The organism is Duganella sp., from assembly GCF_039595735.1.
In the GTDB taxonomy this organism is placed as follows: Bacteria; Pseudomonadota; Gammaproteobacteria; order Burkholderiales; family Burkholderiaceae_D; genus Rugamonas.
Genome location: NZ_JBCNLB010000026.1, coordinates 1 through 44,660, shown reverse-complemented (window position 1 = coordinate 44,660; position 44,660 = coordinate 1). Strand labels below are relative to the sequence as shown.

The 44,660-nt window shown below is 61.4% G+C and carries 37 protein-coding genes and 2 tRNA genes; 29 read left to right on the top strand and 10 right to left on the bottom strand.

The window, feature by feature from the left end:
• The 3 genes from ABDW57_RS26415 to ABDW57_RS26405 all read left to right on the top strand — a co-directional run.
• Positions 1-2,042, top strand: a 2,042-nt coding sequence (locus tag ABDW57_RS26415) for a DUF2345 domain-containing protein (RefSeq protein WP_343733118.1), incomplete at its 5' end; no start/stop codon positions are given.
• Positions 2,042-4,528 carry a phospholipase D-like domain-containing protein gene (locus tag ABDW57_RS26410; protein WP_343733117.1) on the top strand — a complete coding sequence of 829 codons (2,487 nt, stop codon included), beginning with the start codon at positions 2,042-2,044 and terminating at the stop codon, positions 4,526-4,528. The genes ABDW57_RS26415 and ABDW57_RS26410, both read left to right, overlap by 1 nt.
• Positions 4,503-5,561, top strand: coding sequence for a T6SS immunity protein Tli4 family protein (locus tag ABDW57_RS26405; protein WP_343733116.1), 1,059 nt, complete (start codon positions 4,503-4,505; stop codon positions 5,559-5,561). Before ABDW57_RS26410 ends, ABDW57_RS26405 begins: the two co-directional genes overlap by 26 nt.
• 151 nt (positions 5,562-5,712) lie before the next feature.
• Here ABDW57_RS26405 and ABDW57_RS26400 read toward each other — a convergent pair whose 3' ends face one another.
• Genes ABDW57_RS26400 through ABDW57_RS26380 form a run of 5 tightly spaced genes read right to left on the bottom strand, consistent with a single transcriptional unit; the run spans position 5,713 to position 12,350 of the window.
• Entirely contained in the window at positions 5,713-5,892 is a 180-nt protein-coding gene (locus tag ABDW57_RS26400) for a hypothetical protein (RefSeq protein WP_343733115.1), read from the bottom strand.
• On the bottom strand, positions 5,892-6,392 hold the full coding sequence (locus ABDW57_RS26395) for a hypothetical protein (RefSeq protein WP_343733114.1): 501 nt from the start codon (positions 6,390-6,392) through the stop codon (positions 5,892-5,894). The genes ABDW57_RS26400 and ABDW57_RS26395 overlap by 1 nt, the downstream gene beginning before the upstream one ends.
• Complete coding sequence (locus tag ABDW57_RS26390; protein WP_343733113.1) at positions 6,389-8,890, bottom strand: TIGR02594 family protein; 2,502 nt, start codon at positions 8,888-8,890, stop codon at positions 6,389-6,391. The genes ABDW57_RS26395 and ABDW57_RS26390 overlap by 4 nt, the downstream gene beginning before the upstream one ends.
• Complete coding sequence (locus ABDW57_RS26385) at positions 8,887-9,405, bottom strand: hypothetical protein (RefSeq protein ID WP_343733112.1); 519 nt, start codon at positions 9,403-9,405, stop codon at positions 8,887-8,889. The genes ABDW57_RS26390 and ABDW57_RS26385 overlap by 4 nt, the downstream gene beginning before the upstream one ends.
• 14 nt (positions 9,406-9,419) lie before the next feature.
• Complete coding sequence (locus tag ABDW57_RS26380) at positions 9,420-12,350, bottom strand: type VI secretion system Vgr family protein (protein WP_343733111.1); 2,931 nt, start codon at positions 12,348-12,350, stop codon at positions 9,420-9,422.
• Positions 12,351-12,698: 348 nt separating this feature from the next.
• On the opposite strand from ABDW57_RS26380, the gene ABDW57_RS26375 reads away from it, so the two are divergent.
• Positions 12,699-13,334 (top strand): hypothetical protein, encoded by a 636-nt coding sequence (locus ABDW57_RS26375; RefSeq protein WP_343733110.1) that lies wholly within the window; start codon positions 12,699-12,701, stop codon positions 13,332-13,334.
• Complete coding sequence (locus ABDW57_RS26370) at positions 13,331-14,068, top strand: hypothetical protein (RefSeq protein ID WP_343733109.1); 738 nt, start codon at positions 13,331-13,333, stop codon at positions 14,066-14,068. The genes ABDW57_RS26375 and ABDW57_RS26370 overlap by 4 nt, the downstream gene beginning before the upstream one ends.
• 55 nt (positions 14,069-14,123) lie before the next feature.
• On the opposite strand, the gene ABDW57_RS26365 is transcribed toward ABDW57_RS26370, so the two are convergent.
• Together ABDW57_RS26365 and ABDW57_RS26360 are read right to left on the bottom strand one after the other, a co-directional pair.
• Positions 14,124-15,425 carry a dicarboxylate/amino acid:cation symporter gene (locus ABDW57_RS26365; protein WP_343733108.1) on the bottom strand — a complete coding sequence of 434 codons (1,302 nt, stop codon included), beginning with the start codon at positions 15,423-15,425 and terminating at the stop codon, positions 14,124-14,126.
• 216 nt (positions 15,426-15,641) lie between these two features.
• Positions 15,642-16,436, bottom strand: a complete 795-nt coding sequence (locus tag ABDW57_RS26360; protein ID WP_343733107.1) for a 3-hydroxybutyrate dehydrogenase — start codon at positions 16,434-16,436, stop codon at positions 15,642-15,644.
• Positions 16,437-16,556: 120 nt separating this feature from the next.
• Here ABDW57_RS26360 and ABDW57_RS26355 point away from each other — a divergent pair, with 120 nt between their 5' ends.
• The 3 genes from ABDW57_RS26355 to ABDW57_RS26345 are packed head-to-tail and all read left to right on the top strand — an operon-like array spanning position 16,557 to position 20,050.
• Positions 16,557-17,435: an alpha/beta hydrolase gene (locus ABDW57_RS26355; RefSeq protein WP_343733106.1), complete on the top strand. Its 879-nt coding sequence runs from the start codon at positions 16,557-16,559 to the stop codon at positions 17,433-17,435.
• A gap of 7 nt (positions 17,436-17,442) precedes the next feature.
• Positions 17,443-17,793, top strand: coding sequence for a RidA family protein (locus ABDW57_RS26350; RefSeq protein ID WP_343733105.1), 351 nt, complete (start codon positions 17,443-17,445; stop codon positions 17,791-17,793).
• Positions 17,794-17,800: 7 nt separating this feature from the next.
• Complete coding sequence (locus ABDW57_RS26345; protein WP_343733104.1) at positions 17,801-20,050, top strand: bifunctional (p)ppGpp synthetase/guanosine-3',5'-bis(diphosphate) 3'-pyrophosphohydrolase; 2,250 nt, start codon at positions 17,801-17,803, stop codon at positions 20,048-20,050.
• Positions 20,051-20,116: 66 nt separating this feature from the next.
• Here the strand turns inward: ABDW57_RS26345 and ABDW57_RS26340 are convergent, their stop codons facing one another.
• The gene (locus tag ABDW57_RS26340; RefSeq protein WP_343733103.1) at positions 20,117-20,785 is read right to left on the bottom strand and encodes a CatA-like O-acetyltransferase; all 669 of its coding nucleotides are present in this window, start codon (positions 20,783-20,785) and stop codon (positions 20,117-20,119) included.
• A complete protein-coding gene (locus ABDW57_RS26335; RefSeq protein WP_343733102.1) occupies positions 20,772-21,701 on the bottom strand; it encodes a cation diffusion facilitator family transporter in 930 nt (309 codons plus the stop codon). The genes ABDW57_RS26340 and ABDW57_RS26335 overlap by 14 nt, the downstream gene beginning before the upstream one ends.
• 141 nt (positions 21,702-21,842) lie before the next feature.
• On the opposite strand from ABDW57_RS26335, the gene ABDW57_RS26330 reads away from it, so the two are divergent.
• From ABDW57_RS26330 to ABDW57_RS26275, 12 genes are all read left to right on the top strand, one after another.
• Positions 21,843-21,919, top strand: a tRNA-Val gene (locus ABDW57_RS26330).
• A gap of 37 nt (positions 21,920-21,956) precedes the next feature.
• Positions 21,957-22,033, top strand: a tRNA-Val gene (locus ABDW57_RS26325).
• Positions 22,034-22,212: 179 nt separating this feature from the next.
• Positions 22,213-24,120 carry a threonine--tRNA ligase gene (thrS, locus tag ABDW57_RS26320; RefSeq protein ID WP_343733101.1) on the top strand — a complete coding sequence of 636 codons (1,908 nt, stop codon included), beginning with the start codon at positions 22,213-22,215 and terminating at the stop codon, positions 24,118-24,120.
• Positions 24,121-24,140: 20 nt separating this feature from the next.
• Complete coding sequence (gene infC / locus ABDW57_RS26315) at positions 24,141-24,680, top strand: translation initiation factor IF-3 (protein WP_343733119.1); 540 nt, start codon at positions 24,141-24,143, stop codon at positions 24,678-24,680.
• A gap of 196 nt (positions 24,681-24,876) precedes the next feature.
• Complete coding sequence (rpmI, locus tag ABDW57_RS26310) at positions 24,877-25,074, top strand: 50S ribosomal protein L35 (protein WP_056156036.1); 198 nt, start codon at positions 24,877-24,879, stop codon at positions 25,072-25,074.
• Between the two features lie 25 nt (positions 25,075-25,099).
• Positions 25,100-25,459, top strand: coding sequence for a 50S ribosomal protein L20 (rplT, locus tag ABDW57_RS26305; RefSeq protein ID WP_092271776.1), 360 nt, complete (start codon positions 25,100-25,102; stop codon positions 25,457-25,459).
• Positions 25,460-25,541: 82 nt separating this feature from the next.
• Positions 25,542-26,561, top strand: coding sequence for a phenylalanine--tRNA ligase subunit alpha (gene pheS / locus ABDW57_RS26300; protein ID WP_343733100.1), 1,020 nt, complete (start codon positions 25,542-25,544; stop codon positions 26,559-26,561).
• Between the two features lie 123 nt (positions 26,562-26,684).
• Positions 26,685-29,111 carry a phenylalanine--tRNA ligase subunit beta gene (gene pheT / locus ABDW57_RS26295; RefSeq protein WP_343733099.1) on the top strand — a complete coding sequence of 809 codons (2,427 nt, stop codon included), beginning with the start codon at positions 26,685-26,687 and terminating at the stop codon, positions 29,109-29,111.
• Between the two features lie 142 nt (positions 29,112-29,253).
• On the top strand, positions 29,254-29,601 hold the full coding sequence (locus tag ABDW57_RS26290) for an integration host factor subunit alpha (RefSeq protein ID WP_019919772.1): 348 nt from the start codon (positions 29,254-29,256) through the stop codon (positions 29,599-29,601).
• A 16-nt stretch (positions 29,602-29,617) separates the two neighbouring features.
• Entirely contained in the window at positions 29,618-30,025 is a 408-nt protein-coding gene (locus ABDW57_RS26285; protein WP_343733098.1) for a MerR family transcriptional regulator, read from the top strand.
• Between the two features lie 138 nt (positions 30,026-30,163).
• On the top strand, positions 30,164-30,796 hold the full coding sequence (locus tag ABDW57_RS26280) for a response regulator transcription factor (protein WP_176649866.1): 633 nt from the start codon (positions 30,164-30,166) through the stop codon (positions 30,794-30,796).
• An 83-nt stretch (positions 30,797-30,879) separates the two neighbouring features.
• On the top strand, positions 30,880-32,421 hold the full coding sequence (locus tag ABDW57_RS26275; RefSeq protein WP_343733097.1) for a CHASE3 domain-containing protein: 1,542 nt from the start codon (positions 30,880-30,882) through the stop codon (positions 32,419-32,421).
• Here ABDW57_RS26275 and ABDW57_RS26270 read toward each other — a convergent pair.
• Positions 32,318-33,058 (bottom strand): Crp/Fnr family transcriptional regulator, encoded by a 741-nt coding sequence (locus ABDW57_RS26270; protein WP_343733096.1) that lies wholly within the window; start codon positions 33,056-33,058, stop codon positions 32,318-32,320. The genes ABDW57_RS26275 and ABDW57_RS26270 overlap by 104 nt on opposite strands.
• A gap of 194 nt (positions 33,059-33,252) precedes the next feature.
• Here ABDW57_RS26270 and ABDW57_RS26265 point away from each other — a divergent pair, with 194 nt between their 5' ends.
• From ABDW57_RS26265 to ABDW57_RS26225, 9 genes are all read left to right on the top strand, one after another.
• The gene (locus tag ABDW57_RS26265) at positions 33,253-33,921 is read left to right on the top strand and encodes a response regulator transcription factor (RefSeq protein WP_343733095.1); all 669 of its coding nucleotides are present in this window, start codon (positions 33,253-33,255) and stop codon (positions 33,919-33,921) included.
• Entirely contained in the window at positions 33,918-34,904 is a 987-nt protein-coding gene (locus tag ABDW57_RS26260) for a HAMP domain-containing sensor histidine kinase (RefSeq protein WP_343733094.1), read from the top strand. The genes ABDW57_RS26265 and ABDW57_RS26260 overlap by 4 nt, the downstream gene beginning before the upstream one ends.
• A 101-nt stretch (positions 34,905-35,005) precedes the next feature.
• Complete coding sequence (locus tag ABDW57_RS26255) at positions 35,006-35,431, top strand: type IV pilin protein (RefSeq protein ID WP_343733093.1); 426 nt, start codon at positions 35,006-35,008, stop codon at positions 35,429-35,431.
• Entirely contained in the window at positions 35,419-36,045 is a 627-nt protein-coding gene (locus ABDW57_RS26250; RefSeq protein ID WP_343733092.1) for a prepilin-type N-terminal cleavage/methylation domain-containing protein, read from the top strand. The genes ABDW57_RS26255 and ABDW57_RS26250 overlap by 13 nt, the downstream gene beginning before the upstream one ends.
• Positions 36,042-36,470, top strand: coding sequence for a prepilin-type N-terminal cleavage/methylation domain-containing protein (locus ABDW57_RS26245; protein WP_343733091.1), 429 nt, complete (start codon positions 36,042-36,044; stop codon positions 36,468-36,470). Before ABDW57_RS26250 ends, ABDW57_RS26245 begins: the two co-directional genes overlap by 4 nt.
• Position 36,471: 1 nt before the next feature.
• A complete protein-coding gene (locus ABDW57_RS26240) occupies positions 36,472-37,686 on the top strand; it encodes a PilW family protein (RefSeq protein ID WP_343733090.1) in 1,215 nt (404 codons plus the stop codon).
• Entirely contained in the window at positions 37,683-38,261 is a 579-nt protein-coding gene (locus tag ABDW57_RS26235) for a hypothetical protein (protein ID WP_343733089.1), read from the top strand. The genes ABDW57_RS26240 and ABDW57_RS26235 overlap by 4 nt, the downstream gene beginning before the upstream one ends.
• Positions 38,262-38,270: 9 nt before the next feature.
• Positions 38,271-42,818: a PilC/PilY family type IV pilus protein gene (locus ABDW57_RS26230; RefSeq protein ID WP_343733088.1), complete on the top strand. Its 4,548-nt coding sequence runs from the start codon at positions 38,271-38,273 to the stop codon at positions 42,816-42,818.
• A gap of 46 nt (positions 42,819-42,864) precedes the next feature.
• Complete coding sequence (locus ABDW57_RS26225) at positions 42,865-44,535, top strand: peptide chain release factor 3 (RefSeq protein WP_343733087.1); 1,671 nt, start codon at positions 42,865-42,867, stop codon at positions 44,533-44,535.
• The last annotated feature ends 125 nt before the right edge of the window (positions 44,536-44,660 follow it).

The following is a 44,660-nucleotide window of genomic DNA, read 5'->3' as shown; positions in this document are numbered from 1 at the left end:
CCAACAGCTTTGAAGCTATCGCGGCCGACGTCATCTGGCGCCCGCAACTGCCTGGCAGCGACGGCCGCAGCCATCCCAAGCCGACCGCGCGGGGCGCGCAAAGCGCCATCGTCATCGGCGCGGATGGGCTCTCACAGCCGTCCGGCGCAGACGAACTGTATTGCGACAAGCTGGGCCGCGTGCGCATCCGCTACCACTGGCAGGACAACGGCGACGCCACCTGCTGGGTGCGCGTGGCGCAACGCTCGGCCGGTGGCGGCATGGGCAGCCAGTTCCTGCCGCGCATCGGCCAGGAAGTGCTGGTGCAGTTCATCGAAAACGATATCGACCGTCCCATCATCGTCGGCGCTCTGTACAACGGCCAGGGCGAGGGCGGCATCGCGCCGACGCCCGGCGCGCAAAGCAGCGGTGGCGAAGAAACACGTTTCCAGCCGGCCGCCGACCACGCGCCGTCGGCGCAAGGCAATCTGGCCGGCGGCAATAGCCCACTGTGGCACGGCGCCTCGGCGGATAGCGCGGGCCACCGCAACGCCGCCGCGCAGTGGGGCGTACGCAGCAAGGAGTTTGGCGGTGCGGGCTATAACCAGCTGCTGTTCGACGACACCGATGCGCAAGGCCGCGTGCAACTGCGCTCCACGCACGCCGCCAGCGAACTCACGCTCGGGCACCTGATCCACAGCGCGGACAATTACCGCGGCAGCTTGCGCGGGCAGGGCGCGGAACTGCGCACCGATGCCTATGGCGCCGTGCGCGCCGGTGCCGGCCTGCTGATCAGCAGCTACAAGATCAACCACAGCGCCGATGTGCGCGAGCCTGCCGGCGACAATGCAGCCGGCATTGCCTTGCTGAAGCAGGCGGTCAAGCTGGGCGAGACCTTCAGTGAGGCCGCGAAGACGCACGAAACCGTGGCCTTGGCAGGCCATATTGGCGCGGCCAAGGCCAACGCCAGCACGCTCGATCCGAAGGCGGCGCCGCTGCAGGCGATGCTGACGGCAGTGTCCGGCATGGTCGGCAACGCCAGCCTTGACGCGGCCAAGGCCGATGCCGCTGAAAAGAAAACCGCGCCGGGCGACGATCAACTGCCGCACGCCGGCGCGCCGATCATCGCCATCAGCGGCAAGCGCGGCATCGGCGTCACCTCGGGCGCGGCGGTGCAGCTGGCCAATGGCGAAGCCATTTCACTCATGAGCGGCAACGACAGCCAGTTCATGGTCGGCGGCCAGATGCGCGCGCACAGCGGCCAGGCCATCGGCGTGCTGGGCGGCGCGGTCAAGGCCGGCGAAGGTGGGCTGGGCCTGCAACTGATCGCCGCCAAGGACGCCATCGACATCCAGGCCCAGGCCGACGAACTGAAAGTGCAGGCGCGCGATGACATCAACATCATCAGCGCCAACGCCAGCGTGGACTGGGCGGCGGCCAAGCGCATCAGCCTGTCCACCGCCGGCGGCGCCAACATCACCATTGACGGCGGCAACATCACGGTGCAGTGTCCGGGCAAGTTGACCGTCCATGCTGGTAAAAAGAATTTTTCATCGCAAACACAAATGAACTACCCACCGCCAGCGTTGCCTCGCTCAACGATAGAGACGATACCGCTCTCGTTTGCCATGCGGCTGCAAGATGCTCCAGGATTGTTGTCTGAGCCCTATCCAAATTCAGAGTGGCGAGTAGTGCGTGCGCGCGACATAGAAACCGCACTAGGCAGTGAGGAACTGATCCTTGCCGGCACCAGTGACGATGACGGAAGGGTTGTGTTGTCAAAGGCAGATGAAGAAAAACTACATCATGAATATAATCAAACCCCCAGCTTCTTATGGGTTATCGCGAATAGTCATGCAAGGCAATTGGAGATTAATGTAGCGAGGGATGACTGGTCCGATAGAGACAAGTTCTATCATGGGCTGAACGCCTTGGGATACGCGGACGATCATTTGGTGACGAATGGGGCCGACGTAGAGGATTTCCATGCAATTGTTGCCCGTAACGATTTAAAAAGTGCGAGTGGGGCCAGTTTATTTGACAAGATGAAAAAAGGTACGTGATGAGCGCATCCCATGATTCAACCGTAACGGGCAGCATCTATCAAATCGTGGATAAGCAGGGCAAACCAGCGGTAGCAGCGCATGCTATCCCGCTGTGGGTCGACAGGACGTCGAGCGACGTATTTTCCATGCCGACCCAAGGCAATAAAATTGAGTCTTATTGCTCGGGCAAGGACTATTTTTCGGATCTGATCAACGAATGTGATCGTGCTACGAATGAAATCTATATTGCGGGCTGGCAGGTGAACTGGGACGCATTGCTGGTGCCGGGCGTCCGTTTGTACGATTTACTGCTGCGCTGTGCCAAGCGCGGGGTGCATATTTATGTGATGCCATGGAATGATAGCGAGCCGATTCAGACCTACGACGACCAGACTAAGATTGTCCTTGAAAGTATCAACGATATTCTCGAAGATGGCCCCTCCAAGGGCAGCGTAACGGTCACTTTGTGCTCATCGTTTGCTAGCGTAAACAACGCGTACTACAGTCATCACCAAAAGCAAGTCGTGATTGACCGAAAAATTGCCTACGTTGGCGGTATGGACCTGTGCTATGGGCGCATGGACGATGCGCGATTTGATCTACGTCCGGATTTGGACGGGCGTCGGATGCTAAACCGATACAATCCCAGCATTCCACCTTTGCACAAGGTTGATCCGGAATCCGCTTCGTTGGTGGATCCAGATTTGATGTCCGGTGCTGCTGATACCTTTGGAGTCCGCGTCTTCGGACATACGGTGGTAAAGAGCACCGCACAAGCCGAATTGAAGAAAATCGCGGGTGGTGGCTGGCAGGTACCATATGACAAGCCAGGCAGCATAGACATTGTCGCGAACAAGGGGAGTTTTTCTTCCAATAAAGCTTTGCCGGTGGAGCTGGATGCTACCCGGCAACCTCGTATGCCCTGGCAAGATGTGCACTGTAAAATTCAAGGGCCGGCAGTCTCGGCCTTGCTGAAGAATTTCATTCTTCGGTGGAACGTAGCGACCAAAGCAAAGACTAAAAAATTACCGCGAGAGTTGCCTGCGAAATTGTTTCCCATGGAAGGAAAAGCTCAAATCCAGGTGTTGCGTAGTGCTCCGGCCCACCATTGCGCTGAAGAGCACGCGGCTAATCCTGGAAGCAAGTTGCAAAAAGGGCAGCATGATATTCATATCGCTATGAAGCACCTGATTGCCAAGGCGACGCGGTTCATCTATATCGAGAACCAGTTCTTTGTATCGGATTTTGGGTCGCTCGGTCACGCAGACTTGGCGAATCTTTCACCTGTCGGGGCGTTTATTAAAAATGGTGCTAATGGCATTAGCGACACTACCCTGAAGCTCGTAAGGAAAATGTCTGATGGACCACCTGACGAAGCAATTCTTGACAAGCTCCCTAGCAACGGGGTGCTGAAGGCCTTACTGGACCGGCTTAAGAAATGCATTCTTGACGATGTATCCAAGCCTAAATTCCATGTGTACATTACTCTACCGGTTCACCCGGAAGGAGCGCTGATCGACGCCAGTATCGCTGTGCAGGTGTACTACACAATGCAGACATTGGTCTACGGCAGTCATAGCCTGATAAATGGAATACGCCGGCTTATCAAGGCCCGTGAGCTAAAAGATGCGAAGGTTGCCGATTATCTCGCGGTGCTTAATGACGAAGCGAATACGCAATATGAAAGCGTGCCTGTTGCTGCCTGCTACGAATACGTCACACTACTGAATCTGAGAAACTGGCACGAATTTACGGGGAACTTTGTAACCGAGCAGATTTATGTGCATAGCAAAGTAATGATAGTGGACGACAGATTTGCGTTGCTGGGCAGCGCCAATATCAATGATCGCAGCCTCCTCGGAGAGAGAGACTCTGAGCTTGCTGTGCTTGTCATGGATGACGATACTAAGCGCGCTGACATTAATGGAAAGGGGAGCAATCAACCTGTCAGGGTTTTTGCGCATGAGTTACGCATAAAAATATGGAATAAGATTTTTGGCATCACATGTGGCGTGCGCGCCGCAGATGAACTAAAAACTGCGATAGAGTCTCCGGGACAGGCAGATAGCTGGAAGCTGATACAGCGGCGAGCGCAAAGGAACACCGACATCTATGACAGTGCATTTGCCTACATTCCTCGCAATACAGACCCTTCACCGGAGCGTTTAGGTCAGCCCGCGAAAATTCTTCCCACCTGGGACGACAAATTAAAATTAGGGAACGGCAAAGTGGGCGGACTTGCCCAGCCCATGCCTTTTCAGACCGAGTTCTGGGACAAGCCGCAAGCGGCTGCAGGCGCCGCCGCGTTGAAAAATATCCGCGGTTTTATTACTCTCATTCCGCTTGACTGGACGGCAAACGAGAATATCCGCATCAAGTATCCAACCGGTATTATTGTTCACAATGAACACAAGGTGCCGTTGGAGGATGAGGAAAACGCCCGCTCTGCATTAGTGGCAGCGTCAAATGGAAGCAACTATGAACAGAATCAACCGTATGGCTAACCGTCGCAGTTTATTTCCACTCTTGGCGCTCGCATGCTGTTTTTCAGCTGAAGCGACGGAAGCTGTGCCTGGTTGGCGCAGGGAGTGCGTGGGCACTCTCACAGTGGATTTGCCTGCGGAGGTCGAGGTTGCTGCGGTGCCCCTGAAAAACTTGGTGAGCGAATTGAATGGACGTCCGCGAGGCACGACTTTTCGGTTCAGCGATGGCGAGGACGCTGGCTGGAGTTCGCTCCGTTACTTCGGTGAGATATTGGTGACTGGCCGCCTGAGCTCGGCCGAAGCCAATGAAGTCAAAGCCCTGTTTGCCAGGAATCGGCGGGATTACCCTGCGTTACTGAGTAAGGCACCACTACAGGCCGGGCAAAAGGTTGAAGTCGCAGACGTGTTCCCGCCAACTAAAGAAGCAATGGCTTGGCGGATCAATGACACAGCGCGGCTGCTGATTGAAAAAGACAGCCATGTACTCATCATGACTACGCCTCGAAACATGGCGGCATCGTATGCCGCAAATACCAAGTTGCGTAATGTCTTCAGTCTCCCCGACAGTGGTTCCTTATGCCTGCCCCATGTGGCCTTACCGATGGGCGAGGAAAAGGAACGTGACATCTTTGTGACCTATCGATTGCTCAAGCATCCCGATGTGACTGTGATGGTGGGGGATTCAAACGCTGTGAAGTATGACGATCCCGTTCGGGAAGCAAATGCCGCATCGCCTCGCGTGGTGGCTAACTTTTGGGCGCAATATGAGATGGGAAAAAAGATCGATTACTTGCGGAAACCCTCCACTTTTTCTATCGATGGTCGAGAAGGGCTGGACTCTTTCGTAAAGATTGTGCGGAACAACGGTGACGAAGACTATGGTTATTTCGCTACCGTGAGAGGAATTTATGGCACAAAACCAGACCAAGCGACCATCCAGGTCTATGTGCTTCGGAATGCCAGGAGTGCCAGGCAAAAGAATGTAGAGCCGGTCAGCAAAGACGAATTGCTTGACCTGGCACGAGAGATCACTAGCAGCATTCGACATCGCTAGTCCGTAAAACAGCAGCTAACACGGCGTGTGCGCCATCAAATGTAGAAGGTATTGCATATGATTTTTCTAACCGAAAGCTTGCTCTTACGTTAGCGGTGCTTTGCTCCAGCATCGTCCACGCCGGCGAGGCCGATGGGGCGCGTGCGCCGAACTAGCCACGGAAGAGCAAATAGCGAAAGTGAACCGGCCCGGGATTTTGAGAGGCCCTGAGGGCTTTGCTGTCGTAGGCGGTCCAGCCGCGCTGGGCCAGGTATTTTGTGACGTCGGGGCCGCTGGTGGCGCTGGCGGTGTTCAGCGCCAGCAGGCTGATCAGCAGGCAGATTTTTTTCATCAGCGATCCAGCTGCGATGACTTGGCAAGTTCCAGATCGTTGTTGTCGTAGTACAGCGAGTCGACTTGCCACCCGGCTTTTTTATCGTAGACAAAGTTGTAGTCTTCGATGCGGGTCGGGCCGATGAAGGCGCATTTGGCGCTATCGAATTTGGTTTGCGGGATGTATTCGTTGCCGGTAGTTTTTTTCATCGCGGTCAGCATGGCGATTTCGGTATCGGCGGGTCCCCGCTGGAACAATTCCACATAGTTCTTGATGAATACCGGTCGCGTGATTTTCATCGGTTTTATCCCGTCCATCGGCGGCAGCAGTTGTACCGGGAATTTGTAGTAGCGCGCCACTTGCTCGGGCTGGCCAGCCAGGGTGGCGGTGCGGAAGGATTGCCAGGTCGTGCGCAGCAGCGCCGGGTCGGGCGCGCTGCATGGCTCGGCGCCGGCCGGCGAGTTCAGGCATCCTGCCAGGCTCACAGCGCACAGCGTCAACATCAGGGACTGCTTCATTTACGTTTTTCCTTTTCGGTAGGCCAGCGGTACGATACCAGATGCAGCGCGGGGTCGTCGGCCGGGTCGACGGTCCAGCCGGCATCTTCCTTGACCATGCGCGAGTAGTTGCCGCTCAACAGACGCACCGCTTTGACCTTTTTGAATTTCTTTTTGGTTTTCTTGGTGACGCTGCCGTCCTTGCCTTTGACCTCGAATTCCTCGACGCCGTCGGGCAGGGTTTTTTCACCCATGCCGGTGTAGAAGCCGACGTGGTATTCCGGCTTGGTGGAGCGCGTGACGACCGTGATGGCGCCGTAGCGCGGTTCGCTGATTTCCTGGCCCCAGTCTTTCCACGATTCGGCCAGCGCGTTGTCGGTGCCGATGTAGCCGGCTTGTTCCATGCACCAGTTGGTGAACGAGGAGCACCAGGCGGTGGCGTCGTTGCGCGCCATGTCGCGGTCCAAGGTGGTGCTTTGCAGGTATTTGACGATGTCCGGGTTGTTGAAGTCCTGCTCGATTTTGAGCATGGCTGCGTCGGCATCGGCGTAGGCCTTTTGCTGGCTGGCGATGTCGGCTTGCAGGGCGCTGATTATGGCGGCGTCCTGGGGCTTCTTTTTCTGCTCCAGGCGCAATTGCGATTGCGCGGTTTTTTCGGCTTTTTTCGCTGCCTCGCGCGCGGCGTGCTGTTCCTTCCACTTGGCGTCGTTGCGGTGGTTGGCGCGGTTCTCGGTGACTTTGTCGGCGCCGTCCTTGCTTTGCTCCTTGATGGCGATGGGCATCCACGGCGCGTCGCCGCTGGCGGCAACCGGCTTGACGGCCGGCTGTTCAGCGGTCTGAACCTTTTCTTCGACCTTGAGTTTTTTTGTGTCCTTGTTGGGCAGGCTGCTGCCGATCACCTGTTGGCGCGCCGGGCCGGGCGCGCTGGTGGGGGTGCTCAGCGGCGTTTCGGGGAATTTCGGCCGCGTGTAGAACTGTTTCACGTAGGCGAACGAGGTCATGTAGACGGCGTTCCAGCCAAGGTCTTTTTTCACGGCCGCGATGATATCCTCGAAGGTGATTTCGCGGCTCGGCGTTGGCTTGGGCGCGGCTTTGTCTTTCGCGGCCTGGGCGGCGGCGTCGAAGACGTTGGTCGGGGCTGGCGGTTTGGCCGGTGGCGCGGGTTTGGGTGCGGGCTTCGGAGCTGGCGCGGCGGCAGGGGCCGGCGTCTGCGCTGGTTCTGCCGCAGGGGTCGCGCCGCCGGTGTTTTCGGGCGTGGGCTTCCAGCCGTTGTCGGGCGCGGGGAAGGCTTGGGCGATCTGCTCGCCGTCGTGGGTCTGCAGGACGTGCTGGTTGCCGTCTTCCGGCATGCCTTCCTTGCTGACGGCGTCGTTATAGGCCTCGACGTCGATGCGCGGGATCAGGATCACCACCGGCTCTTGCGACTCGGAGCTGATTTCGGGCACTTTGCCGTCGGCGCCGGTGGTCACTTCTTTGGCGCTGACTTCCCATTCGATGCCTTCGTCGGCAGCTGCGACTGGAACGGATGCGATGTCGGCATCCGGCGCGGCGGCGGGCAGGGAAGGCGAGGCTGCCGATGCCGCGGAACCATCGGCGCTGGTGGATGCGGACGGAGATGCGGTTGAGGCGGTCTCGGCGGCGGGCGCGGCCGGCGACACGCCGGACTCGGATGGCGCAGCCGGCAATGCGGCCGCGGTCGGCTCGGCGGAAGGCGCGGACTGAGTCGCGCTCGGCGCGGGCTCTGCCGGCGCAGCAGGTGTTGGCGTCGCCTCAGCGGCCGGCGCAGGCGCGGGTGCGGGGGGCTTGGCCGGGGCGGCTGCGGCTGGCGGCTTGGCAGGGCCGGCCGGCTTGGGCGTCTTGGTCACGACAATGACCTTGCGGCTGCTCATCGGTTTGCCCATGATGTCGTTCAGCTGCACCACCAGGCCGTGCGAGGCATTGAGGATGGCTTCAATCCGGTCCGCCTCGTCCACCACGGTCTTGGAGTCCGGATAGCGTTTGTTCTGCTCCAGCTCGGAAAACTCCTTGGGATGCCAGGTTTCTTTCTTGCGCTTGCCGTTCCCGACCGGGACCATTTCGCGGTTGCGGGTGGAGAACTCGCCATAGTGATAGCGATAATAAATCAGCGGTTCAAACTTGCCGGCCGCCGAGCCGTAGTCCTTGATCGTCTCGGCCTTGAGATCGCGGAAGTAGCCCAGCCCGGCCTTGATGCTGGAGCGCGCATCAAAGCGGTTGCTGTCGTTGACACCGTAAGTGGCCGCCGTCTTGTCGATCACCTGCGCGATACCGGACGCGGTCCCGTTCGGATTGGCGGCATCCGGATTGAACGACGACTCGCGCTTGGCGATGGCGATGTAGTACGCCAGGTCGCGGTTGTTGAAGCCCATCTTGCGCGCTTCTTCAATGATGATGTCGATGACTTTCTGCTGCACCTCGGGCGGCACCTCAAAGCCGCGCCGGCCGGTGCCGGACAGCGGCTTGCTCTTGTCGATCGGCTCGTTGAAATGGGTATCGGTCATTGCGGTTGTGGATCTTCAAGCACGGTGTTGTTGATGGGGTAGCGCGGCGCCAGCTTCCAGGAAGGCTCGCGCAGGCGGATCGCACGCTGCTCGCTGGCCGGCGTGGATTGCCACTTGTTGCCATAGCGTTTCCAGCGGCCATCGAGCGTCAGCAGGGCTTGAGTTTCGCAGGTGTCGCAGCTGCCGCCGGTGTCCAGGTTCACCAGCAGATAGCGCTGCTTGCCGACCTCCACGCAGCGCAGCGCCGAGGCGATGTGGAAATCATCGCCCACCGGCTCGTGCTCCAGCAGGTCGCGCGTCACGGGCTTCTTTCCGGGTTGCGTGATCACCAGTTCCTGCTCGGTGCAGCCGCTGTTGACCTGCACGACGGCATTGGCGCGCTGCGACACCTCGCAGTAGGAACGCACCACCACCTTGGCGTCGCCGCACTGGGTCTCATTCTTGAACCAGAACATCTCGGGATCGGCAGCCAGCGCGGCAGCAGCGCAGGACCACAGCAGGGCGGCGGAAATCATCTTTTTATGCATACTCAGGAAAACCATTGGTTCAATTCGTCTTCATCGATTTTGTCGCGATGGAATTTCTCGTTGCCGTCCAGCGAGATCGCGAGTTGTTCTTCTTTGGCGGTGTTGACCGGCGTGGTATGGCCTTCGGCGTCAGTCTTGCCGAAGAACACCTTGCCGTCGGCGCGCTGTTTCTTGTACAGGCGGCCGGCGATGGCTGTGCCGGCCACCGCATCCTTGACCTGGAAGCGGCCGGCGTACAGCTTTTCGTTTGGCAACTCGGGCAGGGCGGGCTTGCTTTGCGCCGGGCCGGTCAGGTCTTTCATGCTGGCCTTGAAGGTCATGGTGCCGGGGCCGTGCACTTCGATGTTGCCGCCTTCCAGCTTGATGTAGGCGCCTTGCGCGGTCAGCAGCACGTGTTCCTTGGCGGCCATGCGCACGTCCTTGCTGACGCTGGCCACCGTGATCAGGCGGTCGGCGGTCAGCGACGTGGCGTCGTTCTGGCTTTGGCTGCTGACCTTGCCGCTGGCGGCGTGCAGCCGGATGCCGGTTTCCTGGTTTGGCTTGTCGCCGCTGCTGGCCTTGCCGTAGGTGAACAGGCTGATGCCGTCGCGCACGGCGTGCAGGCTGTTGGCTTGCGTGACCAGATTGATGTCCTGCCCGGCCGCTAGGCTGCTGGTGGCGCCGGCGGCAATGATCGCGCTGGCCGGTGTGGTGGCGGCGATGCCGGATGGTGCGGACAGCTGCATCAGCGCCGCGCTGTAAGCGGTGGCCTGGCCGCCACCCCCCGCATCGCCGACCAGGCCAGCGCCGGACGCGGACAGGGCCTGCGCGCTGCTGGCCATCTGCGCGATGGCGGGGAGTTTTTCTGGCTCCGGCTCGGCCTTGAGCTTGGCGTTCTGTTTTTGCGCGGTGGTCGCCAGCGTGGTTTGCAGCGATTGTGCCTGTTCGATCTGTGCCTGCGCTTCGCGCGCATCGAGCTGATGACCGCTGCCGCCGTTGCGCAGGTCGGCCGAGAGCAACATGCCGCGGCCGGCGCGCAGCGCGGTGCTGTGTTCGGACTTCAGCTCGGCGCCAAAGCCGGCCGGCTGCAAGCGCTGGTTGTCGGTCTGATGGCGCAGGTTGCCCAGATTGAGTTCGTCCGTGCCCTGATGCGGCGAGGCATGCCGTTGCAGTCCCAGGCGCGGCTGACCCGGCGTATCGTCAAACACCAGCTGGCTGTAGGCGCCCGAACCGCCCTGGCTGGCCGGCAGGGTCTGGCTCTTGAGCCCGGACAGCGCGGCCGGATGCGCATGGCCAGCCGATTCGCCGGGGAACCACGCCGGCGCATTGCCGGTGCTGGCGCCGCCGCCTTGCGCCACCTGGTTATGCTGGGCGTCGGCCTGGCCCTGACCGTTGTACAGCGCGCCGATCACCACCGGCCGGTCGATATTGCCGTCGATGAAGTCAACCAGCACTTCCTGTCCCACGCGCGGTACAGCGTTGCTGCCCCAGTTGGCGCCGGCTTGTGGCGCCAGCGGCGTGGCCACGCGCACCCAGGCGCCGACGCTGTCATCGGCCGGCGCGCCGCTGTGGCTGCCGGGCGCCGGATGGTTCAGGCGGCTGTGGCCGGCATCGCCGCGTTGCCAGTGGAATTGCACCTTGATGCGGTGGTCGCGGTCGGTATGGACCGCCGCGCCGGAAGGTCCAACCACCACGGCGGTCTGCTGGCCCTGAATGGTCGGGCGCGGATGCAGCAGGCGGCCGTGGCCGTCCGTGCCGCTGGCACGATAGGGCACGCTGCTGCGGATGGCGTCGATGCGGTTGCGGTACAGCGGCCGTTCGCCGGCCGCCTTGCCGACCGCGTGCAGGCTGCCGGCCTGCTCGGCGGCGATGGCGGTGCCCAGCGCGCTTTCTCCGAGCCGCTGCATCAGGCCGGCGTGCAGGTCGGCGCTGAGGTTGTTGTGCATCAGGTGTACCACGCGCGTGACAAGGAAGGCTTGGTCGCCCAGCGCATGCTCGCTGAGATTAAACGTGGTGCCAGGCGACAGCGTGCGCACGGTGCCGGCGCCGGTGTAGACCTCGCGCGACGCTTCCAGCGCTTGCAGCTGCTGGTCGGCAATGCGCTGGCCGTGGGCGCGCGATGGGTAGGCGTAAGCGCCTGGCGCGTCGCGGCTGGTCAGCATCAGATCCGACGAGGCGTCCGCCGAGGCGGCGCTGACCGGGCGCTGGTCCAGCGTGCGGTAATCCCAGCTATGCAGTTCCACCGCGTTGGTTTGCAGCTTGAGCTCGCCGCGCCAGCGGTCCATGCTGTCCTCGCGCATGACAGCGCCGGGCTGGGTGAAGCGCACCTGCGCCTGGGCGTTGGGCTTGAAGCTGCTGTTGTCGTCGCCAATCACCAGCTCGTGGCCGTCCTTGCTGTGCACGAAGTAATGGAACAGGCCTTCCTCATGCATCAGGCGCTCGGCAAAGGCCAGATCGCTTTCCTGGTATTGCGTGCTCAGGCTGCGCACCGGATAGCGGCTGCGGTCCTGCACGTCGAAGCGCCACGCCGGCGCCAGCTTGCCCTGGCCTTGCCAGGCGCCAAACACGGCGTCGAGGATGTCGAAGACGTTCTGGTCCTGGAAGATGCGGCTGTCGCGGTTATGGCCGAGGAAGGCGGTCCACGGTTCCAGCGTGAGCGTGTAGCGCGCCAGGCCGCCGTTGGCGCCATTGGCTTCGGCGCTGGTCACGTGACCGTGGAACGGCCGCGCCTCGCCCAGCGTGGTTTGCAGCTCCAGCAGCACTGGCTGGCCGAGCATGGCGCGCAGCGACAGGTTGGCGTCCGGCGACAGGGCGGCGATGCGGAAACGGAAGCCGCCGCTGAGCGCCTCTTCGCCGCGCACGCATTCCGGCGTCAGCAAGTTGTCGCCCAGTGGCGTGGTCAGGCGCAGCAGACGGGTGTCCTGGCCTGACAGGGAAAGCAATTCGCGCAGCATGGTTGTTAAGTTAATATGTTTGCATTCCGCATTACACCTGATTCGATCCAGCTCAGCAAGAGTGATTCGATTGAATTCGGGCCCCAGGACGTAATGCCGTTCAGTTAAGCCTGTCGTTCCGGCGAAAGCCGAACCTATAGAACGCCTGAGCTGTGTTAACGCTGGCTTTCCATGGATCCGGCGTTCGCCGGAATGACAGTTCAGGCGCTAACTGAACGGCATTAGGCCCAGAACCTCCTGTTTTATTACAATGGCGTGGTAAAAATGACACCTTTTGGTGCCTTATAGATAATTATAATTTGGCAACATAACATTCCGTCATTGTCCAAAAAATAGGGAAGGAAAAATATGGATAGGGTGATCTCTTGGCTAGCTGTGGTGATTCTTGCCATTGTCAGTACCGTGTTTTATCAAAAAGCAGCAAGTGCCTCTAAAGAAGTGGAGATGGTCAAGCAGGCTGCTGTGGTTCGAGAACGTGCTACCGTGGATGCGGGTTTACTAATCAACGCGCGGGAATTAACTTTTGCAAAAATTACCGACTCATTTTCTAAGGTGATGCAAGCCAAAGGCAACCTATGGCGGGCCGATATTGAGTTCGCTTGGGATTACGACTACAACTTTGGCTTCGCTGTGCCGCAGAATTGGGACTGGAAGCTGAAGGAGACGCAGCCAGGCATTGTTTCTATCGATGTGCCGCCGCTGCGGCAACTAAATACTTCGGCCCCATCTCCCAGTCCGCGGCTCACCATTAACAAGGCCTCCGGGGATCATTTGACGGAGATGCTTCACCAGATGAAGTCCGACGCTGCTGGCATGGTCAAAGCCAGGGAAAAATATTATCTGGAAAACGAGACCATTCAGCAGACCGCCAAGCGCGGCATGGCGGCATTTGTGATGGATATCCTTAACTCCAAGACGCCCGCCGACAAGCTGCCGATTCGCAAAGTGAACGTCAACATTCGCGATGAGGAAAAGCAATCATGAGGACGATCTTTTTCGTTGCTGGCATGTTGTGGAGCGCCGGCGCTGGCGCCATCGAATGCAAGAATCTGGTGACCAAACCGTATAACAGCAGTCCGAAATACTTCGCCCCGGATGGCACGCGCGGCGAGGCGATCCAAATCTGGATCAAGGGCGTGTTGGCGACGATTCCAGACACCCGCGCGGAATGCCTGCCCATCTCGTTGCGACTGAATAACCCTGGCGCGATGAAAACGCCCGTCAAGGGGCCATGGGCGGGGCAGGTTGCACGCGACGATAAGGGACATGCGGTGTTTGGCACGGTGGAGCAGGGCATGGCGGCATGGGGCTTGTGGATGAGCCGCAGGGCCGCCTCAGGGCAGCCCCAAACGGCATTCTCAATCATGTCGCGGTATGCGCCGCCCAATGATTGTGTCGGCTCGGAGGGCGTTTTTCCGAATTGCCGTTACGGCCCCAACCCCACGCGGGAATATGCAAATCAGGTTGCGGCCAGCGTGGGGAAAAAGGCTGACGATCCATTGAGTGTGAATGGCGCGGACTGCAAGGAAGGGCGTAATGTGCTGTATTCGCTGTTTCAGCAGATCGCCACTTTTGAGGCCGGCGCGAATTTCTGCGGCAAGGAGCCCGGCAAGTCCCGCGGCATGTGCCATATTGATCGGGTGACATTCGATCGCGCCCTGGATGGCGTTTTCGTTTCCGCCGATGGAGCGAGCGGGCGCTGTTCCGCGTCGAAATGAACAAACGCCCCGCGCGGCTGGGGCCGGGCGGGGCGTTGAGTGCTAGCAATGCCTGTTAGTGGCTTGGAACGACTTCCATGGGTTCCGGATCGGTGATGGTCGAACCTGGGTTGGCCAGTTCGGCTTTCATCTTGTCCATATCCAGTTCTTTTTCCCAGCGCGAGACCACCATGGCAGCCACGCCGTTGCCGACGAAGTTGGTCAGCGCGCGGCATTCCGACATGAAACGGTCGATGCCGAGGATCAGTGCCATGCCAGCCACTGGAATATCCGGCACCACGTGCAGGGTCGCGGCCAGGGTGATGAAGCCGGCGCCGGTGATGCCTGATGCGCCTTTCGAGGTCAGCATCGCCACGCCCAGGATGGTCAGTTCCTGCATCAGGGTCAGGTCGGTGTTGGTCGCTTGCGCAACGAACAGGGCGGCCATGGTCATGTAGATGTTGGTGCCGTCCAGGTTGAACGAGTAGCCGGTTGGAACCACCAGGCCCACCACCGATTTCGAGCAGCCCAGGCGCTCCAGTTTGTTCATCAGCGAAGGCAGTGCCGATTCCGACGAGCTGGTGCCCAGCACGATCAGCAGTTCTTCCTTGATGTAGGAGATAAAGCGGCCGATCGAGAAGCCGGTCAGGCGTGCCACGGTGCCCAGCACCACCACCACGAAGATGGCGCAGGTGGCGTAGAAGCAGCCCATCAGGGTGGCCAGCGGCAGCAGCGATTTGATGCCGTATTTACCGATGGTGAAAGCCATGGCGCCAAACGCCCCGATCGGTGCGACCTTCATGACGATGTTCACCACGCCAAAGATGGCGTGCGAGGCGTCGTCGATCAGCTTGACCAGCGGCTTGCCGCGCTCGCCCAGCAGGGAGATCGAGAAACCGAACAGGATGGCGATCAGCAGCACTTGCAGGATGTCGCCCTTGGCGAAAGCATCCACCACGGTGTTCGGGATGATGTTCATCAGGAAGTCGGTGGTGGTTTGCGCGTGCGCCTTGGTGGTGTACTGCTCGATGGACTTGGCGTCCAGCGTGGCGGCGGTGGCGTTGAAGCCGGCGCCCGGTTTCACCAGGTTGGCCACGAACAGGCCGATCACCAGCGCGAAGGTGGAGATCACTTCAAAGTACAGCAGCGCTTTGCCGCCGACGCGGCCAATCTTCTTCACGTCCTGCATGCCGGCGATGCCGGACACCACGGTGCAGAAGATCACCGGTGCGATGATCATTTTGATCAGTTTGATGAAGCCGTCGCCCAGCGGTTTCATGGCGACGCCGCTGTCCGGATAGAACACGCCCAGCATCACGCCGCAGAAGATGGCGAAGAGTACCTGTACGTACAGGATTTTATAGAATGGTTTTTTCACGGGGTCTCCTCGTGTGTGTGAGGAGTGCATCATCGCTCAGCCGGACAGATATCACTATTGTGGAAAGCCGCAAATCACTGCCAGTGATATCTGTCTTTGGTAAGGGATTCTACTTAGAGGGATCGCTTCAAAGCCGTAGCGAGGCGCGGCGCCGAAGACAGTGCGCCTGCACGGCGAGGCGCTGCAACGAGGCTGCGGTCGCTTTTCAGCGATCCTTTATTGGGCGACCCAGCCGCCGTCCATATTCCAGGCGACGCCGCGTACTTGTTTCGCTGCATCCGAGCACAGGAACACCGCCAGCGCGCCCAGTTCTTCCGGCGTCACGAATTCGCCGGCTGGCTGCTTGTCGGCCAGCAGGGCCTTCTTGGCCTGCTCGTTGCTGATGCCGTCCTTGGCGGCGCGGTCATCGACCTGCTTTTGCACCAGCGGCGTCAGCACGAAGCCGGGGCAGATGGCGTTGACGGTGATGCCGGTGGTGGCGGTCTCCAGCGCATTGGCCTTGGTCAGGCCGATCAGGCCGTGCTTGGCCGCCACGTAGGCCGATTTGCCGGCCGAGGCCACCAGGCCGTGGGTCGATGCCAGGTTGATGATGCGGCCCCAGTTGTTGGCGCGCATGCGCGGCAGCACCAGGCGCGAGGTGTGGAAGGCCGAGGTCAGGTTAATCGCGATAATCGCATCCCATTTCTCGACCGGGAATTCTTCCACGTTGGCGACGAACTGGATGCCGGCGTTATTCACCAGCACATCCACGCCGCCAAACTTGTCGGCCGCGAATTTGATCATGGCTTCAATCTCGGCCGGCTTGGTCATGTCGGCGTTGTGATAGGCCACCTGCACGCCAAATTCCGTGGCCAGATCGGCCTGCAGTTGTTCGATCTCCCTGGCGTCGCCAAAACCGTTCAACAGCACGTTGGCGCCTTCCGCCGCCAGCGAACGGGCGATGCCCAAACCAATGCCGGAAGTCGATCCGGTAACCAACGCGGTTTTACCGCTCAAAGTTTTGTTTGCCATACTGTCCTCTATAGGGTTGGTGATTGAGGGGCGCTGCGCTACACTTCGGTAGGATTTTGTCACAACGCGGTAAAATGGTGTTTTTAGCTACATCATTACATGAACCGATAAGGAAGCCGCATGCTCCAAGCAAAAATAAAGTCTGTTCAGTGCCTCTCGTTGGCCGGCCTGCACCGCATGGCCTACAAGGAGTGGGGCGATGAGAGCAACCCGAACGTGCTGGTCTGCGTGCACGGTGTGACCCGTGTCAGCGACGACTTCGACAACATGGCGCAGGCCCTGGCCGGCGACTACCGCGTCATCTGCCCGGACATCGTGGGCCGCGGCCGTTCCGACTGGCTGAAGAATCCGCAGCTGTACCGCATACCGCAGTATGTCAGCGATATCGTAACCTTGCTGGCGCGCGTGCTGCCAGAGGCCGAAAGTCAGAAGGTGGACTGGTTCGGCACCTCGATGGGCGGCCTGATCGGCATGGGGCTGGCCTCGCTGCCGGGCAATCCGATCCGCAAGCTGGTGCTGAACGATATCGGCCCGGTGCTGGCGCCGCAGGCGCTGCAGCGCATTGGCGATTACATCGGCCAGGACTTGCGGTTTGAAACATTTGAAGACGGCGCCAAATTCATCCGCGACGTTTCGCTGTCCTTTGGCGCGCATACCGAACAGGAGTGGCACAAGCTGGCCACCGACGTGCTGCGCCAGGACAAGGATGGCAAATGGGTACGCCATTACGACATGGGCCTGTCGCTGCCGTTCCGTTCGGCCACGCCGGAATCGGCCGATGCCGACCAGGCCATGCTGTGGGCCGCGTATGACGCCATCAAGTGCCCGACGCTGCTGGTGCGCGGCGCCGAGTCCGACCTGCTGTCGCCGGAAACGGCCAGGCTGATGACCGGGCGCGGCCCGAAAGCCACGCTGGTGGAAATTCCGAATGTCGGCCATGCGCCGACCTTTATTCATGACGATCAAATCGCCATAGCAAAGCAATTCCTGTTAGGTTAAAAAGAGTATGGAAATCAAACGACTGCACGTAGGCAAGCGCCTGTCCGAGGTGGCGATTCACAACAACACCGTGTATCTGGCTGGCCAGATTCCGGATGACTACACGCTCGACATCAAGGGCCAGACGCGCGAAGTGCTGGCGCATGTGGACCGCCTGCTGGCCGATGCCGGCAGCGACAAGACCTGCATCCTCAGCTGCACCATCTACCTCAAGGACATGGCCGACTTCCCAGGCATGAACGAGGAGTGGGATGCATGGGTGCCGCAGGGCCACACACCGCCGCGCGCCACCGTGGAAGCCAAGCTGTTCGATCCGAAAGTGCTGGTCGAAATCGTCGTCATCGCCGCGCAGCGCTAGGAGCAACATGGTTTCCACCACTGCGCTCAACAGCGCAACGTCGGACCAGCTGGCGCATGGCCTGTCCGCCGATGACAGTGCGCGCATGCTGGCGGCGCTGGAGTTCGCTGAAACAGCCTATGTCGACAAGACCTGCAGCAGCGGCCAGCCGGCGTTTGATTTTGCGGTTGGCGTGGCCGGCACCCTGGCCGCGCTCAACACGGACGTAGAAACCCGCATCGCCGGCCTGATGTTCGAGCTGACCCTGCTTGATACCGCGCAGGCGCCGATCATCGAGCCGCGCTTTGGCCAGGGCGTCAACGACCTGGTGGCTGGCGTGCGCCAGCTGATCCGTCTGCGCGAACTGACCCAGACCCAGAATGCGCCGGCCGCCGCGCGCGGCCGCAACGCCGCGCAGATGGCGGTGGCGCAGGTTGAAACGTTGCGCAAGATGCTGCTGGCCATGGCTTCCGACATGCGCGTGGTGCTGGTGCGGCTGGCGTCCTGCGTGACCACGCTGCGCTACTTTGCGGATATCAAGCTGTTCAACGACATGACTTGCGCCTACGGCCGCGAGACGCTGGACCTGTACGCGCCGCTGGCCAACCGGCTTGGTATCTGGCAACTGAAGTGGGAGCTGGAAGACCTGTCGTTCCGCTTCATCGAACCGGAAACCTACAAGCGCATCGCCAAGATGCTGGAAGAAAAACGCCTGATGCGCGAAGGCTTCGTCTCCAGCGCAATCGAGCGCCTGCAGTCGGAGATGGCCTCGGCCGGCATCAAGGCCGAGGTGTTTGGCCGTCCCAAGCACATCTATTCCATCTGGAGCAAGATGAAGGGCAAGGAGCTGGACTTCACCGACCTGTACGACGTGCGCGCCTTCCGCGTGATCGTGGCGGACGTGAAGACCTGCTACACCGTGCTGGGCGTGGTGCACAACATCTGGACGCCGATCCCCAAGGAATTCGACGACTACATCTCGCGTCCCAAGCCGAACGGCTACCAGTCGCTGCACACGGTGGTGACGGCCGAAGATGGCCGGCCGCTGGAAGTGCAGATCCGCACGCAGGAAATGCACAACTTTGCCGAATACGGCGTGGCCGCGCACTGGCGCTACAAGGAAACCGGCGGCTCCACCTTCACTGCGCAGCAGTACGATGAGAAGATCGCCTGGCTGCGCCAGCTGCTGGCGTGGAAAACCGACGTGGCCGATGCCGTGGTGGGCGAGGAAGAGCAGCAGCGCGAGTGGGTGGAAAAACTCAAGGCGGCCGCCCTGGACGACCGCATCTTTGTGCTGACGCCGCAAGCGCGCGTGATCGAATTGCCGGTTGGCGCGACGCCGGTGGACTTTGCCTATCACCTGCACAGCGACGTTGGCCACCGCTGCCGCGGCGCGCGTGTGGATGGCGTGATGGTGCCGCTGAATACGCCGCTGAAAAACGGCCAGACCTGCGAAATCATCACCGCCAAAGGGGCGCCGGGGACGGCGGGGCCGTCGCGCGACTGGCTCAGCGATGAGTACACGGTGGCGACGCGCACCCGTTCCAAGATCCGCGCCTGGTTCCATGCGATCGACATGCAGGAAACGCTGTCGCACGGCCGGGCGGTGGTGGAAAAGACCTTGCAGCGCGAGGGCAAGACTGCCGTCAACCTGGAGGCGCTGGCCAACAAGCTGGGCTTCGCCAAGGTCGATGATTTGTTCCTGTCGGTGGGCAAGGATGAGTTCAGCCTGCGCGCCATCGAAAACGCGCTGCACGACAGCGGCGAGCCGAGCGGGCCGGTGGATGAAGTCTTCCTCGGCAAGAGCCGCGCATCAAGCGTGGAGCAGGGCGCCAAGTCGGGCGTGCTGGTGGTGGGCACCGATGGTCTGATGACGCAGCTGGCCAAGTGCTGCAAGCCGGCGCCGCCGGATGGCATCGTTGGTTTTGTCACGCGCGGCAAAGGCGTGTCGATCCACCGCGCGACCTGCAAGAACTTCGCGGAAATGCGCGCCAAGGCGCCGGAGCGGGTGATTGTGACGGAGTGGGGCCGGGCTGGTTCAGATACGGTCTACCCGGTTGACATCTTCATTCTGGCGAACGACCGCCAGGGCCTGTTGCGCGATATTTCGGAGATTTTCTCGCGCGAGAAAATCAACGTTATCGGCGTCAACACGCAGTCGGCCAAAGGCTTTGCGCGCATGACCTTCACCGCCGAAATCGGCGCCACGGCGCAGCTGCACAAGGCTTTGAGCGCTATCTCCGAAGTTGGCGGCGTGCAGGAAGCGCGCCGCGCCTGACCGGCGCCGTCGTTCCCGCGAAAGCGGGAACCCATCGAACATGTGAGCCGTGTTTGCGCTGGCGTTCTATGGATTCCGGCCTGCGCCGGAATGACGGGTCATGGTGTCGGCAATGCGGGCGGCGATGGCCTGCGCCAGCAGGTGGATGTGGTAGCCGTCCACGAAGCCATGGTGGGCCTGCACCGACATCGTCACCGTAAGCTTGCCATCATCGCGCGGATCGCTGAAGCGGCCCCACGCCAGCGATGGAATATCGTAATCCTTGTGCTCGTAAATCGGATGCTCGATCGACGTCAGCTTCAGCCACGGCATGCAGGTGATGTGGATGTTGCGACGCTTATCGTAATCGCTCAAGTCTTCCGAACGGTTGATGATGCTGGCGCTGGCCTCCGCCACCTTCTTCGCCTCGACGCTGCGGGCGACAAACGCTTGTAAATCCGAGGTCATCTCAAAGCGCGCAAAGTTCAGGTTCTGGTCCTGATTGATGACGGTGTACGATGCCCAGAAATCCTTGATCTTGATCACCTCGCCTTTGTGGACGCGGTACATGAAGTTATCGATGCCCTCCAGCGCGTGCAGCACGTGATACAAAAAGAAGTGAAACGGCGGCAGTCCGCGCTCCTTGCAGAAATGCCGGAACTCCGGTACCTCCAGCTCAAAGCTCAGATTGACGAGTGGTTTTTCGAACGACGCAAAAGCCTCGTACCGATCGCGACGTTTTTCAAAATTTTGCATGTGATTGAGGTGCTACTTCTGCTTGTAAAGTGATGTGATCGATGCCGTGCTTTTCGAGCAGCATGGCTTTGATGTTGTGCAGGATGTCCGGCCAGCGCGCCAGGTCGGTGATTTCGACGTGGCCGATCAGGGCCGGTTGGCCGGGCGACATGTCCCAGACGTGCAGGTCGTGGACCGAGCAGATGCCGTCCAGCTTTTCCAGATCGGCGCCGACTTTCAGATAGTCGATTTGCTCGGGCACGCCGCCCATCAGGAAATGATAGGACTCGCGCAGGACGCCGGCAGTGGATTTCAGGATCAGCAGGGCCACGAACAGCGAGAGCAGCGGATCGATCTGCATCCAGCCGGTGTAGTAGATCACCGCGCCGGAGACCAGCGCGGCCACGGAACCCAGCAGGTCGCCCAGCACGTTGACCAGCGCGGCGCGGGTGTTCATATTGCTGTCGCCGCGCGAGAGCATCCATGCCAGCACCAGGTTGATCACCAGGCCCAGCGCGGCGACCACAAACACCGTGGCGCCGTGCACTTGTTCCGGATGGGTGAAGCGGCTGATGGCCTCGTAAGTAATCCAGCCCACCAGCACCAGTAACACCAGGCTGTTGACGAACGCCGCCAGCGCCTCGGCGCGGCCGAAGCCGAAGGAGTGGCGCGCGGAAGGCGGGCGCTTGGCGATGATCTGCGCCAGCAGGGCCAGGCCCAGCGCGGCGGCATCGGTCACCATGTGGCCGGCATCGGAAATCAGCGCCAGCGAGTTGGACATGAAACCGGTCACCACTTCCACCACCGCAAAGCCCAAGGTCAGCGCCAGCGACCATGCCAGCACGGACTGGCTGCGCTGCACCGTGTAATGCTGGTAGTGGGCGTCGCCGTCGCGATGCTCGTGCAGGTGGGCGGAAGGGGCGGTGTCGGCTTGCATAAGCGGCGCATCAAGTGGGGAATAACCACAGTTTAATGCAAGCCAGAAACGTCTGCTTTGCGGTTCTCATAGTGGAAATAGAAATGTTTCCCATGATTACCCTTGTTTTTCTTCGGATCGCTCTCTATAATGCTGGTCTTCGGGCGGTTAGTTCAGCTGGTTAGAATACTTGGTCGACATCCAAGGGGTCGGGGATTCGAATTCCTCACCGCCCACCAGAATTCGTAGTAAAGTAAAATTTAAAGCAGTACCCACGGGCGGTTAGTTCAGCTGGTTAGAATACTTGGTCGACATCCAAGGGGTCGGGGATTCGAATTCCTCACCGCCCACCAGACATCTGTAAGAGCGAGAAAGGCAATCACGGTTATGACACCGCGAACTACTACCAAGCTTTGGGAGTGACGCTAGTCAACGGGATTCTTTTGCTTGTCAAAAAGAGAAAAACGCGGCTAGCCCGCGTTTTTTTTCGTCCAAATTTTTCCAACATCGTTTTCAATCACCGGAGATCACTATGATTTCAGTTCGCCTTCCTGATGGTTCCGCCCGCGAATTCGACGGCCCGGTTACCGTGGCCCAAGTGGCGTCGAGCATCGCCACCAGCCTCGGCAAGGCCGCACTGGCCGGCAAAGTCGATGGCAAAGTGGTGGATACCTCTTACCTGATCGATAAAAACGTCGACCTGTCCATCGTTACCGATAAAGATCCAGAAGGCCTGGACGTGATCCGTCACTCGACCGCGCACTTGCTGGCCTACGCCGTCAAGGAACTGTTCCCGGACGCGCAGGTGACCATCGGTCCGGTGATTGAAAACGGCTTCTACTACGACTTTTCGTACAAGCGTCCATTCACGCCGGAGGATCTGGTCGCCATCGAAAAGAAAATGGCCGAGCTGGCCAAGAAGGACGAGCCAGTCACCCGTAAAGTGCTGCCGCGCGACGAAGCTGTGGCGTACTTCAAGTCGATCGGCGAAAACTACAAGGCGGAAATCATCGCCTCGATTCCAGCCAACGAAGACGTGTCTCTGTACAGCGAAGGCAATTTCACCGACCTGTGCCGCGGCCCGCACGTGCCATCGACCGGCAAGCTGAAAGTGTTCAAGCTGATGAAGCTGGCCGGCGCCTACTGGCGCGGCGACAGCAAGAACGAAATGCTGCAACGCGTGTACGGCACCGCCTGGACCAAAAAGGAAGACCAGGAGCAGTACCTGCACATGCTGGAAGAAGCGGAAAAGCGCGACCACCGCAAGCTGGGCAAGCAGCTGGACTTCTTCCACTTCCAGGATGAGGCGCCGGGCCTGGTGTTCTGGCATCCGAAGGGCTGGACCATCTGGCAACAGGTGGAGCAGTACATGCGTAACAAGTACCAGGTCAACGGCTATCAGGAAGTGAAGGCGCCGCAGATTCTGGACGCCAGCCTGTGGGGCAAGACCGGCCACTGGGACAACTACCGCGAAAACATGTTCGTGACCGAGTCGGAAAACCGCTCGTACGCGCTGAAGCCGATGAACTGCCCGGGCCACGTGCAGATCTTCAACAGCAATATGCGATCGTACCGCGACCTGCCGCTGCGCTACGGCGAGTTCGGCCAGTGCCACCGCAACGAGCCGTCCGGCGCGCTGCACGGCATCATGCGCGTGCGCGGCTTCACCCAGGATGACGGCCACATCTTCTGCACCCACGAGCAGATCCAGCCGGAAGTGGTGGCTTTCCACACGCAAGCGATGGAAGTGTATTCGGACTTCCACTTCCACAATATCGAAGTCAAGCTGGCGCTGCGCCCGGATAACCGCATCGGTTCCGACACCATCTGGGACGAAGCCGAAGAAGCGCTGCGCGCCGGCCTGCGCGCCTGCGGCGTGACCTGGACCGAGCTGCCGGGCGAGGGGGCGTTCTATGGTCCGAAGATCGAGTACCACCTGAAGGATTCGCTGGGCCGCCCATGGCAGGTCGGCACCATGCAGGTCGATTTCTTCATGCCGGAGCGTCTGGGTGCCGAGTACGTGGCGGCCGACAACACCCGCCAGGTGCCGGTCATGCTGCACCGTGCGATCGTCGGTTCGATGGAGCGCTTCATCGGCATCCTGATCGAGAACTACGCCGGCGCGCTGCCGGCCTGGCTGGCGCCGGTGCAGGTGTCGGTGCTGAACATTTCGGATGCGCAGGCCGACTACGTGCAGCAAGTGGCTGAAAAGCTGCGCCGCAGCGGGTTCCGCGTACAGACCGATTTGCGCAACGAGAAAATAAACTATAAAATACGCGAACATTCCGTCCAAAAACTGCCGTACATCCTCGTGGTGGGCGACAAGGAACGGGATGCCAACACCGTCGCCGTGCGGGCACGGGGCAATGTCGATCTGGGCGTCATGTCCGTCGATGCCCTGATAGAGCGACTTCAGCAAGACGTCGCCAACAAGGCCTGATCGCACTGGCATTTCATTAGATTTTAAAAGGAATCACCATAGCTACTGACAAGTCGCATCGCATCAATGGCGAAATCACTGCCCCTGAAATGCGTTTAACTGGGGTCGATAACGAGCCGCTCGGTATCGTGACTTTGGCCGAAGCCTTCCGCCTGGCGGAAGCGGCAGACGTCGACCTGGTTGAGATCGCGCCCAACGCGACTCCACCGGTCTGCCGTCTGATGGACTACGGCAAGTTCAAGTATTCGGAGCAGAAAAAGGCTCACGAAGCGAAATTGAAGCAAAAAGTCATCTCCGTGAAGGAAGTCAAATTCCGTCCGGGCACCGATGACGGCGACTACAATATCAAGCTGCGTAACCTGATCAAGTTCCTGGAAGACGGTGATAAAACCAAGATCACCCTGCGCTTCCGTGGCCGCGAGATGGCGCACCAGGATATTGGTTTCCGTATGCTGGAACGCCTGAAAGCCGACCTGGAGCCGCATGGCCAGGTCGAGCAGTTCCCCAAGATGGAAGGCCGCCAGATGATCATGGTGCTGGCGCCGAAGAAAAAGAAGTAATTTTGTCGTAAAGACAAGCAAAAAAAGGGCGCGCCAGTGCCCTTTTTTATTTTTCTGCGCTATAATGTTCGGCCGTAGTAAATGTAGTGGACTCGCATCCGCTGCACAAACAAGTGAGAGCAGGCATCTAAGCGTGACATTGGGTCGCCACCTGTAATCCTGTTTAATAGGAGCTGTCCGAGAGGACAGAATATCTATGCCAAAAATGAAAACCAAGAGCTCCGCGAAAAAGCGTTTTCGCGTGCGTCCAGGTGGTACCGTTAAGTCGGGTATGGCTTTCAAACGCCACATCCTGACCAAGAAGACGACCAAGAACAAGCGTCAACTGCGCGGCACCCGTAACATCGATGCGACCGACGTCCAGCGCGTCTACGCAATGATGCCATCCGCTTAATCTCACACTCATTTAAGGAGCTACTATGCCTCGAGTAAAACGTGGGGTTACTGCGCGTGCCCGTCATAAAAAAGTACTGAACCTGGCCAAAGGCTACCGCGGCCGTCGCAGCAAGGTATACCGTATTGCCAAGCAAGCAGTGATGCGCGCTGGCCAGTACGCCTACCGCGACCGTCGTAACAAGAAGCGCGTCTTCCGCCGCCTGTGGATCGCTCGTATTAACGCCGCTTCCCGTGAGCACGGCGTGACCTACAGCGCATTCATGAACGGTCTGAAGAAAGCTTCGATCGAACTGGACCGTAAAGTCCTGGCCGATATGGCAGTGATGGACAAGCCAGCGTTTGCTGCGATTGTCAACGTCGTTAAAGCTAAAATCGCTGCTTAATTTCTAAGCGCGGATTTACGCAAGAGAACGGGGCAAGGGTCATACCTGTGCCCCGTTTTTGATTCAAGGATAAGAAAAACGCATGGACTCCCTGGAACAACTCGTCGCCTCAGCAGTGCAGGATTTCGACGCCGCCAAAGACGACGCCGCCGCACTGGAAAACGCCAAAGCCAAATACCTGGGCAAGACCGGCCAGATTACCGAATTGATGAAGGGCTTGGGCAAGCTTGATCCTGATGCCAAGAAGGCGCAGGGCGCGCTGATCAACGCCGCCAAGCAGCAGATCGAAGCCGCGCTGACCGCGCGCCGTGATGCGCTGGCCGAAGCGCAGCTGCAAGCCCGTTTGAACGCCGAGGCGATTGACGTCTCGCTGCCTGGCCGCGGTCGCGCCGGCGGCGGCATCCACCCGGTGATGCGTACCTGGGAGCGGGTGGAAGCGATCTTCCGCTCGATCGGTTTCGAGGTGGCCGACGGCCCGGAAATCGAGACCGACTGGACCAACTTTACCGCGCTGAACAGCCCGGAAAACCATCCTGCGCGTTCCATGCAGGACACCTTCTACATCGAAGGCAACGATACGCAAGGTAAGCCGCTGCTGCTGCGCACCCACACTTCGCCGATGCAGGTGCGCTATGCGCGCAACAACCAGCCGCCGATCAAGGTGATCGCGCCGGGCCGCACCTACCGCGTCGACAGCGACGCCACTCACTCGCCGATGTTCCACCAGGTGGAAGGCCTGTGGATTGCCGAGAACATCAGCTTTGCTGACCTCAAGGGCGTGTATCTGAATTTCGTCAAGGCTTTCTTTGAGACCGACGACCTGCAGGTGCGCTTCCGTCCGTCGTACTTCCCGTTCACCGAACCGTCGGCCGAGATCGACATTGCTTTCGGCTCCGGTCCGCTCAAGGGCCGCTGGCTGGAAGTGTCCGGCTCGGGCCAGGTGCACCCGACCGTGGTGCGCAATTTTGGCCTGGACCCTGAGAAGTACATTGGTTTCGCGTTCGGCTCCGGCCTGGAGCGCCTGACCATGCTGCGCTACGGGATCAACGACCTGCGCCTGTTCTACGAAGGCGATCTGCGTTTCCTGAAGCAGTTCAACTAACGGACACCACCGTCGTTCCGGCGCAGGCCGGAACCCATAGAACGCCAGAGCTGTGTCAACGCATGCGTTCTATAGGTACCGGCTTCCGCCGGTACGACCAGCAAACGATAACTAGAGGTTTATATGCAATTCTCCGAAAACTGGCTCCGTACCATGGTAGATCCGAAGATGACTTCGGATGAACTGGCGCATCTGCTGACGATGTCCGGCCTGGAAGTGGAAGAAGTGGAACCTGTCGCGCCGCCGTTTTCCAACGTGGTGGTCGGCCATGTGCGCGAAATGATGAAGCACCCGAACGCTGACCGCCTGAACGTCTGCCAGGTGGACGTCGGCACCGGCACCCTGCTGAACATCGTCTGCGGCGCGCCCAACGTGCGCCCCGGCCTGAAAGTGGTGTGCGCCATGGCCGGCGCCATGCTGCCGCCGGGCGCCGATGGCAAGCCCTTCCTGATCAAGGTCGGCCAGCTGCGCGGCGTCGAGTCGCAAGGCATGCTGTGCTCGGCCAAGGAACTGAAATTGTCGGAAGAGGGCAGCGGCCTGCTGGAACTGCCGGACGATGCGCCGGTCGGCCAGAACTTCCGCGACTATTACGCGCTGAACGACCTCAAGTTCACCATCAAGCTGACCCCGAACAAGGCGGACTGCCTGTCGGTGCTGGGCGTGGCCCGCGAAGTGTCGGCCCTGACCGGCGTCGCGCTGAACGCGCCGACCTTCCGCCCGGTGGCCGTCAACCTGGATGAAAAACTGCCGGTGAAAATCTCGGCACCGGACCTGTGCGGCCGTTTCTCGGGCCGCGTGATCCGCAACCTGAACGCCAGGGCCGCCACCCCGGACTGGATGAAGCAGCGCCTGGAGCGCAGCGGCCAGCGCTCGGTGTCGGCGCTGGTGGACATCTCCAACTACGTGATGCTGGAACTGGGCCGTCCGACCCACGTGTTCGATCTGGCCAAGATCCACGGCGGCCTGGATGTGCGCTGGGGCCGCAAGGGCGAATCGCTCAAGCTGCTGAACGGTAACACCATCGACATCGATGAGTGGGTCGGCGTGATCGCTGACGACAAGGAAATTGAATCGCTGGCCGGCATCATGGGCGGCGACGCCACTGCCGTTACGCTGGAGACCGAATCGATCTACCTGGAAGCCGCGTTCTGGTGGCCAAACGCCATCCAGGGCCGCGCCCGCAAGTACAACTTCTCGACCGACGCGGCGCACCGCTTCGAGCGTGGCGTCGACTACGCCACCACCGTCGAGCACATCGAGCGCATCACCGCGCTGCTGGTGGAAATCTGCGGTACGCCAAACACCCAGGTCGGCCCGGTGGACGACCAGATCGTCAACCTGCCGCAGCGCGAGCCGGTCAGGATGCGTACCGCGCGCGCGCAGAAAGTCATCGGCGTGGCGCTGGACGACAAGGTGATTGGCGACATCTTCACCCGCCTGGCGCTGCCGTTCACGCTGGAGGATGGCGTGTTCAGCGTGACCGCACCGTCGTACCGCTTCGACATCGAGATCGAGGAAGACCTGATCGAGGAAGTGGCGCGCGTGTACGGCTTCGAGAACATCCCGACCGTGGCGCCGGTGGCGGCCAATACCATGATCATCGCGCCGGAAAACACCCGTTCGCTGTTCGCGGTGCGCCACCAGCTGGCCGACCTCGGTTACCAGGAAGTGGTCAACATGAGCTTTGTGGAAGCGGCCTGGGAGCAGGATTTCGCCGGCAACAGCAATCCGATCAAGCTGCAAAACCCGATCGCCAGCCAACTGAGCGTCATGCGTTCGACCCTGGTCGGCAGCCTGGTGGCCAATGTGCGCTACAACCTGAACCGCAAGGCCAACCGCGTGCGCGCGTTTGAGGTCGGCGCCATCTACCAGCGTGACGACAGCGTGGCCGACGGTCCGCTGACGGTGGCCGGTTACCACCAGCCGAAACGCGTGGCCGGCATCGCCTACGGCAGCGTGGTGGACGAGCAGTGGGGCCAGGCCACCCGCGCGGTTGATTTCTTCGACGTCAAGGCCGACCTGGAGCACCTGTTCGCGCCGCTGCAACTGCGCTTCGTCAAGGCTGAGCATCCGGCGCTGCATCCAGGCCGGTCGGCCCACGTGCTGCTGGATGGCAAAGTGATTGGCTTCATTGGCGAATTGCATCCGCGCTGGCTGCAGAAATACGAACTGCCAAATGCGCCGGTGGTGTTTGAAGTCGAGGCGATTGCCTTGCAGCAACGACCTGTGCCAAAATATGACGAGATTTCCAAGTTCCCGGGCGCCACCCGCGACCTGGCTGTGGTAGTCAAGCAAGATGTTCCGGCACAGCATTTGCTGGACGCATTTAATGCTGCTGTGCAAGCAATCCCTCAAGGCAAGATTGTGCAAGCCATTGTTTTGTTTGATGAATATCGTGGCAAAGGGTTGGAGGCAGACGAAAAATCGCTTGCTTTCCGCTTTAGCTTGCAAGATACTCAAAACACGCTGCAAGACGACGTGGTGGAGGCTGTGATGGCCGCCGCCGGCGACGCCGCCAGGCAAAACCATGGCGCGCGCCTGCGCTCGTAACCGTTGCATTTTTGACTAATCGGGAGTCCGGCCTGTGCCGGACTTGTTCATTTTTGATATAAGGCAGGGCTGGAAAATTAATAACAACGACGTTGATTCCGCCGTACTCCAATCCGCATTGGCTGCCGATCTGCACCGGGCCATGCAGGTTGCCAAGGTGCGCCAGGATGCGGAAAAAGATTTGCCCACGCTGACCAAGGCAGAGCTGGCCGAACTGTTGTTCGAGCAGGTCGGTCTGAACAAGCGTGAGGCCAAGGACATGGTGGAGACCTTTTTTGACGAGATCCGCAACGCGCTGGAGCGTGGCGAAGCCGTCAAATTGTCCGGTTTCGGCAACTTCCAGCTGCGCGACAAGCCGCAGCGGCCTGGCCGCAACCCGAAAACCGGCGAGGAAATCCCGATCACGGCGCGCCGCGTCGTGACCTTCCACGCCAGCCAGAAACTCAAGGGCATGGTGGAAGAGAGCAATCCGATGGCGCGCGCCGCCTGACAGGAGCTGAGCTGCGATGAACGATCGTCTCGCCAAGTCCGAACTGGTCGTCCTGCCGCCGATTCCAGCCAAGCGCTACTTCACGATCGGCGAAGTGAGCGAGCTGTGCGGCGTGAAGCCGCACGTGCTGCGTTACTGGGAGCAGGAATTCACCCAGCTCAAGCCGGTCAAGCGCCGTGGCAACCGCCGCTATTACCAGCACCACGAGGTGCTGCTGATCCGCCGCATCCGCGAGCTGCTGTATGAACAGGGCTTTACCATCAGCGGCGCCCGCAACAAACTGGACAGCCGTGGCCATGCGGGTGCCGGGCAAGAATCAAGCGCAGCCGATCATGGTGCGCCGCCGGCCGTATTGCCGCCGCTGGATCGCGAGATGATCCGCGCCGAACTGCTGGCCATCCTCGACCTGCTTAAACAGGGCTGAAAAGGTCGCGCACCGCAGGCGCAAAGCGCGGCTGGCGATATGATTGCTGCTATACTTTCAATATTATTCGATTATCAGCGCAAGCTGATGCACGGTGGCGGATAGCCCGGGCTGAACCGGGCACGACGAGAGGAAACAATGATACGCGTTGCCATTTGTGACGACCATCAAATTGTAAGAGCAGGCTTTAAACAGATTTTCTCATCCTCGGATGATTTCGAGGTGGTGGCGGAAGCCGGGACCGGACGCGAAGCGCTGGACATCGCCCGCCGCGAAATTTGCGACGTGCTGTTGCTCGACATTGCCATGCCGGATCAAAGCGGGATTGATACCTTGCGTACCATCCGCCAGGGCCAGCCGGACCTGCCGGTGCTGATTTTGTCCGGTTATCCGGCGCAGCAGTATGCGCTCAACCTGTTCAAGATGGGCGCCAACGGCTATCTGAACAAGGAATGCGAGGCCGACGAGCTGATCACGGCGGTGCGCACGGTGTACCAGGGGCGCCGCTATGTCAGCTCGCAGGTTGGCGAATTGCTGGCGCAAAGCTTTGACCGCGACCCCAACACGGCGCCGCACACAGAGCTGTCGGACCGCGAATTCCAGGTGTTCTTGCGGCTGGCGCGCGGCGCCACCGTGTCGGACATCGGTGTGGCGTTGTCGCTCAGCATCAAAACTGTCAGCACCTACCGCACACGCATCATGGAAAAAATGGGCATGCAGTCCAATTCGGACCTGACCTACTACGCCATGAAAAACAACTTGCTTGACTGATTGCGCACGCTTGCCGGTGTGCGCTAGCGCACTGATTTTTCTTCCAGTCTATAATTTGCTTGCCTACACTGTGAAGGAAATGGATGTATTTCACCGTCGAAACAGCGCCACATCATCGCTTGCCGCTGTACAAGACCGTCTTGTGCGTGACTTGCGCGCTGCTGCTGGTCGTCAACGGTTTCAGTTTGTTCAACAATTTGCAAGCGCTGCGCGGCGCGCAGGTTCTGCTCAGCCAGACTGCGCGCGTGGCCGACCGCCTGCAATACCTGAACGTGCTGGTACTGGATGCCGAAAGCAGCATGCGCAGCTATTTCCTGTCCGGCCGCGAAGCTTACCTCGGCCCGACCCGCACCGCGCTGGCTGACAGCGAAACCGAATTCAAGGAACTGGAAAAGCTGCTGGCCGACAGCCCATCGCAGCTGAAGAACCTGGCGCAGCTGCACACGCTGGTGCGCCGCCGCCTGAGCATCATGAGCCAGGCGCTGGATGTCTACCGCGATGGCGGCCTGCAGGAAATCGTCAAGATCGCCAAGCTCAGCGACGATCGCGCCAGCATGGACGAGATCCGTCTGCTGGTGGTCATCATGGAGCAAGAGCAGAATGAAACGCTGAATGCGCGCAGCGCCATGTTCTATCAGGAGTACCAGAAAGCGGTGCTGCTGGGCGTGGGCATCAATGTGGTGGCGATCCTGGTGCTGATCATGTTTTACCAGATGGTGCGGCGCAGCTTTGCGCACCGCGCGGCGGTCGAGCACGCGCTGCAGTCGGCCAATGAAAACCTGGAATCGACCGTGCAGCAGCGTACCGAGCAGTTGTCCGTGCTGTCGCGCCACCTGATCAGCATCAGCGAGGAAGAGAAGGTGCGATTGTCGCGTGAATTGCACGACGAGCTGGGCGCCAACCTGACCTCGATCAGCATGGATATCGCCGCCGTCACCCAGCAGTTGCGCAATACCCATCCAGAACTGGCCGAGCAGCTCAAGCGCGCGCGCGGCACGCTGGTGCAGACGGTGGAAATGAAGCGCCGCATCGTGGAGAACCTGCGCCCCAGCCTGCTGGACAATCTGGGCCTGTGCGCGGCGATCGAGAGTTATTGCGAGGAGTTCAGCCGGCTGTCGCAGGTGCGCTGCGACTGCAATGTGGCGGCCGAGATCGAGGCGCTGACGCACCGTTCCGGCGACTTGTCGATTGCGCTGTTCCGCATCGTGCAGGAATCGCTGACCAACATCCGCAAGTACGCCAAGGCCAGCCGCGTCACGGTGACGCTGAACCGCAATGGCGAAGGCTTGATGTTGCGGATTATTGACGACGGCATCGGCATCGCCTCCGACACCATCATCAAGCCGATGTCGCACGGCCTGTTGGGCATGCGCGAGCGCGCCTTGCTGCTGGGCGGTACGCTCAACATCCGCCGTGGCCGCAACGACACCGGCACCTGCATCGAGGTGGCGATCCCGTTGCGCGAGCGTCCGCCCGAGACGGACAAGCGGGTTGAGCTGCCGCCGGCCATCAGTGAAGTGATCAGCAGCGCGCTACATCAACGCGCAGACGATCAAACTCCGTCTTCGCCACCTTATAGCACTCGCCCGCATACGCCTCCAAGCCTGAGCGATCAAGCACAGTGATGTTGCCGCGGCGGTAGGTGATCAGGCCGTCGTCCTGCAGCTTGCCGGCGGCGGCGGTGATGCTTTCGCGGCGCACGCCCAGCATGATGGAAATCATTTCCTGGGTCACCTTCAGGGAATTCGATGGCGAGCGGTCCAGGCGGTCCAGCAGCCAGCGGCACAGTTTTTGTTCGATCGAGCTGTGACGGCCGCCGACGGCGTTCTGCGCCATTTGCGCGAACAGGGCGGTGTTGTAGCGCATCAGCAGGGCTGGCAGCGAGCCGCCCTTGGCAAAGGCGTCGCGCAGGTGCTGGGCCTTCAGGCGGTAGCCGTAGCCGGCCGCCTGCACCACAGCGCTGCACATGGCGCGCTCGCCTTCAAACAGCGAGACGCCGACCACGCCTTCATGGCCGACCACGGCAATTTCGGTGGTGGCGCCATCTTCCATCACATACAGCAGCGAGACGATGGCGGTGGTGGGGAAGTGCACGTATTCCATCTGCGTGCCGAATTCAAACAGCTCTTTGCCAAACGGCAGTTGTACCAGTTCCAGGTGTTCAAACAGGGATTCCAGCACTTCGCGCGGCAGGGCGGCAAGTAATTCGTTCTGCTGGGCACCGCTCAGGGAGGCGGCGCGGGGCGCGAGTTTGGTCGTCATGGTGTTCCTCATAAAGCAAGTTACGTGTTGACGTAACTTTATGAGGATTGTTAATTGGCGAACATAAGATCAGGGGACGCCAAAATGTAGGCGCAGGACATGCGCGCTTGTAGTCCTGGTCCTACATGGGCCACTGTCTTTCTCGGAGAGGCAGCGGCATAATGGCATAACTCCCGACGATGTGGCGCACGATTATGCATGTACTGGTAGTGGAAGACGATGCGGTATTGGCCGACGGCCTGAGCCGTGTACTGGGCAGCCACGGCATGGCGGTGGACGTGGTCGGCAATGGCGCCCAGGCCGATCTGCTCCTGCAACGCGCCGGCGTGGCCGAGGTGGTGGTATTGGACATCGGCCTGCCCGGCATGGATGGCTTCGAGGTGGTGCGGCGCCTGCGCGCGCGCGGCAGCGCCGTGCCGGTGCTGTTGCTGACCGCGCGCGATGCGGTCGAGGACCGCGTGCGCGGGCTGGAGCAGGGCGCCGACGATTACCTGGTCAAACCGTTCGCCACCGCCGAGCTGGTGGCGCGCGTGAAAGCGCTGGCGCGGCGCCACACGCCGCCGCCAACCGGGCTGGCGCTGGGCCGGCTGTCGCTGGACGTGGCCACCAAGCGCGCGCACGTCGGCGACAAGGTGGTGGAATTGTCGGTGCGCGAATGGGCGGTATTGGAATTCCTCCTACAGCATCCGTCACGCGTGGTGTCCAAGCAGCAGATCATTGACGCCATCCTGCCGTGGGGCGACGACCTGACCCTGAATGCGGTGGAAGTCTATATTTCGCGTCTGCGGCTGAAGATTGCCGACGGCGGCGTCAGCATCCGCACCATCCGCGGTTTCGGCTACATGCTGGAGCCTGGCGCATGAGCAGCATCCGCCTGCGCCTGCTGAAATGGGTGATCCCGCCGGTACTGCTGATGAATCTGGGCGCCGGCGCGCTGGCCTACACGCTGGCGTCGCCGCATTTGCGCGAGGCGGTGCTGCGCACTTTGATTCTGGTGCAGATTGTGATCGGGCTGGGCTGCGTCGGCCTGATCTGGTTCTCGGTCAGCAATGGCCTGCGGCCGCTGAGCCGGCTGCGCGCCGACCTCAACGCGCGCGATGGCGACGACCTGGCGCCGCTGGCCACCGGCGATGTGCCGTACGAACTGGAGCCGCTGGTGTCGTCCTTCAACGGCCTGCTGGCCAAGGTGGGCGAGGGCGCGCAGGCGCGGCAGGACTTCCTGGCCAATGTGGCGCACCAGCTGCGCACGCCGCTGGCCGGCCTCAGGACCCAGCTGGAATGGCTGGGCGCACGCCATGCCGAGCCGGAGACGGCGCAATCCGTGCGCCTGATGCTGTCGGCCACCGAGCGCATGATACGGCAGACCAATCAGCTGCTGGCGCTGGCCCGGGCCGAGCCGCAGCACTTTGAAAAAGCCCGGCTGGAGCCGCTGGCACTGGATGCGCTGGTGGCCGAGGCGGTGCAGGGCTTTGTCGACCAGGCCACGCTGAAGTCGATCGACATCGGCTTCGACCTGGCGCCGGCCACCGTCACCGGCGACCGTTTCCTGCTGCGCGACCTGATCGACAACCTGATCGACAACGCCATCCGCTACACGCCGGCGCACGGCGCCGTGACGGTGACCGTGCGCCCCGGCCTGCTGACGGTGGAGGACAATGGCCCCGGCATTCCCGCGGCCATGCGCGAGCAGGTGTTCAGCCGTTACGTGCGGCTGGACGACAAGACCCATGGTAGCGGTCTCGGCCTCGCGATCGTGCGCGACATCGCCACCGTCCACGGCGCCCGGCTGACGATTGCCGACCCGCCCAGCGGCCGCGGCGTGCTGTTCAGCGTGAAATTTGCGTGATTTTGTGCGCTTGTCAGGGGTTTGTCAGGATTTCCTCAGGGAAATGACAGCCAGCCGGGCTACACTGCAACGCATAAGATTCCGTCATGAGGAGCAGGTCCATGAAACGCATCCAGCAAGGTTTTACCCTGATCGAGGTCATGATTACCGTGGCCATCGTCGGCATCTTGCTGGCCGTGGCGGTGCCGGCCTACAGCGACTACGTCACGCGCGGCCGCATGAGCGAGGCTTTCACCGCGCTGGGCGGGGCGCAGACGGCGGCCGAGCAGTACTGGTCCAACAACCGCACCTATGCCAATTTTGACGGCTCGCCCGCCTTCCCGGCGGCCACCACCAATTTCACCTATGCGCTGAGCAACGCCACCGCGTCCACCTACACCATTACCGCCACCGGCACCGGCAAGATGGCCGGCTTCGTCTACACCCTGAATGAGAGCGGCACCCGCGCCACCACCGGCAGTCCCACCGGCTGGGGCACCAGCGCCTCGTGCTGGGTCGACCACAAGGGTGGGGTATGTTCCAACTGACGCGCCAGGCCGGCTTTACGCTGATCGAGCTGCTGGTCACCATCACCATCTTCGGCATCATGCTGGCCATCGGTATTCCCAACGCCAGCAACTGGCTGCTGTCGAACCGCGCGCGCAGCGCCAGCGAGTTCTACGCCGAGGGCTTCAGCATGGCGCGCCGCCAGGCGGTGTCGCATAATGCCTTCAGCCGCATTTCGCTCACGCCCAACGTCAACACCGGCCAGATGGATTGGCAGGTCGACATCTGCTTCGTCGGCGCCAACACCAACTGCGCGCCAGGCGATGACAGCTGGTCCACCACCGCCGCGCCGGCCGCCAATGACCCGGAGGGGGCGGCCGGCTTCCGCTCCATCTTCCGGGCGGCCGACTCGCTGCCGTCGTCCGAGGTGCTGCTGCCGACCACGGTGCCGGCCGGCGCCTCGCAGGTATACTACACCGCCACCGGCTGGGTCGACACCACTTTTGCGCCGCGTCTGACCCAGCTGCGGCTCGATCCATCGACCCAGTACGCGCACAACGTGCCGGTGGTGGCGCTGACCATTACGCTGGCCGGCATGGCCACCAAGTGCGATCCGACGCTGGATGCCACCGATAACCGGGCCTGCCCGCCATGAACACCATCGCCCAACGCCCACGCCGCCAGGGCGGTATCGCCCTGCTGGAAGTGATGCTGGCCATCGTCATCCTCGGCATCGGCCTGCTGGGGACGGTGGGGCTGCAGGCGCGCGCCTATTCGGCGCTGTCGGATGCCGGCGCGCGCGCCGAGGCCACGCTGGCGGCGGAAAAGCTGATCGGCGTGATCAATGCCGATTTGCCGAACATCGCCCAATACAACCTAACCGAAGGCGGCACGCCGAACGCGCAACTGACGGCGTGGGCCACCGAGACGCGCCGCAATATTCCGGGGGCGACGCTGTCGGTGCAGGTGCAGGACCAGCCGGCGCAAAACCGCTATCAGGTGGATATCTCGATTCGCTGGCAGCGCAAAGCGCACAGCGAGCAGAACCGCCACCGCGTCACTTCCTACATCGCGCGCTGACATGAAAACGCCCGCTCAACATCGCCGTCGCGGTTTCTCGCTGGTCGAATTGATGGTCAGTGTGGTGATCGGCATGCTGGCGCTGCTGTTTGCCACGCGGCTGGTGATCAGCGGCGAAGCCAACAAGGACGCCGCTGTGGGTGGCTCGGATTCCATGCAAAACGGCATGCTGGCCATGTTTTCGCTGAGCGGCGATGCCGCCACCGCCGGCTGGGGCCTGAACGACCGCACCGTGGCCGGCTGCAACACCATTTTCAGCGACCAGCGCGGCTATCAACTGCTGGGCGCCAAGCAGGATGGCGTCGATGTCACGCCGCTGGCCTCGGTTGTAATCCAGTCCAACGGCCCCGCGCCGGACGTGATTTCGTTCAACAGCGGCAGCGCCAACGCCGGCGTCGGCTCCATCATGATGACAGCCGACTACAACGGCGAGAGCTATGTGACCAGCGCCCAGCGCAGCCCGTATGGCTACAACCCCGGCGACGTGCTGGTGGTGGCGCCGCAGGCACCGGACCGGCCGTGCACCATCATGCAGATGGCCGGCCTGAACCCGGCCAATGGCCGCGACGCCGAGTTCCTGCTGGCCGGCGGCGCCCAGTTCCGCTACAACCCCGGCGCCAGCATGGCGCAGGGCTATGCCAAGAACGTCACCTTCATGTACAACCTGGGGCAGCCGGACCTGCTGCATTTCCATACCTGGTCGGTGCAGAACGGCATTCTGCTGCTGCGCGCCACCGACCTGGCCGGCGCCGAGCAGGCCGGTGCTTCGGTAGCGGACAATATCGTGTCGATCAAGGCGCAGTATGGCTTTGATAACCGCGCGCTGCCCAACTACGATCCCAACCCGGCCGGCAATGGCACGCAAATGCTGCCGACCGCCAATGGCGGCATGCAAATCACGGTCTGGAGCCCGACCATGATGGATGCCGACAACGACGGCGTCAACGGCGGCCCCGGCGACTACCAGCGCATCGCAGCCGTGCGCATCGCGGTGGTGGCGCGCAGCAAGACCATCGAGAAACCGACACCGGGCGGCGCCTGCAGCGCCACCACGGTCCAGCCGACGGTGTTCGGCAATGCCGTACCGTCCGGCGTGGCGCCGGTGCCGATGCAGGTCAGCGTGGCGGTTGGCGGCGACACCATCGACTGGAAGTGCTATCGCTACCGGGTGTTCGAGACCGTCGTGCCCATTATTAATTCCCAGTTCCGGCCATGAAACAGCTCCGATATCAGCGCGGGATTGCCTTGCCGATCATGCTCATCATGCTGGCGGTGATGATGGTCAGCAGCATTTACCTGCTCAAGTCCAGCACTTCCAGCACGCTGACCACCTCCAACCTGGCCTACGAGGCGGCCCTGACCAAGGCCGCCGACGCCGGCCTGCATGCCGGCTTCACCTACCTGCGCACAGTGCCGAACAAGAACCTGCTGCTGGCCGACCAGGCGGCGGCCGGCTACGTGGCGACCTTGCCGCCCAACTGGGCGGTCAGCAATCCCAACTTCTGGCTGGGCGCGGTCACCTTGCCGCCTGACACCGATGGCAACCGGGTGCAGTACGTGATCCACCGCATGTGCAACCTGCCGGGCGCATACGACGAAAACAACAACCGCTGCCAGCTGACGGCGCCGCGGCCTGGCACCACCGGCCCGCGCGCGCTGGGCGAGACGCTGAAAGTCGATGCTTCCAACCTGGCCGTCGCGGCGCAGATCCACTACGTGGTGACGGCGCGCGTGTTCGGTCCGCGCGGCGGCAACGTGGTGACGCAGGCCGTCATCATGAAAGGTCCTTGAGGAATCATCATGAAGAAGCTCTTTATCCTGCTGGCTTGCCTGATCGCCGTGCCTGCCTGGGCCGCGCCAACCCAGATCGCCCAGGTGCCGCTGTTGAACATCACCGGCACCGGCACCGTCAAGCCCAATCTGATGCTGCTGTTCGATAACTCCGGCTCGATGGACCAGACCTACACGCCGGACTACGTCAACGACAGCCTGTGCCGCAGCAATGTGTCGCTGCAGGCGGGCGTGATGGCGTGCAACGTCGGCCACCCGCCGTTCATGAGTCCGGATTTCAACAAGCAGTACTACAACCCGGCCATCCACTACCAGGTGCCGATCCGATCGGATGGCAGTTACTACCCCGAGCAGAACGCCGCCAACACCAGCAACTGGACGGTGGTCAGCAACGATGGTTTTGGCGCCCGCCGGGCCGATTTGTTCGGCAACACCGGCAGCAACAACATCAATCTGGTGAGTGGTTTTCCGGACCTGAAATGGTGCACCAGCAGCAGCGGCGTCTGCCAGTTCAATACCTCGACCTACAGCTACCCGGACGCGACTTACCGCTCGCCGGTGGACATCACCACCGGACCGTATTACTACACCATCGGCGTCGGCCAATACTGCGTCGATGACACCATGAAGAACTGCAAGTCCACCACCATCGGCGCGGCGGCGCCGGCCGGCTATCCGGTGCCGGTCAAGGTGCGCTGGTGCAGCGACCGGCTGCTGACCCAGTGCCAGGGCAAGCGCGTGGGCAGCTTTATTTATCCGAGCTATTCCGCACCGTCCGGCGCGGTGGCATCGTACGGCACCATTGCGATTGGCGCCTCGGCTGGCGCCAGCTCGCTCAGCATCACCAATATCGCGATTGCCGAAGCCAGCGGCAGCGTCAACCTCACCAGCGGCAGTATGACCGCCAGCACCGGCACCAACACCGCGCTCAAGCAGCAGACCCTGGCCAGCACCGTGGCTGCCAACATCATCGCCCGCAACACCACCAACCAGTACTACGCTTGCGTCAGGACGCCGACCGGCCAGCCCAGCGTGCCGGCCTGCAGCGTGTTTGGCATTACCCTGACGGCCGACAATGTGGTGGCGGTGGTGCCGGTCACCTGCACCGGCGCCAAGAACCTGAGCAACTGCGTGACCGTCAGCGACAGCTCGCGCGCCGGCTGGGGCTTTACCGTAAGCGCCACCACCACCCGCATCGCACCGGCCTACGTGACCTTCAGCGGCACCACCGCCAACAGCGGCTCGCCGGCCATGGATCTCAGCAAGTACAACGGCACCAACCTGTATGGCACCAGCCTGGCCATCGGCCGCAACCAGACGGCGGCGCAGGTGGCGACCCTGTTCATTGCCAAGATCGGCACCGGCGGCACCTATAAGGCGTACGCCGGCACCAGCAGCAACTGCGTCAACACGCTGCCGGCCAACAGCGTATGCGTGGTCGACAGCGGGGCGCTGAGCAATACTGGCGCGCTGACGATAGGCGCGGTCACCAACGCCGGTTCGCTGACGTCCAGCACCACGCCGGCCACCATGGACACCATTCCGACCACCACCGCGGCGCTGTCGGCCGGCTCCGGCGCGCGAAATCCGTTTGTGCGGGTAAACATCGTCAGCGGCCAGACCTATCCGAAATCGGTGGACCGCACCGACTGTGCCGGCGCCACCTGCAGCTATGCGGAGGAAATGACCAACTTCGCCAACTGGTACGTCTACTACAAGAGCCGCCTGCAAATGATGAAGACGTCAGTGGGCATCGCGTTCTCGCCGATCACCGCCAACTACAAGGTGGGCTACGTCAAGCTGTCCAACGCCGGCGCCGGCAGTGCCATCGACCTGAAACCGGCCGACTTTACCGGCAGTGCGCGCGCCACCTGGTACACCACGCTGTACGCCACCACCACCTCCGGCTCGACGCCGATCCGCACCGCCATGGACAACGTCGGCCGCATGTTCGCCAACCTCACGCCCTACAACTACGCCAGCGGGCAGGAAGTGGTGCAGTACCCGTGCCAGCCGAACTTCCTGATCCTGACCACCGACGGCTACTGGAATGGCGCCAGCACCAATAACGTGGTCAACAATGACAACGTGGAAAACAGCGCGCGCTTCTGCAGCATTTCTTCCGGCTGCGTCGACAAGCGGGCGCAGACCCAGCCTTCGATCGCGGACGTGGCGCTGCATTGGTACAACGGCGGTTCCAGCACCGGCACGGTATCGCTGCGGCCGGCGCTGGAGCCGGACATGAGCAAACCGGGCTCGGTGCCGGCCGCCAACGGCGAGAACACCCATTTGCACATGAACACCTACACGCTGGGCCTGGGCGTGGACGGCGTCATGACCTATGAGCCGAACTACGACACCGCGCCCAAGCCGGGCGGCGACTTTTACAACCTGATCACGCAGGCGCCGACCGGCTGCCCGTGGAATGGCGGCGGCGCCTACGTCTGGCCTGATCCGGACACCACCAACACCGCCAGCACGGTGCAGGAACGGGTGGACGACCTGTGGCACGCGGCCATCAACGGCCATGGCAAGTACTTCAGTGCGCAAGACCCGAAAGACGTGGTCAGCGGGCTGCGCGAAGCCTTGTCCAATATGCAGGTGCGCACCGGCGCAGCGGCGGCGGCGGCCACCTCGACGCCGAATATCACGCTGACCGACAACGACATCTTCTCGGCCACCTTCACCACGGTGCGCTGGTACGGTGAACTGACCGACCGCAAGATCGACACCACCACCGGCGAGGTGATCAAGACGCCGACCTGGAGCACCAGCACCACCGTCGGCAAGTCGATCGCCACCCGCAAGATCAAGATGATGCAGGCGGCGCAGGCGCCCGGCACCGATCCGGTCGAGTTCACGTACGACAATATGGACGGCGCCACCAAGCTGTGGTTTGCCAACAAATGCAGCATCCTGAGCCAGTGCACCTTGCTGTCGGCGGCGGACAAGGCCACCGTCAACAGCGGCGTCAACATGGTTAACTGGCTGCGCGGCGTGCAGGACTACGCCGACGACAACCTGTTCCGCGCCTACAGCACCACCACCGACGCCAATGGCGTCACGGTGCCGATCGTGATTGGCGACATCGCCTCCTCCAAGCCGGCCTATCTGCGCGAACCGCACAACAATTACCCGGACACCGCCTACACCGACTACAAGACCACCTACGCCAACCGTCCCGGCACCGTGTTCGTGGCCGCCAACGACGGCATGCTGCACGCGTTTGACGGCGCCACCGGCGATGAACGCTGGGCCTACGTGCCGCGCATCGTCATGAGCAAGATGGCGGCGCTGGCCAGCACCACCTATGGCACCAACCACCAGTTCACCGCCGACGGCTCGCCCGAGGTGGCGGATGTGAAGATCGGCGGCCAGTGGCGCACCATGCTGGTGGGCGGCCTGAACGCCGGCGGCCGCGGCTTCTACGCGCTGGACGTGACCGATCCCACCGCGCCCAAGGTGATGTGGGAGCTGTGCGCCGATGCGGCCGTCTGCCCGCAGCACAATGACCCCGACCTCGGTTTGAGCTTTGGCAATCCGCAGTTCGGCATCTGGCAGGACAAGTGGGTGGTGTTCCTGACCTCCGGCTACAACAATATTCCGGGCAGCGACGGCGTCGGCACTGGCAGCGGCGGCGGCGTGCTGTTCATCGTCGACGCGGCCACCGGCAACATCCTGGCGCGCGCCAGGACCAACTCCGGCGACACCACCACACCATCCGGCCTGGCCAAGATCACCGCCATCAGCAGCGATCCGCTGGCCGATGCCAAGGTCACCTATGTGTATGGCGGTGACGTGCTGGGCGCGATGTGGCGCTTCGACCTGACCGCCACCAGCGGCGCCATCTCGGTGCTGAAGATGGGCGACGCCGGCGTCAGCAAGCCGATCACCACCCGTCCGGACGTGACCCAGTGCGGCGTGCCGGTCACCAGCACCGACCCCAGCGGCGCCAGCAGCACCCGGACCAGCGCGGTGCGCATGGTCCTGTTCGGCACCGGCCGCCTGCTGGACGTGCCGGATACCTCCAACACCGACGTGCAGACTCTGTTCGCGCTGAAAGACAGCGGCAATGCGCTGGGCAGCATTCCGACTTCCAACCTGGTGCAGCAGACCCTGAGCGTGCAGGGCTCGTCCAGCAACGTGGTCACCTACGGCGTCACCAGCAACCCGGTCGACCTGGCGCAGAAGGATGGCTGGTACTTCAACTGGAGCCTGAATGCTGGCGAACGCATGAACCTCGATCCGCAAATCGTCAGCGGCGTGGCCAACGTGATCACCAATATTCCATCCTCGTCGTCGGCGTGCTCGGTGGGCGGCACCAGTAACCTGTACCAGGTGGACGTGTGCACCGGGCAGGGCGTGAATGGCGACCCGGCCGGGTCCACGCTGTCCAACACCTCGGCGGCGGTCGGTTTCATCATCGTGCGCCTGCCGAGCGGGCAGTTGAAACTGATCACCACCTTTGCCGACGGCAGCAACGCCACCAGCCGCACCAAGGAACTGGATACGGCAGAGGCGCACCGGGTCGGATGGCGTCGTATTAAAGGACAATAAGAGGTATAATCGAGGGTTTGCAGAACCGCCTTAGCTCGCCCCCAACATGGTCAACGATACCGAAAACACAATCCCCGACAATAATGACGACGACGTGTCGCCAGCGGCCAGCGCCAAGACGCCGGCCCTGATCGCGCGCGAAGTACAGCGCCGCCGCACCTTCGGCATCATCTCCCACCCGGACGCGGGTAAAACCACGCTGACCGAAAAGCTGCTGCTGTTCTCGGGTGCGATCCAGATGGCCGGCACCGTCAAGGCCCGTAAATCGGGCCGTCACGCCACGTCGGACTGGATGGAGATCGAAAAGCAGCGCGGCATCTCGGTGGCATCATCGGTGATGCAGTTTGAATTCCGCGATCACGTGGTCAACCTGCTGGACACCCCGGGCCACCAGGACTTCTCGGAAGATACCTACCGCGTGCTGACCGCGGTCGACTCGGCGTTGATGGTGATCGACGCTGCCAAGGGTGTGGAAGCGCAGACCATCAAACTGCTGGACGTGTGCCGCATGCGCAACACGCCGATCGTCACCTTCATGAACAAGATGGACCGTGAAACGCGCGACCCGCTGGAACTGCTGGACGAGCTGGAATCGGTGCTGAAGATCCAGTGCGCGCCGGTGACCTGGCCGATCGGCATGGGCAAGAACTTCCGCGGCGTGTACCACCTGCTGAACGACACCATCATGCTGTTCAAGGCTGGCGAAGAGCGTGCTGACGGCGCATTTGAAATCATCGAAGGCATAGATAATCCGCGCCTGCAGGAGATGTTCCCGCTGGAGATGGATCAGTTGCGCATGGAAGTAGAACTGGTCAATGGCGCTTCGCATCCGTTCGACCTGCAGGAATTCCTGGCAGGCGTGCAGACGCCGGTGTTCTTCGGTTCCGCGATCAACAACTTCGGCGTGCGCGAGATTCTGTCGGCACTGGTGGACTGGGCGCCGGCGCCGCGCGAGCGCGACGCCACCGTGCGCGCGGTCGATCCGAAGGAAGAGCCGTTCACTGGTTTCGTGTTCAAGATCCAGGCCAATATGGACCCGGCGCACCGCGACCGTATCGCCTTCCTGCGCGTGTGCTCGGGCCGTTTTGAGCGCGGCATGAAAGTCAAGCACCTGCGCCTGGGGCGGGAGGTGAAGGTATCGTCGGTGGTGACCTTCATGGCATCCACCCGCGAGCAGGTGGAAGAGGCGTACGCCGGCGACATCATCGGCCTGCCCAACCACGGCAATATGCAGATTGGCGACTCGTTCTCCGAAGGCGAAATGCTGACCTTCACCGGCATTCCATTCTTTGCCCCGGACTTCTTCCGGCAAGTGCGCATCCGCAATCCGCTGAAGATCAAGCAGCTGCACAAAGGTCTGCAGCAGCTGGGCGAAGAGGGCGCGGTGCAGGTGTTCAAGCCGGTGCAGGGTGGCGAGCTGGTACTGGGCGCGGTCGGCGTGCTGCAGTTCGAGGTGGTGGCAAGCCGCCTGCTGAACGAGTACGGTGTGGATGCCGTGTTTGAAGGCACCAGCATCAGCAGCGCGCGATGGGTATCGAGCGACGACAAGAAAGCGCTGGCCGACTTTGAAGATCAACTGGGCCACAACGTAGCGTACGACGCGGCCGGCAACCTGGCCTACCTGGCGACATCGAGCGTCAACCTGCGCCTGACGCAGGAACGCTGGCCGAAGCTGCAGTTCCACGCCACGCGCGAGCACTCCGCCAAGCTCGTCTAAACTCCGGGGTCAGATACCGTCTTGAATAGCAAGCCCTTTGGTTAAGTAATTTGGATCAAAGGGCTTGTCAGTGTGGATCACGCCATAGATCAGATGTGCCAGTTTGTGCATGACTGCACCGATCA

What these genes read in the sequence shown, in the direction of transcription:
- ABDW57_RS26410 (WP_343733117.1), top strand. Translation starts at nt 2,042, where the DNA reads ATGAGCGCATCCCATGATTCAACCGTAACGGGCAGCATCTATCAAATC.
- ABDW57_RS26405 (WP_343733116.1), top strand. Translation starts at nt 4,503, where the DNA reads ATGAACAGAATCAACCGTATGGCTAACCGTCGCAGTTTATTTCCACTC.
- ABDW57_RS26400 (WP_343733115.1), bottom strand. Translation starts at nt 5,892, where the DNA reads ATGAAAAAAATCTGCCTGCTGATCAGCCTGCTGGCGCTGAACACCGCC.
- ABDW57_RS26395 (WP_343733114.1), bottom strand. Translation starts at nt 6,392, where the DNA reads ATGAAGCAGTCCCTGATGTTGACGCTGTGCGCTGTGAGCCTGGCAGGA.
- ABDW57_RS26390 (WP_343733113.1), bottom strand. Translation starts at nt 8,890, where the DNA reads ATGACCGATACCCATTTCAACGAGCCGATCGACAAGAGCAAGCCGCTG.
- ABDW57_RS26385 (WP_343733112.1), bottom strand. Translation starts at nt 9,405, where the DNA reads ATGATTTCCGCCGCCCTGCTGTGGTCCTGCGCTGCTGCCGCGCTGGCT.
- ABDW57_RS26380 (WP_343733111.1), bottom strand. Translation starts at nt 12,350, where the DNA reads ATGCTGCGCGAATTGCTTTCCCTGTCAGGCCAGGACACCCGTCTGCTG.
- ABDW57_RS26375 (WP_343733110.1), top strand. Translation starts at nt 12,699, where the DNA reads ATGGATAGGGTGATCTCTTGGCTAGCTGTGGTGATTCTTGCCATTGTC.
- ABDW57_RS26370 (WP_343733109.1), top strand. Translation starts at nt 13,331, where the DNA reads ATGAGGACGATCTTTTTCGTTGCTGGCATGTTGTGGAGCGCCGGCGCT.
- ABDW57_RS26360 (WP_343733107.1), bottom strand. Translation starts at nt 16,436, where the DNA reads ATGGCAAACAAAACTTTGAGCGGTAAAACCGCGTTGGTTACCGGATCG.
- ABDW57_RS26355 (WP_343733106.1), top strand. Translation starts at nt 16,557, where the DNA reads ATGCTCCAAGCAAAAATAAAGTCTGTTCAGTGCCTCTCGTTGGCCGGC.
- ABDW57_RS26350 (WP_343733105.1), top strand. Translation starts at nt 17,443, where the DNA reads ATGGAAATCAAACGACTGCACGTAGGCAAGCGCCTGTCCGAGGTGGCG.
- ABDW57_RS26345 (WP_343733104.1), top strand. Translation starts at nt 17,801, where the DNA reads ATGGTTTCCACCACTGCGCTCAACAGCGCAACGTCGGACCAGCTGGCG.
- ABDW57_RS26340 (WP_343733103.1), bottom strand. Translation starts at nt 20,785, where the DNA reads ATGCAAAATTTTGAAAAACGTCGCGATCGGTACGAGGCTTTTGCGTCG.
- ABDW57_RS26335 (WP_343733102.1), bottom strand. Translation starts at nt 21,701, where the DNA reads ATGCAAGCCGACACCGCCCCTTCCGCCCACCTGCACGAGCATCGCGAC.
- thrS (WP_343733101.1), top strand. Translation starts at nt 22,213, where the DNA reads ATGATTTCAGTTCGCCTTCCTGATGGTTCCGCCCGCGAATTCGACGGC.
- rpmI (WP_056156036.1), top strand. Translation starts at nt 24,877, where the DNA reads ATGCCAAAAATGAAAACCAAGAGCTCCGCGAAAAAGCGTTTTCGCGTG.
- rplT (WP_092271776.1), top strand. Translation starts at nt 25,100, where the DNA reads ATGCCTCGAGTAAAACGTGGGGTTACTGCGCGTGCCCGTCATAAAAAA.
- pheS (WP_343733100.1), top strand. Translation starts at nt 25,542, where the DNA reads ATGGACTCCCTGGAACAACTCGTCGCCTCAGCAGTGCAGGATTTCGAC.
- pheT (WP_343733099.1), top strand. Translation starts at nt 26,685, where the DNA reads ATGCAATTCTCCGAAAACTGGCTCCGTACCATGGTAGATCCGAAGATG.
- ABDW57_RS26290 (WP_019919772.1), top strand. Translation starts at nt 29,254, where the DNA reads ATGCAGGTTGCCAAGGTGCGCCAGGATGCGGAAAAAGATTTGCCCACG.
- ABDW57_RS26285 (WP_343733098.1), top strand. Translation starts at nt 29,618, where the DNA reads ATGAACGATCGTCTCGCCAAGTCCGAACTGGTCGTCCTGCCGCCGATT.
- ABDW57_RS26280 (WP_176649866.1), top strand. Translation starts at nt 30,164, where the DNA reads ATGATACGCGTTGCCATTTGTGACGACCATCAAATTGTAAGAGCAGGC.
- ABDW57_RS26275 (WP_343733097.1), top strand. Translation starts at nt 30,880, where the DNA reads ATGTATTTCACCGTCGAAACAGCGCCACATCATCGCTTGCCGCTGTAC.
- ABDW57_RS26270 (WP_343733096.1), bottom strand. Translation starts at nt 33,058, where the DNA reads ATGACGACCAAACTCGCGCCCCGCGCCGCCTCCCTGAGCGGTGCCCAG.
- ABDW57_RS26265 (WP_343733095.1), top strand. Translation starts at nt 33,253, where the DNA reads ATGCATGTACTGGTAGTGGAAGACGATGCGGTATTGGCCGACGGCCTG.
- ABDW57_RS26260 (WP_343733094.1), top strand. Translation starts at nt 33,918, where the DNA reads ATGAGCAGCATCCGCCTGCGCCTGCTGAAATGGGTGATCCCGCCGGTA.
- ABDW57_RS26255 (WP_343733093.1), top strand. Translation starts at nt 35,006, where the DNA reads ATGAAACGCATCCAGCAAGGTTTTACCCTGATCGAGGTCATGATTACC.
- ABDW57_RS26250 (WP_343733092.1), top strand. Translation starts at nt 35,419, where the DNA reads ATGTTCCAACTGACGCGCCAGGCCGGCTTTACGCTGATCGAGCTGCTG.
- ABDW57_RS26245 (WP_343733091.1), top strand. Translation starts at nt 36,042, where the DNA reads ATGAACACCATCGCCCAACGCCCACGCCGCCAGGGCGGTATCGCCCTG.
- ABDW57_RS26240 (WP_343733090.1), top strand. Translation starts at nt 36,472, where the DNA reads ATGAAAACGCCCGCTCAACATCGCCGTCGCGGTTTCTCGCTGGTCGAA.
- ABDW57_RS26235 (WP_343733089.1), top strand. Translation starts at nt 37,683, where the DNA reads ATGAAACAGCTCCGATATCAGCGCGGGATTGCCTTGCCGATCATGCTC.
- ABDW57_RS26230 (WP_343733088.1), top strand. Translation starts at nt 38,271, where the DNA reads ATGAAGAAGCTCTTTATCCTGCTGGCTTGCCTGATCGCCGTGCCTGCC.
- ABDW57_RS26225 (WP_343733087.1), top strand. Translation starts at nt 42,865, where the DNA reads ATGGTCAACGATACCGAAAACACAATCCCCGACAATAATGACGACGAC.